This window comes from Paenibacillus gallinarum, from assembly GCF_014836635.1.
Classification (GTDB): Bacteria; Bacillota; Bacilli; order Paenibacillales; family Paenibacillaceae; genus Paenibacillus; species Paenibacillus gallinarum.
Genome location: NZ_JACSQL010000001.1, coordinates 1 through 57671 on the forward strand (window position 1 = coordinate 1; position 57671 = coordinate 57671).

General features: G+C 41.1%; 48 protein-coding genes, 2 riboswitches and 1 other annotated feature (1 of these 51 running past the window's edge). Of the genes, 33 read left to right on the forward strand and 15 right to left on the reverse strand.

What is annotated here, in order from left to right; all coding sequences use genetic code 11:
- Positions 1 to 699: 699 nt before the first annotated feature.
- Positions 700 to 1701 carry a tryptophan--tRNA ligase gene (locus H9647_RS00005; RefSeq protein WP_191797016.1) on the reverse strand — a complete coding sequence of 334 codons (1002 nt, stop codon included), beginning with the start codon at positions 1699 to 1701 and terminating at the stop codon, positions 700 to 702.
- 44 nt (positions 1702 to 1745) lie between these two features.
- Positions 1746 to 2001 (reverse strand) — a binding site (T-box leader).
- Between the two features lie 440 nt (positions 2002 to 2441).
- Here H9647_RS00005 and H9647_RS00010 point away from each other — a divergent pair.
- The 5 genes from H9647_RS00010 to H9647_RS00030 all read left to right on the forward strand — a co-directional run bounded on the left by H9647_RS00010 (position 2442) and on the right by H9647_RS00030 (position 6498).
- Complete coding sequence (locus tag H9647_RS00010) at positions 2442 to 2978, forward strand: sigma-70 family RNA polymerase sigma factor (protein WP_191797019.1); 537 nt, start codon at positions 2442 to 2444, stop codon at positions 2976 to 2978.
- On the forward strand, positions 2975 to 3658 hold the full coding sequence (locus tag H9647_RS00015) for a DUF4179 domain-containing protein (RefSeq protein ID WP_191797021.1): 684 nt from the start codon (positions 2975 to 2977) through the stop codon (positions 3656 to 3658). Before H9647_RS00010 ends, H9647_RS00015 begins: the two co-directional genes overlap by 4 nt.
- A gap of 351 nt (positions 3659 to 4009) precedes the next feature.
- On the forward strand, positions 4010 to 4900 hold the full coding sequence (locus H9647_RS00020) for an MORN repeat-containing protein (RefSeq protein WP_191797023.1): 891 nt from the start codon (positions 4010 to 4012) through the stop codon (positions 4898 to 4900).
- A 76-nt stretch (positions 4901 to 4976) separates the two neighbouring features.
- Entirely contained in the window at positions 4977 to 5852 is an 876-nt protein-coding gene (locus H9647_RS00025; RefSeq protein ID WP_191797025.1) for a copper amine oxidase N-terminal domain-containing protein, read from the forward strand.
- A gap of 142 nt (positions 5853 to 5994) precedes the next feature.
- On the forward strand, positions 5995 to 6498 hold the full coding sequence (locus H9647_RS00030) for a Crp/Fnr family transcriptional regulator (RefSeq protein ID WP_191797027.1): 504 nt from the start codon (positions 5995 to 5997) through the stop codon (positions 6496 to 6498).
- Positions 6499 to 6512: 14 nt separating this feature from the next.
- Here the strand turns inward: H9647_RS00030 and hmpA are convergent, their stop codons facing one another.
- A complete protein-coding gene (hmpA, locus tag H9647_RS00035) occupies positions 6513 to 7718 on the reverse strand; it encodes an NO-inducible flavohemoprotein (protein ID WP_191797029.1) in 1206 nt (401 codons plus the stop codon).
- Positions 7719 to 7890: 172 nt separating this feature from the next.
- Here hmpA and H9647_RS00040 point away from each other — a divergent pair, with 172 nt between their 5' ends.
- Together H9647_RS00040 and H9647_RS00045 are read left to right on the forward strand one after the other, a co-directional pair.
- Entirely contained in the window at positions 7891 to 8847 is a 957-nt protein-coding gene (locus tag H9647_RS00040; protein ID WP_191797031.1) for an EcsC family protein, read from the forward strand.
- A gap of 152 nt (positions 8848 to 8999) precedes the next feature.
- On the forward strand, positions 9000 to 9206 hold the full coding sequence (locus H9647_RS00045; RefSeq protein WP_191797033.1) for a hypothetical protein: 207 nt from the start codon (positions 9000 to 9002) through the stop codon (positions 9204 to 9206).
- A gap of 45 nt (positions 9207 to 9251) precedes the next feature.
- Here the strand turns inward: H9647_RS00045 and H9647_RS00050 are convergent, their stop codons facing one another.
- The 7 genes from H9647_RS00050 to H9647_RS00080 form a co-directional block, all read right to left on the reverse strand.
- Complete coding sequence (locus H9647_RS00050; RefSeq protein WP_191797035.1) at positions 9252 to 10511, reverse strand: MFS transporter; 1260 nt, start codon at positions 10509 to 10511, stop codon at positions 9252 to 9254.
- A 191-nt stretch (positions 10512 to 10702) separates the two neighbouring features.
- A complete protein-coding gene (gene queF / locus H9647_RS00055; protein WP_160032376.1) occupies positions 10703 to 11200 on the reverse strand; it encodes a preQ(1) synthase in 498 nt (165 codons plus the stop codon).
- Positions 11201 to 11236: 36 nt separating this feature from the next.
- Positions 11237 to 11974 carry a 7-carboxy-7-deazaguanine synthase QueE gene (gene queE / locus H9647_RS00060; protein WP_191797037.1) on the reverse strand — a complete coding sequence of 246 codons (738 nt, stop codon included), beginning with the start codon at positions 11972 to 11974 and terminating at the stop codon, positions 11237 to 11239.
- Positions 11967 to 12461 (reverse strand): 6-carboxytetrahydropterin synthase QueD, encoded by a 495-nt coding sequence (gene queD / locus H9647_RS00065; protein WP_191797038.1) that lies wholly within the window; start codon positions 12459 to 12461, stop codon positions 11967 to 11969. Before queD ends, queE begins: the two co-directional genes overlap by 8 nt.
- Positions 12458 to 13150, reverse strand: a complete 693-nt coding sequence (gene queC / locus H9647_RS00070; protein WP_191797040.1) for a 7-cyano-7-deazaguanine synthase QueC — start codon at positions 13148 to 13150, stop codon at positions 12458 to 12460. The genes queD and queC overlap by 4 nt, the downstream gene beginning before the upstream one ends.
- Before the next feature lie 235 nt (positions 13151 to 13385).
- A riboswitch (PreQ1 riboswitch) is annotated at positions 13386 to 13429 on the reverse strand.
- Positions 13430 to 13539: 110 nt separating this feature from the next.
- Entirely contained in the window at positions 13540 to 14247 is a 708-nt protein-coding gene (locus H9647_RS00075; protein WP_191797042.1) for an AIM24 family protein, read from the reverse strand.
- Between the two features lie 45 nt (positions 14248 to 14292).
- Positions 14293 to 14730 carry a hypothetical protein gene (locus H9647_RS00080; RefSeq protein ID WP_191797043.1) on the reverse strand — a complete coding sequence of 146 codons (438 nt, stop codon included), beginning with the start codon at positions 14728 to 14730 and terminating at the stop codon, positions 14293 to 14295.
- A 240-nt stretch (positions 14731 to 14970) separates the two neighbouring features.
- Between H9647_RS00080 and H9647_RS00085 the strand changes: the two genes are divergently transcribed.
- From H9647_RS00085 to H9647_RS00095, 3 genes are all read left to right on the forward strand, one after another.
- A complete protein-coding gene (locus tag H9647_RS00085) occupies positions 14971 to 15117 on the forward strand; it encodes a hypothetical protein (protein WP_191797045.1) in 147 nt (48 codons plus the stop codon).
- Between the two features lie 293 nt (positions 15118 to 15410).
- The gene (locus tag H9647_RS00090; protein WP_191797047.1) at positions 15411 to 16169 is read left to right on the forward strand and encodes a hypothetical protein; all 759 of its coding nucleotides are present in this window, start codon (positions 15411 to 15413) and stop codon (positions 16167 to 16169) included.
- Positions 16170 to 16346: 177 nt separating this feature from the next.
- A complete protein-coding gene (locus H9647_RS00095) occupies positions 16347 to 17348 on the forward strand; it encodes a helix-turn-helix transcriptional regulator (RefSeq protein WP_191797049.1) in 1002 nt (333 codons plus the stop codon).
- Between the two features lie 11 nt (positions 17349 to 17359).
- Here the strand turns inward: H9647_RS00095 and H9647_RS00100 are convergent, their stop codons facing one another.
- Positions 17360 to 18031 (reverse strand): 3'-5' exonuclease, encoded by a 672-nt coding sequence (locus H9647_RS00100; RefSeq protein WP_191797051.1) that lies wholly within the window; start codon positions 18029 to 18031, stop codon positions 17360 to 17362.
- Between the two features lie 545 nt (positions 18032 to 18576).
- Between H9647_RS00100 and H9647_RS00105 the strand changes: the two genes are divergently transcribed.
- The 6 genes from H9647_RS00105 to H9647_RS00130 all read left to right on the forward strand — a co-directional run bounded on the left by H9647_RS00105 (position 18577) and on the right by H9647_RS00130 (position 26752).
- Positions 18577 to 20331: a proline--tRNA ligase gene (locus H9647_RS00105; RefSeq protein ID WP_191797053.1), complete on the forward strand. Its 1755-nt coding sequence runs from the start codon at positions 18577 to 18579 to the stop codon at positions 20329 to 20331.
- 402 nt (positions 20332 to 20733) lie between these two features.
- Positions 20734 to 20880: a hypothetical protein gene (locus H9647_RS00110; RefSeq protein WP_191797055.1), complete on the forward strand. Its 147-nt coding sequence runs from the start codon at positions 20734 to 20736 to the stop codon at positions 20878 to 20880.
- The gene (locus H9647_RS00115; RefSeq protein WP_191797057.1) at positions 20847 to 21737 is read left to right on the forward strand and encodes a CPBP family intramembrane glutamic endopeptidase; all 891 of its coding nucleotides are present in this window, start codon (positions 20847 to 20849) and stop codon (positions 21735 to 21737) included. Before H9647_RS00110 ends, H9647_RS00115 begins: the two co-directional genes overlap by 34 nt.
- Before the next feature lie 11 nt (positions 21738 to 21748).
- Positions 21749 to 22177: a hypothetical protein gene (locus tag H9647_RS00120; protein WP_191797059.1), complete on the forward strand. Its 429-nt coding sequence runs from the start codon at positions 21749 to 21751 to the stop codon at positions 22175 to 22177.
- Positions 22178 to 22457: 280 nt separating this feature from the next.
- Positions 22458 to 23384, forward strand: a complete 927-nt coding sequence (locus H9647_RS00125; protein ID WP_191797061.1) for a copper amine oxidase N-terminal domain-containing protein — start codon at positions 22458 to 22460, stop codon at positions 23382 to 23384.
- A gap of 8 nt (positions 23385 to 23392) precedes the next feature.
- Positions 23393 to 26752: a DUF5704 domain-containing protein gene (locus H9647_RS00130; protein WP_225228971.1), complete on the forward strand. Its 3360-nt coding sequence runs from the start codon at positions 23393 to 23395 to the stop codon at positions 26750 to 26752.
- 329 nt (positions 26753 to 27081) lie between these two features.
- On the opposite strand, the gene H9647_RS00135 is transcribed toward H9647_RS00130, so the two are convergent.
- Complete coding sequence (locus tag H9647_RS00135; RefSeq protein ID WP_191797065.1) at positions 27082 to 28881, reverse strand: 5'-nucleotidase C-terminal domain-containing protein; 1800 nt, start codon at positions 28879 to 28881, stop codon at positions 27082 to 27084.
- Positions 28882 to 29080: 199 nt separating this feature from the next.
- Between H9647_RS00135 and H9647_RS00140 the strand changes: the two genes are divergently transcribed.
- From H9647_RS00140 to H9647_RS00160, 5 genes are all read left to right on the forward strand, one after another.
- A complete protein-coding gene (locus tag H9647_RS00140; RefSeq protein WP_191797067.1) occupies positions 29081 to 29521 on the forward strand; it encodes a VOC family protein in 441 nt (146 codons plus the stop codon).
- Between the two features lie 375 nt (positions 29522 to 29896).
- On the forward strand, positions 29897 to 31309 hold the full coding sequence (locus H9647_RS00145) for a deoxyguanosinetriphosphate triphosphohydrolase family protein (RefSeq protein ID WP_191797069.1): 1413 nt from the start codon (positions 29897 to 29899) through the stop codon (positions 31307 to 31309).
- 83 nt (positions 31310 to 31392) lie between these two features.
- Positions 31393 to 31594: riboswitch (cobalamin riboswitch) on the forward strand.
- Between the two features lie 245 nt (positions 31595 to 31839).
- Positions 31840 to 34137, forward strand: a complete 2298-nt coding sequence (gene metE / locus H9647_RS00150) for a 5-methyltetrahydropteroyltriglutamate--homocysteine S-methyltransferase (RefSeq protein WP_191797071.1) — start codon at positions 31840 to 31842, stop codon at positions 34135 to 34137.
- A 196-nt stretch (positions 34138 to 34333) separates the two neighbouring features.
- Positions 34334 to 35284, forward strand: a complete 951-nt coding sequence (locus tag H9647_RS00155) for an MsnO8 family LLM class oxidoreductase (protein WP_191797073.1) — start codon at positions 34334 to 34336, stop codon at positions 35282 to 35284.
- 125 nt (positions 35285 to 35409) lie between these two features.
- On the forward strand, positions 35410 to 35838 hold the full coding sequence (locus H9647_RS00160; RefSeq protein WP_191797075.1) for a hypothetical protein: 429 nt from the start codon (positions 35410 to 35412) through the stop codon (positions 35836 to 35838).
- Between the two features lie 26 nt (positions 35839 to 35864).
- Here the strand turns inward: H9647_RS00160 and H9647_RS00165 are convergent, their stop codons facing one another.
- Positions 35865 to 36956, reverse strand: a complete 1092-nt coding sequence (locus H9647_RS00165; protein ID WP_191797077.1) for a glycosyltransferase WbsX family protein — start codon at positions 36954 to 36956, stop codon at positions 35865 to 35867.
- 72 nt (positions 36957 to 37028) lie between these two features.
- Positions 37029 to 38171, reverse strand: a complete 1143-nt coding sequence (locus tag H9647_RS00170; RefSeq protein ID WP_191797079.1) for a glycosyltransferase family protein — start codon at positions 38169 to 38171, stop codon at positions 37029 to 37031.
- A 254-nt stretch (positions 38172 to 38425) separates the two neighbouring features.
- Between H9647_RS00170 and H9647_RS00175 the strand changes: the two genes are divergently transcribed.
- Positions 38426 to 40123: a methyl-accepting chemotaxis protein gene (locus H9647_RS00175; protein WP_225229043.1), complete on the forward strand. Its 1698-nt coding sequence runs from the start codon at positions 38426 to 38428 to the stop codon at positions 40121 to 40123.
- Between the two features lie 49 nt (positions 40124 to 40172).
- Positions 40173 to 41159, forward strand: a complete 987-nt coding sequence (locus H9647_RS00180) for a TRM11 family SAM-dependent methyltransferase (protein WP_191797083.1) — start codon at positions 40173 to 40175, stop codon at positions 41157 to 41159.
- Between the two features lie 65 nt (positions 41160 to 41224).
- Here the strand turns inward: H9647_RS00180 and H9647_RS00185 are convergent, their stop codons facing one another.
- Positions 41225 to 42181 carry a D-2-hydroxyacid dehydrogenase gene (locus H9647_RS00185; RefSeq protein ID WP_191797085.1) on the reverse strand — a complete coding sequence of 319 codons (957 nt, stop codon included), beginning with the start codon at positions 42179 to 42181 and terminating at the stop codon, positions 41225 to 41227.
- A 493-nt stretch (positions 42182 to 42674) separates the two neighbouring features.
- Between H9647_RS00185 and thpR the strand changes: the two genes are divergently transcribed.
- From thpR to H9647_RS00220, 7 genes are all read left to right on the forward strand, one after another.
- Positions 42675 to 43247 (forward strand): RNA 2',3'-cyclic phosphodiesterase, encoded by a 573-nt coding sequence (gene thpR, locus H9647_RS00190; RefSeq protein ID WP_191797087.1) that lies wholly within the window; start codon positions 42675 to 42677, stop codon positions 43245 to 43247.
- A gap of 325 nt (positions 43248 to 43572) precedes the next feature.
- Positions 43573 to 44472, forward strand: a complete 900-nt coding sequence (locus H9647_RS00195) for a cell wall hydrolase (protein WP_191797089.1) — start codon at positions 43573 to 43575, stop codon at positions 44470 to 44472.
- A gap of 77 nt (positions 44473 to 44549) precedes the next feature.
- Positions 44550 to 45233, forward strand: coding sequence for a metal-dependent hydrolase (locus tag H9647_RS00200; RefSeq protein ID WP_191797091.1), 684 nt, complete (start codon positions 44550 to 44552; stop codon positions 45231 to 45233).
- A gap of 227 nt (positions 45234 to 45460) precedes the next feature.
- Entirely contained in the window at positions 45461 to 46048 is a 588-nt protein-coding gene (locus H9647_RS00205; RefSeq protein ID WP_191797093.1) for a TetR/AcrR family transcriptional regulator, read from the forward strand.
- Between the two features lie 332 nt (positions 46049 to 46380).
- Complete coding sequence (locus tag H9647_RS00210) at positions 46381 to 48843, forward strand: YhgE/Pip domain-containing protein (protein WP_191797095.1); 2463 nt, start codon at positions 46381 to 46383, stop codon at positions 48841 to 48843.
- Between the two features lie 482 nt (positions 48844 to 49325).
- Complete coding sequence (gltB, locus tag H9647_RS00215; protein WP_191797097.1) at positions 49326 to 53924, forward strand: glutamate synthase large subunit; 4599 nt, start codon at positions 49326 to 49328, stop codon at positions 53922 to 53924.
- Positions 53925 to 54177: 253 nt separating this feature from the next.
- Positions 54178 to 54327, forward strand: a complete 150-nt coding sequence (locus H9647_RS00220) for a hypothetical protein (RefSeq protein ID WP_191797099.1) — start codon at positions 54178 to 54180, stop codon at positions 54325 to 54327.
- 95 nt (positions 54328 to 54422) lie between these two features.
- On the opposite strand, the gene H9647_RS00225 is transcribed toward H9647_RS00220, so the two are convergent.
- Positions 54423 to 54791: a helix-turn-helix domain-containing protein gene (locus H9647_RS00225; protein ID WP_191797101.1), complete on the reverse strand. Its 369-nt coding sequence runs from the start codon at positions 54789 to 54791 to the stop codon at positions 54423 to 54425.
- Between the two features lie 219 nt (positions 54792 to 55010).
- Between H9647_RS00225 and H9647_RS00230 the strand changes: the two genes are divergently transcribed.
- The 3 genes from H9647_RS00230 to H9647_RS00240 all read left to right on the forward strand — a co-directional run.
- Positions 55011 to 55433, forward strand: coding sequence for a hypothetical protein (locus H9647_RS00230; RefSeq protein ID WP_191797103.1), 423 nt, complete (start codon positions 55011 to 55013; stop codon positions 55431 to 55433).
- An 878-nt stretch (positions 55434 to 56311) separates the two neighbouring features.
- Positions 56312 to 57220, forward strand: coding sequence for a UTP--glucose-1-phosphate uridylyltransferase GalU (galU, locus tag H9647_RS00235; RefSeq protein ID WP_191797105.1), 909 nt, complete (start codon positions 56312 to 56314; stop codon positions 57218 to 57220).
- A 32-nt stretch (positions 57221 to 57252) separates the two neighbouring features.
- A protein-coding gene (locus tag H9647_RS00240; protein WP_318245256.1) for a sugar transferase crosses the window boundary here: on the forward strand, positions 57253 to 57671 show its 5' portion. The gene runs 238 nt beyond the window's last position; the window shows 419 of its 657 coding nt (coding positions 1–419); its start codon is at positions 57253 to 57255; its stop codon lies off the right edge, out of view.

Below are 57671 nucleotides of genomic sequence, written 5' to 3' on the forward strand. Positions count from 1 at the left end.
TCGCTCAGGATATTGATTACATAATTCAACTTAGATACCTAAAACCTTTTACATATCACTTCATCTATGCTGATAAAAATCAATTAACGGAACAACAGCTAATTTACCTGAAGGATATCACTGATTAGTAATGAATCATATTTAAATTTCACGTTAAACTATCGGGAAATGGAGACTTACAAAATATAACATTTTTTAAAATTATATACCTCAATATTTCGTATTTATATGTATATTATTTAGTAATGTCCATAATTTCTCCTGAAATAAGAGTTGTTTCATTTATAATTGTAGGTGCATTTTTATTTATCCTTGCAATAACATACTGTCATAGACAGACATTATTTTTACCGATAATCGGAAAAAAACATGCCGCAAAAATGCATTAATGAATTAATAAATTATGCTAAAAATTCAACTTCTAAGCCTTGCACATAAATGAAAAGAAAAGATACGCCAGCATAAGAGATGTTAATTTCAAATTAAATTAATTGTGACATCTGAGACAGTAACAACTCTTGAACTAACGGAAAAACGATAGCTCTAATAAAAGACATCTCTTAAGGAACCACTCCCATTGTGTCAGGAGTGGTTTTGTCTTTATATATTGTTCAGTTTGCTAGAGAAAATGACCAGGAAGGTTGTAGTTTTCCCGGTCATTTTTTATCAAATCCTTCATCCTATCTTTTATCTGAAGGTTTATTTATAACGCCCAATTTTATGCTTGACCTCCTCAAGTAAAGGCGCAGCCATAGCTCTTGCCTTCTTGGCTCCTTCATAAAGGATAATGTCAATTTTATCTGGTGATGATATCAAGTCATTATATTTTTTACGTGGTTCTTCCAAAAATGTATTTATGACTTGAAACAGTTCCTGCTTGGCTTCTCCCCAACTAATACCATTCAGAAATTTATTCCTTAAATCTAGTACTTGTCCGGGCGTCGCAAATTCTTTATACAATAAGAAGATATTAGATGTATCAGGGTCTTTAGGTTCATGAGGAGGAGTAGAGTCTGTTTTGATTTTGTTTATCAGCTTCTTAAGGTCATCAGCTTTTTCGAAAAGCGGTATTGTATTACTATAACTTTTGCTCATTTTTCTACCATCGAGACCAGGAATTATAGCTGTACTATCATCTACAATATAATTAGGTAGCTTGAAGGTTTCTCCGTAATTTCTGTTGAATCCTTCTGCAATATCTCTTGCAATCTCAACATGTTGAATTTGGTCCTTACCAACTGGTACTTTGTCGGATTGGAACAGCAAAATGTCTGCTGCCATTAAAATTGGGTATGTGAATAAGCCCATATTAACACCAGTATCCATATCTACGCCCAGTTGTTCATTTTTATCAAGAATTGCTTTATATGCATGGGCACGATTCATTAATCCTTTGGAAGTCAGACATGAAAGTATCCAACTTAACTCGAAAATCTCTGGTACATCCGATTGTCTATAAAAAACCACCCTATCGGGGTCCAGCCCAAGGGCTAGCCACGTTGCGGCAATACCATAAGAGAGATCGTTAAATTCATCCCTGTTCTGAATGAATGTTAATCCGTGGTAGTCAGCAATAAAGTAAAGTGCGGTACAGTCACTATCTTTTGCGATTTGAAGTGCAGGTTTTATTGCTGCGATGTAATTCCCTAAATGGACTTTACCTGTAGGCTTAATTCCAGTTAATACGATTTCATTATTCATATAATCCCTCCTAAAAATAAACAAAAAAGGGGTCTTCTCATCCTTGAAAGGACGAGAAGACCCCGTGATACCACCTTAATTAGCCCAAATATAACTTGGACTCACTTTGACGTATCGAAACATGCAGTATGTTTGAATACGCGTCTCTTGTAACGACGAGACTTTCGCCAAAGCCTACTCAACGAGTTTTCGGTCTGGATGCTCAGAAGCCCACTTCAGCATAATCCCTACACTGATTCGCACCAACTATCAGCTCTCTGGAGTATTCGTTATGCTTACTCTCTTCATCATCGCAAAATTGTATAATATTGGAATAATATATTTTTACAATACAACTGTGACGTTGTCAATACTTACTGTAAAAAATACACCAAGTAGTCTGTTAGTACATCAACAGCAGTCTTCCCTAGAGTTGAAATACTTTTCCTTGTATCAATAAGCGAGAGCTCTTTATGTAAATAGAAAAGGAAATTAACTGTATTCCTTCTCAAGGAGACGATCAATTGCATTTTGACTTACCGAATTATGAAAAAACGAGCATATAAATTAGTGAATCTACCTTTAACAACAGAACTCACTCTTATTAACTTAAAATTTCTGAAGTAAGAATCTAACTACCAAAATATTTATATTTCTAAAGCCAAAAGTTGTTACTCAAAGTCTAATAAGAGAATAAAGCAAATTATACTTAAGAAAATAAAGCAATTCTGATCTTTATAAAGAAGGGAGGAAGTTAGAACATGAATGAATACCATAAAGAAATAAAAGAAGCTCAACAAGGAGATAAAAATTCCTTTCTAGCACTATTTCAGAGATATCAAAACGATATTTACAGACTTGCTTACATTAATGTGAAAAATGAAGAAGAAGCCTTGGACATTGTACAAGAAACAGCATACCGTTCTTTTAAGTCAATAAAAACACTAAAGGAACCTAAATACTTTAAAACATGGTTGATGAAGATTGCCATATCATGTTCAATAGATTTACTTCGTAAAAAAAACAAACTAGTTCCTATGGAGCCTCAAATAATAAATGACAGTATTACTTCCGATTTAACACTAGATACCAATATCTTACTTAGTCTGACACTAGAGGATCTGATTGATGAACTAGATGTATCTGAGAAAAATGTTGTCCTACTACGCTTCTATCAAGATTATACCTTCAAAGAGATATCTAACATTTTGGAAATTCCCATAGGATCAGCAAAAACAATCCTATACAGGGCGTTAAATAAAATGAAAAAAAGTCTTACGGAGGTGCATTCGGTATGAAACATTTTAAAGATGAAATTGATAACATAAAAATACCCGATATTATAAACGACAGAGTAAGGGTTGGAGTAGAAATGGCTGAAAATGAAAGGAAGAAGAAAAAGAAATCTAGGCAGGCTATATCATTAGCAGCAGTCGCAGCTTCCATTGTCATTATCATTGGATCAGTAGGAGCGTTAAACGAAACATTTGCTTCTGCAGTAAAGGGTTACTTCTCAGACATTAAAAAATGGGATGGTACGGTTACAGGGACTGAGTTTAATCAGGCTTCTAACGATATAAAGGTAACCTCGGGGGAGATCAGTATAGAACAAGATAACGTCATTATCCCCATTGAGGTAGAAATCTTGGACAAGATGCAGGCACCCTATGCACTAATTGAAGTGCTCTCAATTAGTCAATTTGAGATTAGAGATTCAGAAGGGAAATTACTCGATCCTAAATACATTAGAATTGTTTCTAATGTAGATATCCCCGCCGATTATACGATCTCTAATGAGCAAAATCTGCTTGAAGAAGTGAAATTAGAAAATGATAAAAAACGAATTTTTAAAGCGGATTTAGTTATTCCAACTGTGGATAATATAGAAGTGTTCATATCAAGTTTTCAAGGACAAGCTAAAGCGGATGCTCCTATAACGATAAATGGAGATTGGAAAATTAACGTAACAACTAATTAGATTTAGGGGTTATATAAGTTATAAATAAATAGAAAACACTTCTAGATGGCGGCGTCTTCTATGCTTTTTCTAAGGAATGGCAAGAATGTTGAATCCCGATGTCTATCATTTTCAATCTCATGATGAATTGCATTTATTAAGGAGTGAGCAGATGAAAAGAAGTTGGACTGCAGTTGAAAAAATAGTTATTTTCGGAGGTTTACTTCTTGCCGGACTATTTATTGGATCGGGGCTATTTTTCTACTTAGGTATCAAGTTTAATTTCATACGTTTAAATTAGTTACTGAGTTTTAATGGGAGGTTAGTTGAAGAATGATGTAGAAGTTATGGTTAGAGAATTGGAGGTGGCAAATGAGTTTTGAATTATTTGAGAACGAAATGCCGGATGTCTATGCCTTAGCCTATCATGCTGAACGTGTAATCGAAACGGATCACATCATCGCTTTAAATCATCTAAAAGAAATAGGACAGTTAATTGTTACAAAGATTCTCGTAAATGAGAATGTTGAACTTGATGATTCTGAACCTTTTATTAATTTAGCTGCTTTAATGGAGATCGATATTCTGCCAATTCCGATGGTCACTACGCTGAAAAAGTTAGCGTACTTGGATACTAGAGAAAGCTCTATTTTTATTGAAACAAATAAAGTAAGAACACTGATGTTAGAAATGTATGATCTGACAGCTTGGTATTATAAAACCTTCGTAAACGACCAATTTGTATCGCCCCCATTGTTGCTTGAACCCCAGATAGGAACAGTGACTGCTCCATCTGAACGTAAGACAAAACCTAACTTGATAAGATCCGTAATTCACATCGACAACAAAAAGGTTGAAGGAGTATGGGAAAGTATACAGGAGGATTTAATATGTATCGAATATGAATCAGGTGAGACTTACCACGGGCAAACCAGGAATGGGCTTAGGTGTGGAACCGGGGTTTATCGTTGGTCAGATGGGTCTAAGTATGAAGGACAATGGTTTAATGATATGGAATATGGATTTGGCGTTAAAGAATACGCTAATGGTGATCGTTACGGTGGAGAATGGAAAGATGGGATGTACAATGGGGAAGGAACTTATAAATGGAATGATGGTACTGTTTATGAAGGTGGATGGGAAGATAACTTAGAACATGGATATGGGACCAAAACTCATCGGGATGGTTATGTACAAAAAGGATTTTGGACACGTGGTGAGTTAGTCTTTACTAAAGATCAGCTGAATCAAAGCAAGCCTTAAATAACAACCTTTTACATATTAATAGCGTCTATACTACATGCAAAGTCATCAAAATTACCTAAGGAGGTTGATTTATTTGAAATGGAAATCCTTTTTTCTCACTTGTTTTGCCATGTTTTTTATAGTGTCCACCGCACAAGCAGCTACATCAATATCGGTAGTTGTTAATGATAGACCTTTAGAAACAGACGTTGCCCCTTTTATTAAAAATGGAACTACTTTTGTTCCGTTGAGAACTATTGAACAGATGGAAGGAATCTCGATAAAAAGCTGGAACAACAAAACAAAAACACTTGTGATTGTTGATCCTACCAAGTCAATGACGTTTAGTGTAAAACAGAATCAATCGGAGTCCATGCTAATTAAAGATAATCGGGTTATGGTTCCTATTCGATTTATTGCTGAGAATTTCAACAGTGATGTAGCTTGGGACGCTAATACAAAAACGGTCCAAGTCGCAAAGTTAAATGAAGAGACGAAAGCTAATTTAAATTCAGATGATGTAACAACATCCCGTCTTGCTGCGATTACGATTCCGAGAATTACTACGTTAAAAGAACTCACTGGAGGTCAGAGCAGTGGAGGATCTTTCAAATTACTCTTTCCCGAAGGAGAGTCCAAAGCTTTTTTTAGGATTGATAATGGGATTGTCGAGTATTTTGAAGTTAAAGGAAATGCGGCTTGGCTTACATGGAGTGGAAAAATCGGAGGGAATGAAAATAAACTCTGGATAACGAACAGCGGTATATCAAGTGAAGTGGGACAACGACCTAAGGTCAAGGATCGGATGTTTTTCTATTATATTTCTACGCATGCAGGACAATCCCAGTATGGATACCTATCCAATACCGGAAAAGAGACGATACTTGGAAGTAAAGACATGAGTAAGTTAGAGGATTTGTTTCCCATCCTAGAAGAAAATGAAGCAGATCAAATGAAAAAGGCAGAATAAAAAAAAGAAGCACGGATGTGGTAAACTGTCCTTTACAAGGGGTTTATAATCCTGTGCTTCTTTTTTGTTATTATAAAAATTGTAGGTCAAAAAAATGAACTTAAGTTAAGGAAGAGAAATAAAAAATCAAAGGTGATCAAATATGATATTACATAAAGGTGAAGTGCTTTTTCGGCAGGGGGATATGACTCCTCTTTACCATCTCAAATCAGGTATGCTCAAAATCATTAGAATTCAGGAGGATGGCGGAGCATTTCTTGTTAATATTATTGCTCCTGGGGAGATGTTCCCTCATCATAGTTTAATTAGTCCCGGTCCCAGTTTTGGCTCAGCCTTAGCTTTATCTACTTGTGAAATCGAAGTGATTCCGGCAGCAGAGTGGTATCATTCACTGGCAGAACAGCCTGAGAAATACCGGGAGGTAGCTCTAAAGCTTCAAGAGAAACTTCGTATGATGCAGCAGCGAATCGATCAAGTAACCGAAACCGAACCTGCCGAGCGTCTGCGCAAACTCCGTTCATGGATGGAAACTTATATTGCACCTGAAAAAATGACCGATCTCCTAACCCAAGCAGAAATTGGTCAGTTGATCGGTCTTCGTAGAGAGACGGTGAACCGCCTCTTGCGTTCAGGTGAATTTAATTAAGCCCCAGCCGGTGGTTATAGCGTTTCTTTTGGACCGAAGAATTCATAATGCAGATCTTCTTCCCGAACACCCCAGCTGATCAAGCTGTCCCGAATACTCTTCATAAAGGAGAGTGGACCGCAGAAATAGAAATGTGCGTCCGTTGTAGGTACAATCTCTTGCAGCCAAGCCTGATCAATCCGTCCTGTTTTACTGTAACCCGTATCCTCAGGGAGCGGGTTGCTGTAACAGAAGTGAGTAGTCACTTGTTCGTTAGCTTCTTCCAGTTGTTTCACTTCGGAACCCATCGCATGTACTTTCCCATTATGTGCTGCATGAATAAAGGTGACTTGGCGGTTTGGTTGTTGCTTCACAGCAGTATTCACCATACTCATGAGCGGAGTAACTCCGATCCCTCCACCGATAAAGACGACAGGACGATCATCAGTAAGTTCCATTCGGAATTCACCAGCTGGAGCAGACAGTAGAAGTTTATCTCCTTCTTTGATGATGTTGTGAAGGTAGTTAGACACTTTACCTTCTGGTGTATTCAAAGCCCCGTCTTCACGTTTCACACTAATGCGATAGTAAGGTTCGTGTGGTGCAGCGGACAAGCTGTACTGGCGAATCTGTGTGTAGGTTTCCCCAGGGACCTGAACTTTTACACTCACATATTGGCCTGGCGTAAAGGAAGCAATTGCTCCTCCATCCGATGGAATGAGATAGAAAGAACGGATAAGTTCGTTTTCTTCCACGATTTTGCTAACGGTAAATGGACGGAATCCAGTCCAGCCTCCTTGTTGGCCTTCTGCTTCCTCATACATTTCTTTCTCGATATCGATAAATACACTTGCAATGACTCCATATGCGTTATTCCAGGCATGAATGATTTCATCTGTTGCCGCATCGCCAAGCACTTCTTTAATGGCAATGAGTAAATATTTCCCTACAATCGGGTAATGTTCAGGGAGGATGCCTAGACTGCGGTGTTTTTGAGCCACTTCTTTCACTGCAGGGAGAACAGCTTCCAGCTGATCAATGTGTTTGGCTGCTGCATAGATCATGTTAGCAAGAGCCGCTTGCTGCTTGCCTTTTTTCTGGTTCGCGTGGTTGAAAATGTTCAATAATTCAGGATGGTGCTCAAACAACATTTTATAAAAGCATGTAGTGATGTCTTTTCCGTGTACTTCAAGAACGGGTACAGTTGATTTAATAATGGAAATATCGTGTTGACTTAGCATATGTAAACCCTCTTTCTTCCTGCTTTATTATTAATATCTTCAGTATAAAAGAGGAAATAAGTTTTAATTGTGATTCAGATCACAATTTTTATGAACAGATTGCATCCTTTATTCATTGACATTCGTATATAGGTAAATATCAAGTGCTATGTGAAGAGGAGAAGGGTTGACAATGGGTATTGAATCGAAGGAACTGTTGCAAGCAGAACTTGTTCTGATCGAGAAGTGGGAGAAGGAACAGAAGGATATTTTTTTCTGGGAAAAGCTAGGGCGGTTGCCCTTCGCCATGTTGGATAAGCTTACGCCAAAGATTATTAGAGATAAACTCGGAATGCTTTTAAATGAACTCGGTGCCTTTTTGCAAAATGGCGGTCGATTCCTTGTGAATAAAAGGGCTGTCTTGAAGCACATCCATAAGTTTCTAAGTGGGGAAGAGCCATCGGACCAAATAGGAATAAAGAAAAAAGGGTTGCAAGTTAAAAAAATGTTTACTCAAGTTTCGTCTGCTGCTTTGGCAGCTGCAGGAAAGTTTCGCGCAGAGGAAGAAAAGGATGCTGCGACTTCTCCTGAGGATGCGCCTGAACTTGCGATAGCAGATATTGCGAAATTGCCCATTGCAGTCATGGATCAAGCCGCAGATGACATTATCCAGGGACGGATCAAGTTTGCGGCGGCAAGCGGAGCAGCTACGGGAGTAGGTGGGATTGTAACCATGGCGGCTGACCTCCCACTCATGTTAGGAACTTCCTTAAAAACATTACAGGAGATTGCCATCTGCTATGGATATGACCCAGAGGAGACAATGGAGCGAGTATTTATCGTAAAATGTCTTCAATTTTCTTCAGCCGACATTGTAGGTAAAAAAGCCATTATTGAAGAACTGAGTCATTTTGATGAAGAACATACCAATGCAGAAGTCATTTCACAGCTGCAAGGATGGCGGGAAGTTGTAACTGCCTATCGTGAAAATTATGGATGGAAACAGCTGTTTCAGATGATCCCGATTGCTGGCATTGTTTTTGGATCCATTAGTAATAAAGGTGCGCTTACCGACGTTTCTGAAGCAGGAAAGATGCTCTACAAAAAACGCCGATTATTAAAAAAATTAGATGAGGTGCAGGATATTTAGGAGCTGGATCAACTGCCTCAATGGTAAGGAAGATCGGACAGGATATACACCTGGGCAATATCGGGTAAAGAGAGAGAGAATATAACTTTTGAGGGTAACTATTCGTTAGTATGTATTAGAAGAGAATTATTCAGATGGGAGGGTAGCTACATATGAAGAACAATGGTGGAAAAGATGTTTTATATCTTCTGATCTTCGTCGTGATTAGTTTCTTTGCCGTAATTATCATGTTTCCTTACGGACTTGCTTTGATCGTAGGTATCGTTCTATTTTTCCTATATAAAATCGTGTCGCTCTTAATAGAGATTAGAAATAGATTAGAACCAAAAGTGAAGCAAGCTGAGGAAACGCTGGAGTAGAAAATAAAAACGCCGAGAAGGGCAAACCTTCGCGGCGTTTTTTTATTAGGCAGTACGATCCGTCCAAGTGGCGAGTTTCTTGTCGGATGGAAGCAAAAAAGTTAAGAAGCCTAGCAGCGGCATAAAGCTGCACACCTGCATAACCGGACTAATGCCTGCGGCATCGATCCAGTTCCCCAGCACAAGCGCACCAAGCCCGCCGAGCCCAAAAGCGAGACCCGTAATCATCCCGGAGACGGTTCCTATTTTACCTGGCACCAGCATTTGTGCGTAGACCACCGTGATCGAAAAGCTGGATAACATAATAAAGCCGATGATCGACAGCAGTACACCCGTCCAGAAGAGATTGGCATATGGGAGTAGTAAGGACAGCGGTGCAGCAAAAGCCATGGAAGCAAAGATCATATTTCGTTTACCAAAACGGTCGGCAAGCGGTCCTCCAAAAAACGTCCCAAGTGCCCCTGCTCCAAGGAACAAGAAGATATAGATCTGTGCATCTTGAGTAGACAGCGAGAAGGTATCTTTTAGGAAAAAAGCGTAGTAACTTCCGATGGAAGACACATACCAAGAACGAACAAATACTAAGATAATCAGGATGAAAAAGGCATACATGATGTTCTTTTTCACCGTAGGATTCATGACTCCGTCTGCTGCTTTTTTTCTAGCATATCCACCGTTTTTCAGCGTTTGTCCGTACCATCTGGCAATAAAAATCTGTACGGCAATCCCTACTGCGGCAAGAGCCGCAAACCCGAGGGAACCCATCAGTCCAAAGGGGATAAATACCCATCTGGTGAGGAGTGGAGCAAGAGACTGCCCTGCATTACCGCCCACCTGAAAAATAGACTGTGCTAATCCCCGGCGATTTCCTGCAGCCATGTGAGAGACTTTAGAACCTTCTGGGTGAAATGCGGCTGATCCCAGACCGACAAGAATAACGGACATCATAATGGCCATGTAACTGTCTGCAAAGGCAAGAAAAATCATACCTGAGCAGGTGAAGCCCATTCCAATAGGCAGGAGAGCGGGAGTGGGTCTTTTATCGGAGAAATAACCGACCACCGGCTGCATAATGGATGCTGTTATATTTAGCGCAAAAGCAATCCAGCCCATCTGGCTGTAACTGATTCCCATAGAGTCTTGCAGTACGGGAAAAATAGCGGGAATAACTGACTGAACCGAATCATTAAGTAGATGAACAAGTCCAATTGCAATCAGAATCCGATAAATCGTCTGTGAACCGGCATCAGGACGAGGAAGCGGCCGAGAAGCAGAACCGGTCTTCGTCAGTGAATTGAGTGACATGTAAGGTCTCCTTTTCCTATGTAATTCAGTAAAAACGTAACTGTTAATAAACCGAAACAGGTAGATCTTTACATCATATGACATCATTTACTTAGTAGGCAATCCCTATATTGGAGGTAAAAAGCAAAAAGAGGCGCCTCACTACGTAGTGAAACGACCTCTTATACTGGTTTGCTTGAAATCTCAAAGGATTAGCGATTATCAATATTTTCAGGATACATATCATGTTGGAACAAACGCTGAGTAGCGAGTTCCTCATATTTTGTACCTGGACGACCATAGTTGCAGTAAGGGTCAATCGAGATTCCGCCTCTTGGCGTAAATTTGCCCCATACTTCAATGTAACGCGGGTCCATAAGTTTAATTAGATCATTCATGATGATGTTAACTACATCTTCATGGAAATCTCCGTGGTTACGGAAACTGAACAAATACAGTTTCAGCGATTTGCTTTCTACCATTTTAATATCAGGAATGTAGCTGATGTGGATGGTTGCAAAGTCAGGCTGCCCCGTAATCGGGCAAAGGCTTGTAAATTCCGGAGTGTTGAATTTAACAAAGTAATCCCGGTAAGGATGCTTGTTATCGAAAGTTTCCAAAATGCTTGGATCATATTCAAACTTATATTTTGTCCCCTGGTTACCAAGTAGTGTAATATCTTGTAGTTCATCGGATTGACGTCCAGCCATGTTCATATCTCCTTCATACATCTTATTATTGTTTATTTATACGCCGCGTTTATTTCCCCATACTAGCGTATGAAGCTGCGGCAAGACTCTTACATCATTCATATCAGAGAGATTCATTGTTTGATCAATGAGCCATTCATAACGGTGGAGAAGGGAGGAAGCGAGGTTATCTGTATCTCCCGTACCTACATCTGGATTCCCGGTCTGCAAATACATAGCAACCCCAGGATAACGACGATGAACTTCTCTCGCATAGGCGAGATCCTGCTCATCAAAGATGACAACTTTCAGACTGTAGGCTTTATCTCCAGTTCGATTAGCCAAACGGTTCACAATATCATCTAAGGTGTCCCAGTTTGTGTTCATGCCAGAACTTGGAGGTTTTGGTGAGATCGTTACTTCATTAATATCCATAAGCCAATCCTGCCAGCGAGACCCTTGAGTTTCTACTGCCGTGCGGATTCCGCGTTCTTGAAGCAGTTCTACAAGGGAACCAATCTGAGGCAAAATGGCAGGGTTTCCGCCAGAGATCGTGACATGCGAGAATCGGTCGCCCCCGATAGAAGTAAGCTCTTGCCATATCTCTTCTTTACTCAATTGACGAATTTGATCTTTTGCACTGCCATCCCACGTAAAAGCAGAATCACACCATGAACAGCGATAGTCACAGCCAGCGGTACGAACAAACATCGTTTTTTGGCCAATCACCATACCCTCTCCTTGGACGGTCGGTCCAAAGATTTCAAGGACAGGAATAGGACGAGGATTACTCATCAATCATCCACTCCCGTCTTACTTCTGCGTAGCTGGTTGGTGTCTCGTAGAGCCGCACAAATTCAGTACGTCCGCTGTTAATTTGGGAGCAGTAAGGTTCACTTTGCAGAGCCGCTTCCATCTGTTCATAGATCCACACGACCATATTCTCTGCCGTGGTATTCATCGGCGGTAAGGTTTCGTTCAAATATTGATGATCGAGATAACCTTCAATCTGAGTTTTCCAGATTTCTTTTACATCGCCAAAATCAACGGTGAGTCCTGTCTCACCGGGAATGCCGCTAATTCCAAATACGACTTTATAGGTATGACCATGCAAGTTTTTGCATTTGCCTTCATAGCAGTGCAGGTGATGCGAAGCATCAAAAGTAAATTCCTTGCTGACAAGGACCCGTTTACGGTGATAGCGTAGCTGCTCTTTTTGAATATCTTCTCCGATGCGTTGCAGCTTTTCTACGATCCGAAAAGTACCAGGCTCAGGTCTCATTGCTGTTCACCGCCTGTAACAGTAGAAGAAATGTTTTGATTGCGTTCAGTAGTATATTCGTCAAGGCCTGCTTTCCGAAGTTTACATGCAGGGCATTCGCCGCAGCCGTCGCCCATAATTCCGTTATAGCAAGTGAGCGTACGCTCACGTACAAATTCAAATGCTCCGAGTTCGTCCGCCATTGCCCAAGTTTCTGCTTTGTTCAGCCACATAAGAGGGGTATGAAGAACAAAATCATAATCCATAGCCAGGTTTAATGTGACATTCAGAGATTTTACGAATACATCACGGCAGTCTGGGTATCCACTAAAATCAGTCTCGCATACGCCTGTAATAATGTGACGAGCTCCTTTTTGTTTGGCAAGGACAGCCGCAAAGCTTAGGAACAAGTGGTTTCTTCCATCAACGAATGTGCTTGGCAGTTCGCCTTCTTCTTGTGAAATATCAATATCACTGCGAGTGAGAGCATTCGGAGCGAGTTGATTGAGCAGGCTCATATCGAGAACAGTTTGCTCCACACCTAGTTCACGCGCGATATCAGCAGCCACTTCAATCTCCTGTTTATGGCGCTGCCCATAATCAAAAGTGACAACTTCCACTTCTGCAAAGTGTTTTTTTGCCCAGAACAGGCAAGTCGTGCTATCTTGTCCGCCGCTGAATACGACGATTGCTTTTTCATTTGTGAACATAAAAAAACCTCTCTATCTTCTAGGATTAGTAAACACGAACGGATCGCGTTTCATCAGCGGAAGAAAAGAGAAGTTCCTTACTCGATCAACAAAAAACAGGCCGCTACCAAAGTTGGAGGGCACTTATATAGATTGACAAGGCTTCATTTACGAACACGAAAATGAGCAATCGGCCACTTTATGAAAATAAAGCTGCTGACTGCACAGGGGAGGTAAATAGCCTGCTTATTAGACAATCTGTATAGTTTTTTATAGAGGGAGTTCGCGAACCTCTCCCATGGAAATCGGATATCCCGCATGATGATCCATGGATTTATATTTGTAGTTGTCGTTAGTTCTTTATCGTACTCGTAGTATTATAGCAGAAAAAATGCACAATAGAAGACCTTTTACTTAATCAATACGTTTCCAAAAGGTAACACTTCACGCAAAATTCGTTTGAAAATACTCTCATCATTGTTCATATCACTCTCAAGTTTCCGATTTTCTCGGCCGGCCTGAAAAAGGACAGTACCTTGCCCGGTCATCTTCCAGTGATAGTTCATATGCTGACTCGCGAGGTGATTTCCGTACACGGTGAGTTCTAGTTTTGCATTTTCCGGATAAGCTATGACACTGCCCGCATCAACATACAGAGGGGCAGTTGGATGAAGTTCTTGTTCACAGACTTGACCTTGCGTGAGAATACCGATCACTCCATTACCCGAAAATTTCATCTTTATTGCATCTCTTGTGATCAGCATATTCTTGACCTTAAGAATTCTAGTCTGCATTTGAATGCCTTCACTATAGAAGAATAAATGCCGAAAATCATACAGCAGATCACTTTTCTCTTCGAGTTTGATTGATTTCATGCTAAAACCGGGCGGCAGGGCAGTGACAAACTGGCAAGGACCGCTAATCTCGGATTGAATGAGCTTATGTTTACGGTACATTCCGCTAATATTCATGAGACGATCATTTCTGCCCGTGCCGGACCCGCGGTAAGCAACAATCTGCTGCGGATGAAGCACATGAATCTTGTCTCCTTCCGTTAAAGAGAAAGTGACAGCTTGTCCAGTAACCGTGGAAGCTTCGTGTCCTTGAGAAATTTGCATCTTTTGTTTTGTTCCTTTCTATGAATAGAGAAACCTATTTTTAAGTTACATTCTCGAATGTCTTTGCATACGATAACGAATGATACGGACAAGCACGAAGTAGAATACGATAAGACAAATGCCTGTAATCACCATTGTCGTTATTCTTTTTTGTGTCTTCGTTCGTTGTTCCTCTGCTTTTTGCAGCTGACTAACCATAGAAGTAAGGCTTTCATTTTGCTCCATAAGATATTGATTTTGTGCGATCAATTTTTCATTATGAGCCTGGAATGATTCTATATTTTCTTTGGCATTGTTTAGCTCCGTTATCGTCTGTTCATAGCTTTGTTGTAATTTATTTACTTCCTCCGGTAGATTCGTAAACTGTTCATATCCGTTATATACATTTTCCCAAAACCCGGCCTGAGCCCGTTGATCTGAAATCATGAGAAGTAGACTGTACATGGCTAGTGTCATCAGTACAAGTTGCCACTTTTTTTTCATAGATCCACCACCTTATATATCCTATTAACCCGAAATAAAGAAAGAATAATAGGGAATACTGTTATTCTATACGATCATTTGTTTTTTATTGTTTCATATATTCTGAAATTGATTTAAAGAATGTATCAGAAATAAAAAAATATGTTTAGACGTACTTCGGATAGGTTAATTAGAAGGAAAAGGTCTTATTCGGGAAATAATGAACTGTGGTTGTCATATTTATAAGGAGGAAATACAGAAATGGAAAGCAGAGTAGATAAAAAAGTGTATAAAACAATTCGGGTTACGGTTAATGAAAAACCGGTTGGAAAAGCATTAGTTATGGACGGGGTCACTTATGCTCCGATTAATAAAAATAAAAGAACCGTAGAAATGAAACGTCGTTAATATTACTCATTCATAGTGAGCAACACGGTATAGGAATGAACGATCAGATCGGAAACGGGTATATGATTTAAAATCCCTCGTGTTCGGTTTTTTATTATGAGAAAAGATACAGTAAGGAACACAGATCTGTGAGATTTGTGTTTTTTTGTCATAAAAAGTCGGAAAATACCGAATGAATGGTGTAAAGACACAAAAATTTGCAACTATTTGTATAAGAACATATGTTCCCTGACAATCAGTTGTCTTTTTAACCTGTTAGTATTTAAGTAAAGCAACTGAGGGGAGAGATTTTAGTGAGTTCATCTTTGGATGTATTTTATACTTGGAACCGCGAAGCTATTCCCGTTTCTGGCGAAAATTCACTGTTTTTGCTGATTGAATGGCGCAGTGGACCACCGGCCAAGAGACAACTGAAGACACAGCCTAAACTGTTATTCCGTGAAATGGAATTGTTAATTAAACCTGAGAAGGACATGCATATTAAAGCGGTTCATGGTGTGAGAGCAAAAGAATCCGACGCCGGATGGGTAATTGGTCTTGGTAACGCGTATAAAGGGAAAACAAAATCTTTCTTACTAGAATTTGATGTAGGTTCTCAATCCCCAGGGAAGAAACCGGCATGTTCCGCCTATTGGAGTGCACTGAAGACAAAGCAGGAACAACGTGTTTTACTGCGCAGAGAACAAATTAATTTGCTTGTTTCCACACATTTTGGGGTAATTGGAAGAGAACCAGATCCACGGGTGCAGAAATATGCAATACTAAGTCAATCGACTGTAATTATGAAGCAGAGCCTCAGGGCATTTGAAAGAGGCAGAAGCGAAGAAGGAAAAGAAATTATAAAAAGACATACGGATGGATTGCTGATTTTGGCTACGAGAACGGGTGATTTAGAGTATTATCGGGAAGCTCAAATTCTGAGTCGTTTATGTCTTTATTATGAGCAGACTCATGAGAAATCCTGTTTTGATACGGTTGATGTGGAAGAAGATCAGAGTCTCGCTTTTCAAGTGTCTTATGGCAAGGATTACTATGATAAAGAAGCAAAATAAGCAGCAAGATTGCTGTTTAAAAATGGAGTATTCAGCACTTATCAGATAGCATCTAGGTTTATAACAGAATATACATAATGAAAATAAGTAAAATAACCGATATAAGTCTAAAGGACTATAAAACCATGAAGCCATCTTAGTTCTTTTTAACTACAGTGTTGTTATAGGGGGCATAGCATGACAGAGCGACTTATACGATTAATGCGTATTATTACCTTGGTACAAGCAAAACCTGGAATTTTAGCAAGAGAATTAGCAGAACGTTGCGAGACATCAGAGCGTACAATTTACCGAGATATGGATGCACTTAGTGCGATGCATATCCCGGTTGTAAATATGGGACACGGACGTGGATATCAGTTTATCAGCAGGTTTGCACTTTATCCCCTGAATTGGTCAGAAGAAGAAACGGAAGCTTTTGCAAAACTGGCAGATATCATGGGTGAAGTAAAGCCTTTATTGCCTTGCGCTTTTGAAAGTGCCTATGAGAAGGTTATGGCTGTAAGTCTAAAGAAAAAAACAGAACGAGTCGAATGGGCTGAACAATTTGCCGAAGTGATTCGGCTTGGAAAAGCAGAAAACCACTGGCAGGATGAAAGGGACAACAAAATCATTGTCAGTATTATACAAGCTTCATTGTCACAGAATACAATACAGGCTGTCTATGATTCGCCGATCGTGGGCGTTGAAGGGTTTGTTAATATAGAGCAATCGGATCTAAAACTAATGATCGATCCGTATCATTTAGTACCAAAAGGACATCATTTTTATGTAATCGGATATTGTCACAATACAGAGAGAGTTGAGTCTTTTCGAATGAGCTGTTTTCTAGAAGCAGAGATCATGCCTCAGACCTTTCGCAGAGAACTATATGCACAAAACATCTCTATGAAAGATACATTCTCTGTTAATCCAGGGGTGGAACGAACCTTATTTAAAGTGAGATTTTATAAGGAAGCTGTGGAGAAGATGAAACGAAGTGAATTTCTGGTAAAGCCTAAGTATATACATGAACCAGATGGGAATATGATACTTGAAGTCATGGTAAATAACAGTGAGGAATTTATGGATTGGCTTTTGCCTTATGGACCTGCTGCCGAAATTCTCGAGCCCCCGTATTACCGAAATCAATTACGAGAGAGGCTCAAGACTTGGCTTTGTTCCTATCAAGATGAGTAACTAATGCAGTACTAGGAGTTAGATGGCCCAAGCAATTTGGCAAGATCTCCAAAGGGGTTATGTTTATCATCATCTCCGCTCGAATATACAAGTTTGGATTTCGTTCCTTCTTCGTCAGCGGCACTGTTCTCCGCCAGTTTTAGATGTTCAAAATGATGAATAAATATTCTTGCTGTATTGATGGCGTCATCAAGAGCACGATGCTGAGTGCCGTCAAATGGAATACCACACATCGTAAGGGCCTGACTTAGTCCAAGCTGGCGGGAACCGCCTTCTTTACGAAGCGCCCTTGAGATTTGTTTTTGGATGTCATTATGGTTCCTGATCCAGTCCACTTTCACCTGGTGCGTACGGCAATGGGATAAAAATTTACTCTTGTCGTCTGGTCCCCAGGAACAGAGATAATAGGTATCAGGCAACCATTCGATAAATTGCTGAACAGCTTCGGGGAATAGAGGAGCTGCATCAATATCTTTCTGCGTAATACCGGTGAATTGGATCGTATCTGTGGATAAAACGGATTTATTGGAAGGTCGTACATAGGTATGAAATGAATCAACAACCCCTAGATTTCCTTTATCATCAATCGGGGAAACTTTCACCGCTCCGATGTCAATAATCTCGGAAGAATACCGAGTGCTTCGGCTTACCGTAAATTCAAGATCGTAGATAATGTAATTCATCAGAATTAACTCCTTTCTCTATTTATTTCGAATTCATCGACAGGCTAATTTTAAATGGTCTCAGATCTATTGTACTATATTCCCTGTTAGATGTTAGACTGTCAGCGTATTTTCTATCAGTTTCTTGGCAAGTATACTAGATATCTAGTTTTATCAGGCTTGTGTAAACGAAGTGATTGACTTTTATGCCATATTCCATTAGTCTTTTGGAAAATGTGAACAGCGATGATCAAGGACATAGTATAGGATGACAACAAATTTCATTAGAGAATGAGATCCGGCAGGCTGAAAGGTCTCTGAAATTTGAACTTATACTCCTACCTTGGAGCTGCAAGTAAATCTTTGAGAAGATTTGACTTGCCGGGTTAGGCACGTTATGCCGTAGAGAAGATCATTCTTTTGTATCGTGCCACGTTAGACTGGGTAACAGTTTGCGTATTACATTGCAGAGGAATGAACTTAAATTAGGGTGGTACCACGACATTTTCGTCCCTTGACGAAAGTGTCTTTTTTTATTTTATATTCTATAGTGGGAGGGGACAATCATGCGTCAGAGTCAGTTGTTTATTCCAACACTGAGAGAAGCGCCTGCGGAGGCAGAAGCGCGAAGTCATCAAATTTTGCTGAGGTCAGGTATGATTCGGCAAACGGCATCCGGTATCTACAGTCTTTTACCGTTAGGCAGAAGGGTCCTTCATAAAATAGAACAAATTGTTCGAGAAGAAATGGATGCCATTATGGCTCAAGAAACGCTGCTTCCTTCGCTGCAACCAATAGAGCTATGGGAAGAATCAGGTCGAAATCGTGATTATGGGCCAGAGCTTATGAGATTATCTGATCGCCATGACAGGTCCTTTGCTCTTGGACCTACTCACGAAGAAGTGATCACCGCACTAATCCGCGATGAAGTTCATAGTTACCGTCAGCTCCCACTTACGCTATATCAGATCAGTACGAAGTATCGGGATGAACGAAGACCTCGTTTTGGTCTACTGCGCGGCCGCGAGTTTCTTATGAAAGATGCGTATTCTTTTTCCGCTAATTGGGAGGAGCTTGACCGAGTATATGAAGATATGGTCCAGGCGTATACACGAATCTTTACTCGGGTAGGACTTCACTTCACGAAAGTGGAAGCAGATGCAGGGACGATTGGAGGAAGCGGCGAAACGCACGAATTTATGGCGCTAGCAGACATTGGTGAAGATACAATTGTGACTTGTACCGCTTGTGATTATGCAGCTAATCTGGAGAAGGCGATTTATAAAACAGGTACAGATGCCGAAGTGACTAAACCGTTTACGCAAGGGACAGAATCTCAGAAGGTAAAGGTTCATACCCCAGACACGAAGACCATTCAGCAAGTTGCTTCATACCTGAATCTAGAACCGCAGAATGTAATCAAGACCCTGTTGTATGAGGCAGATGGGGTTCCTATTGCTGTACTGATTCGTGGAGATCATGAGGTGAATGAGATTAAACTGCAGCATGCACTCAAAGTGGAGCAACTGGAGATGTTAGATCAAGAAAAATACAAGGATGATTTACAGCTTCCTGTAGGATATCTCGGACCTTATGATCTTTCCATGAAAATCATTGCCGACTATGCTGTTATTTCTATGGATCGTGCGGTGACTGGGGCGAATGAAGTGGACCATCACTATATTCAAGTGCAGCCTGGGCAAGATTTCACATGGGATGCAGCAGCTGATATTCGGAATGCCGTAGAGGGAGATTTATGTTCTTCGTGTGGTTCTGCGCTTACGTTCGATCGCGGAATCGAAGTGGGGCATGTATTTAAACTGGGTACAAAATATAGTGATGCGATGGGCGCTACCTTCCTTAATCAGACAGGGACTCCTCAAAAACCGATTATGGGCTGCTATGGTATTGGGATATCTCGGCTACTTGGAACAATTGCGGAGCAATACGCAGCAGATCTTAAGATGAGCTGGCCGGTTGCTGTTGCTCCCTATCACGTGCATCTCATTCCGATTTCTGTGAAAGATGAGGTACAGATGGAACTCGTTCACGAACTTGAGAGTTCACTGACTGCCCTTGGCGTGGAGGTACTTGTAGATGATCGAAATGAGCGTCCGGGCGTGAAGTTCAAGGATGCTGATCTAATTGGGTTGCCGATGCGAGTTATTGTAGGAAAAAATGCAGCAGACCGACAAGTCGAGTGCAGTTGGCCGGCGAATTCTCAAGATACAGAGAATACAGAACCGTCTAGTTCTGAGCGTATGTCTGTGGAAGAAGTGCTTGAGATAGCGAAAATGCATATTTTCCCAAAAGTAGACTAGTCAAAATGATTAATATATTATATTCTATTAAAAAAGAGTTTGACCTCAGCATATAACGATTTGTCCTAAAGCATAGGGCCTTGATTTCAATCAAGGCCCTTTTTTGTGTCTTTTTAGGGTTGTTGTGTTTCATGTGGATTAATTACGAATAAAATATTACGTGCATTGTTTATATATTTTGGCATGCGAATCAGTGTATTCCGACTGAAGCATATTTTATTATTCCATATATGATAAAACTATTACTTTACACTTTGGTATTACATACAGTGACATTGATTACCTATATTTACTTATATATGGAATATAATCACGTATGACAAACTACTCATTCAAACTAATGGTAACGCCTACCTTTGTGAGATTTGATTCCGTAAGAAAATCAAAGTAGGAGGTGATATTGTGAGTTCAGTTTTAGATGATCGGTACCAATTACACAAAGACATTAGACAGTTTGAGATTGATGGAATACGGATGATTGAGAATCACCACGATTTATTTGTGATCAGGGTATCATGCCAAAGATTATTAGCGATGTGGCTTATTTAAGACAAAATGCTCCCGTAACTTTGATTGCAAACAATCATGCTCAAAACATACATCATATTAATGAGTATTTAAACTTTGCTAAACAATTTGATCTCAATCTATTCTTTAGTGTTCTTACTATGAATCCAGAAGACGAGTTGTTTTTAGCAAATGCAGCATTAGTCGCAGTGTACGGTACTATCTTCAAAGTAATAGGAATAAGGAAGTTTGAAAGAAGGGATCTCGAATGGAGAGTTTTTAGTGTCAAAAGACAGAAAGAGAACATTATAGAAGTTATTGGACACTTTGTCATCCTATTGATTTTGCCTACACTTATGGTCTCTATATGTGGAATTGTTATGAGTTTTTTAATATCAGGAAACAGTGAGTGGGTTTCATTACTTCTGATCATTGGAGTTAGTATGACTGTAGGGTTTATTTTATTTCCTTATGCGTATCTGAAGAAGTTATATCAGGTGAAACGAGAAGAATTGGGAGTTCGATCAGTCCAATACCTTGAAATCATTATCGGATGCATAACCTTAATTGCTCTCTATTCTTATTTGCTTAGTAAAGGGATTGATTCTCAGGTTCTGATTTTAAGCACAGTTCAAATGTGCATTGTTGCTGTCACAGAAGAATTCTGGGCACGTGGGGCAATGTGCTATATCATCAGAAAGCTCTATAACAGGGCATGGTTCGTTGTTTTGTTAAGCAGTATATGTTTTGCGTTTGTTACACATATGAATGAGCCCTTTATGGATAATGTACTGTATCGTTTACCTGGTTCGGTCGTGATGGGTGTAATCTATGTAAAGACCAAGAACTTGCGCTACACGGTACTCTTTCATTTCACATATAATCTCATGAATATTTAGGGAGGGTGCATATGAAAACAAAACTACTATTTATCTTGTCGTGTGTTATTCATATCCTTTTGTTATATGTTCTGGTGAAGTTTCAGCGTCAAGTCGATATAATTCAAATCTTTACTTTGGTCTTTCTTCCCATTGTCGCGAGCGTAGGTATCGGGCTGATTGCACAGATGTTTTGGATTAAAGAAAAGCAGGGGTATGCCAGGAATGTAGGAATCGTGTTTAGTATTCCGAGCTTGATATATACTTCTGTTGCTTCATATATTATCAGCAGGAATATTGAAAGTGTTTTTAATGCTAGCCAGAAGTATCAATCGGACTACGTAAACATCTCGACAAGCAGTTCACCATGGTTTGCATATATCATTATTATGGTGATCACACTGACACTGCATTACATAATCGCAGGCGCGGGGCTTAAACGTAAAATGAAACTCAATTAGCTGAATGTTCTGTGCTGTTCTGGAAGAAACCGAAGGGCAAATCATGAAATGTTTCAGAAGGATTTAAAGTTTATCATGTTAATTAGCACCAATTTTTCACCCCCGATCCTGCTTCCAGGCTTCGTAACCAAGCACTGGGGACTGGGGCAGGACGCTACCGGGGTAACCCTGAGTAGAGAATTCTAGAAAAAAATGTATTTAAATACGTTAAAAGGTAAGTTTTATAGACCGATATAAAATACATAGTATAAAAATTTAATGATGGGAGATTAAAAAAAGCATGAAAAAGGTAATCTTGTCGATTATGTTAGGATCATTGGTATTTGCTTCGTTACCTGTTGATCGTGTAGAAGCTGCGGGTGCTACTTCCGTAGAAGTACTATTAAATACAAAGAAAATGAGTTTTCCTGATGCGAAACCTTTTCAGGACTCGCAGGGAAGTGTAATGGTTCCGATTCGGTTTGTATCTGAAGCCTTAGGTGCTAAGGTGAGTTATAGTAAAAGCGGAAAGACGACTGTGGTTGGTGTTACGAATAAAGATCATACGGTGAAAATGACGGTGGGACAAACAACGGCTTTGATTGATGGAAAAAAGAAAAGTTATGGTACCAAAATTATATTGAAGCAAAATCGGACCTTTGTTCCTTTACGATTGGTGAGTGAAGGGTTAGGGCAGAAAGTGGAATGGGATAAGATAGGGCGCTGGGTTTGGATTGGAGAAAAGAATTTTAGGAGTACGGATGATAAGGAATTTAAACTGAGTCCACTTAGTGACTTTAAAAGTTATTTCGAAAAGACTCCAAATCGACTTAGTGAAAAAACACAAGGTGTAAAAGTTATAAAAATGAGTGATTTTCCAATCCGTCTAGGAAGTGGACAAGTCATTTATAGCATAGAAATGGTAAAGCGTAATGGAGAAAATTTTATTGCTATTAGAAGTAGTGAGAGAGGTAATCCTATAGACTTCTTAATTAAAAATGACTATATAAAAGGAAGAAATCACGTAGATAATGCATTTCAAAATAATAGTGATAAGACAGGAACAAACTTCTATCCTATTATCAGTTCTTCAGATCATTTTCAAAATGGGAAGTTTGTAGAAAATTATGATTACACAAAATTTAAACTTAGTAGTGTAGATTATATTTCTTTCAGAACAGATGACCCAGATAACTATATTGTAATGGTTTCTAACCCTTTTAAATGAAAGGACTTATGAGAAAAAAATTAACTATCATTCTAATAAGCGTTATTTCTATATTGTCATCTGTGTTTATTCTTCCTCCAGGACAGGCAAAAGCAATTGGGGTGGAAAGATTATTTCAAAGTCCTGATAATCCTAATATATATTATTTTGTGGGTATGGTTTATTTTGAAGTATGGCGAAATTCTGCGGGAGATTGGACTGATGGTAAAAAGCCAGGAGGATCTTACAATGTTGATGGTTTTGATTATACATTTTCCTTTAATTCTTCTCGAAAAGTTAAAACGGTGAAGGTGAGCAATTTTAATTTTAATTGGAAATATGCTGAAGAAACTTTTGATGCTTCCCGCAAAGGAGAGTTAGCTACAAATAATAGAAAATACTATGAAGATGCAACCTCAACCAGATATAACTTTACTAATCCAGTAGTATGGACAGGTAAGGGTACTAATACGGCTTATGTTCCCATTTACGTTAACAATGGATTGCTTGAAGCAAATATCCAACCTATCGATCGTAAAAAGGAAGAGGAAGACGACGGAAAACATTTTGATTCTACTGTGTTAGGGTATCGATATTTTTTTCCTACTCTTTTTGAGATCGAACTAGAACCTGAAGAAGGTAAAGCAATCATAAAACATTACACTACCACAGGTAAGTCTCTTGATGGAGTGTCTGGCTTCAAGAATCGTGAAGAGAAGATAGATAAAGATAAAGCTTATAACTTTCCTCATACGACAGGGACAGCAGATTATCCATACATAGGTTATAAGAAAAGTACCGTTGCTTCACCAAGTGGAGGTGACATTCTACCAGGGGATCCTCCTAAATTCACTTATGATGCAAGTTTCCCAATCTACTATGTGAATTTCTATTACGAACCAAAAATAGATCCACCACCGTCTCAGCCCTCTGATCCAAGTGGAGGTGGAGCCTGCACATACAATATAAATCCACCATCTCAAGTGGCTTCACCTGTATCGTCATTCATGGAACCGGGTGCACAAGGACATATCCTTGCGGATAACAACTCGAATGGAAGACAGTTTGATGCAACTCTCGGTATTCCGACTTCAGAGAACCTTTACGCAAATACGTGGGCTATGAACTATTTGTATCAACATACTTTTGGTCAGCAGAAAGGTAAAGTTACGTATACCTGTAATGTAGAAGCTACTTACGTTTTAAAGTGGAAGGAAAAACAGCCGGATAAAGTAGATGATAAAGGTAATAAGACACCGCAACCTGATATTGATAAGACAGATACGGAAGTGAAGAGCTATCCTTTTTCTTTTACTCGAGATTACTCCTACTGGAAGGTCAATAATCTTGAAGTCTATCAGATCAATGAAGCAACGATGAGTAACTATGCTTTGCCTAGCGGAAACATAACCTTACGCCCCAAAGGGTATAGTCCTCCTTCTCTAAATATGGAGCATGCTGAAGATGTAGAGGTACATGTTATACCAAAAGAAACAGGTGATATTCGTTTTACACCGGAAGTCGTCGATAAAGGTGGATATTCTAAGCCTTCTCCTCCTGATGATACATCGAAGATAAAGGCATTAGCTGAAGGACAAACCAAACCTCCTGATGTGAAAAATGATACCCTACAGTTTTCTTATGGCGGCAGTACTACCACAGTAATGGATGGAAGCACGGTCTCACAGAATGGGCCCACTCCCTCGAAAATACCGAATCCATCTAAGATTGGATCGTATAAGGAAACGGGAGAACAGGTGCTTTTCCAAGACCGGTTGCTGATCAGCCGTTCTTTAATGAACCAAGCTCATACCACCTCTTCTGGAAGCATTAAGTATGGTTTGTTGCCTACGAACATAGGCGGCAGTGGAGATAAAACCTATCCGGTATCTCCAATCAACACCGTTACGGTCCATACCCCGGTGGTTAATTACTCTTCTGTAACGGATGATCAGGAGCATAACCAAAAGACAAAACCGAACGCGTCTCGAGCCGCTTTTATCTTAGATCGACCTTTCAAAGTACGAATCCCAACAAGTGGACAGCATGTCAGTTACCCTGGATATGGTGATCGTGATTATGCGAAGTATGTGAGGAGTAAGGAAGTTTATTTTCCCTTTGACGTGTACAGCGGGGATCAGCGTACTTTCTATCCAAAAAATACTTGGATTTCTGTCCCTGTAACTCAGCTCGAAATGGAATTCTTCCTGCCGGTATGGGTAGATGAAGAGGATTATACGGTATTGTTCCGTACGATCGCCGAGAACGCACCAGCCGATCTCAGCCATCAGCGGGATGCCAATACCAATCTTGCACATCATGTTGCCACAGATTCGGCAGAAGTTGAAGTCATTGGACGATTATATGATTTTCACATTACAGATATTGCAGATTATGAGTGGGAGAATGTATTCCGTAGTAGTCCAGGAAGTTATGTACCCTCCGGTTTTAGCTACTGGACAGGACTCAAAGGAATTGACGGTGCCGCCAGAGGTAATAAACTGCCTTATAACCTGCCTGTGAGACCAGGAAGTCATCCGGTTCAGAGTTACGCTAATGTAGCTGTGAACACAGGTTATCATTTCAAGTTTGATGTAAAGACAAAAGGGAATATGTTTTCATCCACCGATGGAATACGGATTACACCTGCCTTTTATTATGTAGCCGAGGATGGCACAGAGAGACAAGAAGTGGATCTATACTACAGTAAAGGTAACAAACATTTTATACGGATCGGTTCGGAGCAAGACGAAGAGAAAAGATTCGTTGTGCTAAATACACGTTTGCGTAACGTACCTCTTACGGAAATGGCGGATACGGCAGCTTATCGTTATGCAAAAGAATTATCTGATGACGATCGGCACCAGACTTCAAAAGGCGTCTACACAGCGCAGTATGTAACAGGAGCTGCGAAAACTCCTGCTTGGGCAGGACGCTATTCCTGGATGTTATTATCCCGAGATTTGCGTACGTTCATGGGTCCAAAAGATAAATTGCCTGAAGGCGTCGATACGTACCGGGCTAGTGCCTCGATCCAGCATTGGTATGGCGAATATAGCTTGCCAGCAGATGTAGTAGCAGTGAAGAAAGGAACTTCATTAGAGAAGTATGCAAGAGCTGAAATGTTGGATGACCAATCAGATGTACTGCTGAAAAATGGGTATATCATTGTTAACTTCAATATGGAAAGTATTCAGAATGGAGATACCGTGAATCCTCACTTGCAATACATTCACTCCCCGCTGATGAATCAGTGGAGGTTAGAAGGATATGAGCGTGGGTTCGTTACGCCTAAAGGGTATTCATTTTCATCATTGGATGGAGATGTTCTGTATTACAACAGTGACCTATCAAGCCGAGATGATTTCTCTTCGGAGGTTCCTCATTAGGTGAAGGAGAGAAAGTCGCTTTTTACTCTTAAAATCAAACACCAAAAAGGCCCTGCATATGCAGGGCCTTTTTGAGCATGCTGTTCAAACTTCTAACGCTCTTATGATATTTTTCGTCTTACTTATGTGTTCCATTCATCATCTTGCTTACAAACTATTACTAATTGACTACTTTTTTGTTTAAAACTTACATATGGGTTTGCCTACGAGCTACATAATCACGACTTCTTAACTATATTATCGGTTATACAGCGAGAATATTAATAGAATAGAGAAATATTTTTAGAAAAAATATGATACAAGCATGACTTTTGATCTATATTTTGACATTAAGACGCAACTGGGAGCTTTAAAGTCTGACCTGGATAGATCCAATGTGCATTTTTAAGCTTATTGAGTTGTTGAAGGGTCTGCCAAGTCGTGTTGTATTTAATGGAAATCGAATACAAAGTGTCTCCTGATTTTACAACATACACAGAAGGTTTTTCCGTAACCGGTTTAGAAGGTTTACTAGGTTTTTCGGGTTTTACAGGAACCTCAGGGGTTGGTTTTTCTTCTGCTGGCGGAGCAATAACCGGTGCTGTTCCTTCTGAAATCCGGCCATCTGTAGTAACCGTTCCTTTACCTAACTTTTGCAAATGAGTAATCAACGCTTCATCCAGAGAGCCGTACAATCCTGCTTGGCTATATTTCTTGAACATATCGTACTCATCGCCGCCGATGGACGTGAAATCATTGGTAGCAAGGGAATAGGTTGCTTCTGGATCAATTGCTTTTCCGCCAACCATCACGGAATGAACGCGATTTCCAGCTTCTTTTGAAGGATCAATTTTAAAAGTAAAACCCGAGATTTGCGGGAATCCGCCGCTTGCTTCTGGATAGCTTTTTACCCCGTTTTCGAGTGCTGCGATGAGGTCTTCGCCTTTGACATTCAGTGTGACAATCTGGTTACCAAAAGGAAGAACCGTAATGACTTCGCCTTTAGTTACGTCACCTTTATCAATCGAAGCACGAATACCGCCGCCGTTCGTTAAGGCTACATCCGCTCCGGACACATCACGAAGGGCATCTGCAATGAGGTCTCCTAGATTGGTTTCGCCCGTACGTACTTTCTCACGAGCACCTTCCAGATCTGTTGCGATATTTGCTACCACTTCGTCAAGGATCGGTGCTTGTTCTTTGGTGATGGAACCAACTAGAGCTGCTACTTTTTCATTAGGAGCAATTCCTGCCGCTTCTTTTTCGTCAATAAGGGAGGCTTTTTTCTTAACCACGTCGCCGCCGTCAACCCATAGATCCACGACCCCAACATATTTAGTGTATTCACCGGCACTGGCAATTAATGTCCCATTATCCGCCAATATGCCATCTTCGAGTGTTGTATGGCTATGACCATCAATATAAACATCAATGCCATCCACTTCCTCTACCACATCAAATGTATTATCAGTATCCGAATCGTCCTGCCCAATATGAGCGAGTGCAACGATAACATCTACTTTGTTACGAAGTTCATCTACGTATTTTTGCATTTCATCTGATGGATCCGTGAACTCAATGCCTTCTACGTTTTTCGGATTTGTCTTATATGCAGTTTCCGGCGTAGTAAGGGCGATAATTCCGAGTTTTACTCCATCCACTTCTTTAATAATATATGGATCAAAAAGGCCTGTGCTGTTCTTTTTCTTCACATTGGCACTAATCATAGGGAAATTTAAATCTTTACTGAGCTTCACTAGATGCTCCCAGCCGTAATTAAATTCATGGTTACCGGGAACGATGGCATCATATCCCATTTCATTCATGACTTTCACGATGCTTTCCCCGTTAACGAGCGTAGCGAAGGTTGTTCCGTGAATCGCGTCACCGCCATCAAGAAGAAGAGTGTTTGGGTTATCCTTACGATACTTGTCTGCAATGCCTGCTACTTTGGCGTATCCCATGTTTGGAGACTCTTCTACGGCTCTTGCATGTGTATCATTTGTATGTAGGATGGTGATGTGAGTTCCTTTTTGCTCCGGTGCTGTAACCGAGCCTGGTGTTACTACCGCTGCATTAGCGAAACCCACTGAACTGAAAAATAATGCGGAAACTGCAAGTGTTGAAAACGTCTTTTTCCATTTATACATATAAGTTTTAACCCTCCCAATTTTTATCTCAAGCACATTTTACCAAATAAAGATCGAAAATAGTTTATTTTTTTTACTCATTTTTTGAATGGATGGAAGGTTACGCCAAAAAAAATATGAAGTAGAATATATATAGTATGGTCTGTTTTGAATATGAATTAACGTAAAGCTCTTATTTTCATGGGAGGAGGAATTACAAATGATTAGAGGATTGTTTGAAACACATCTACATGTACTGGATCTGACACGTTCTGCTGTATTTTACGAAGATCAGCTTGGACTGGAACTCGCCCATACCGATAGCCGTGGGGCCCGGTTTTACTGGATTGGTGGAAAAGGAAATGCCATGCTTGGTTTATGGAAGAAGGAGCCGCATGAAATGGTTAAGCAGCATTTTGCTTTTGAGGTACCGCTGTCTGAATTTACAGAGACATTAGACAATCTCACTCAAAAAGGAGTGCTCCTCGATAATTTTGTAGGCGACAAGACCGGCAGACCTTATGTTTTTGGCTGGATGCCTGCTGTCTCTATGTATGCAGAAGATCCAGATGGTCATTTAATCGAGTGGCTGTCCATGCTTCCAGGAGAAGCGAAGCCAGAACTTGGGGTGATTCCATGGGAAGACTGGGATAAATTATAATCGTATAACGTGTATGAAAACTCTCATAAACACACAGGGGATGAGATAAAATAAATAAGAGCACGCGTCCATTTTTTTGAGACGGGTGCTTTTTTAATATAGAAGTTAACCCTGTAGTAATTCTGCCATAGGACCGTATTTCTTCAAGCTACGAGCCACGAAGAAAAACCACTTATAAGTTTAACTTATATAATAGAAGAAACATGATTTTTTTCGAGAAATAAAATGTGGTTTTTAGTGATAAAGTTGAAAAATTAAAAATATCTATGAAAATCTTCCGTAAGGGATAGACGAGTGCAAATGATTTCAGTAGAGTGGGTAAAAAGAAAAGATAAACCAGTGGATTGGATGCCCTGAAATAACGGAGGAAATCATATGGACAAATTACGTGAACACAGACAATATGCAGAAATAGATAAACTTGAAGGTTCGCGGGCTACTTACGAAAGAGATTATTCCCGCTTAATTCATTCACCGACCTTTCGCCGGTTGCAGGGAAAATCCCAGGTGTTCGGTGCAGGCACAGGTGACTATTATCGCACAAGGCTTACTCACTCGCTTGAGGTCGCGCAGATTGCAAGGGAAGCAGCTCGAAGTCTGCTACGGAAATATCCTGATGCGGAACTTGGCAGAGCAGATAACCCGGGGCTCGTCATTGACCCAGAAGTTGTAGAATGTGCTTCCATTGCTCATGATTTCGGGCACCCTCCCTTTGGACATAAAGGAGAAGAAGTTCTCGATAGCATTTTAACAAACCTAGTTCAGGAGAAAACACAGTCCATTGTGGATGGAAATGGAACAGGTAAGGCATCACCAAACCAAGTGCATAAAGTAACCGAAGCCATGCGCAGGAAATATGAACATTTTGAAGGGAACGCACATAATTTTAGACTCATAATGTTTCTTGAAAAGCGAGAAAACATAGACGGATTAAATCTGTCGGATGCGGTGCTACTCGGAGTTAATAAATACCCTTATCCTGGTATAGAGAACAAAAAAGGGATGTACCAACATGAGTGGCAATACATCAGCGATATTCGCAGCGAGTGGAAAATTCCGAAAGGGCAAAAGACACTAGAAGCCCAGCTTATGGACCTCTGTGATGATATTGCTTACTCTGCACATGATTTGGAAGATGGAATTAAGGCAGGGAAAATTGAAGTTCATGAACACTTTTTGCATGACCCGCACATTAAACGGCTTATTGTTGATAAAATCATGACGCTCGATGATGCATTCTGGTTGGGGTGGACGAAAGAAGCCATTGAGCCGAAGGTAGAAGAGGTACTGAGTAGTTTCCTCCGAATTTGGGAAGAGAAGATCCCCGGCTGTGACCATGATTTTTCTCGTACCCGCCGGGAAGTAAAAGCGTATTGGGTGAGTTTGTTTGTCAGTTCCTTGGGGATTATTGATACCGGAGACTGGAAAAAAGTTACCTTCGTTAAGGAAGGGAAAGAGGATCTTGATATGCTCCGTACGGTGAGTGTGCTGAAAAGTTTTGCTTGGGTAACGATGATCAAAGATCTTAGAGTTCAGCGTCTGCAAAAAAGAAGTGAATGGATTCTTCGGCGCTTATGGTATGCATTTAACGATCCCGCTACTTCAAAATCAATCATTCCATCGGATTGGCTGCAAAGGTATGAGAAAGACCAGGCTCGCCCCAATCCAATATGGACATGGGAACACATGATTATAGACTATATCGCAGGGATGACCGATGCCTTCGCTGAAAAAATATACAATGAATTATATGGTCTAAAAGTTGGCTCAATCTATGACCTAGATTAAATAATATTAAAAAACACTATTCATAGAGATATACTTGGTGTATATTGGATACAACCTCCATTTATGAAAAATAGAGGGATGAACTAAATATCATGGAAACAGGTGTACGGTGCTATATGCAGCCGTACTTAATAGGGAAGACCGGTGAGATACCGGCGCGGTCCCGCCACTGTAACAGAGATGTAGCTTGCACTATGCCACTGGTTCATGAGATGAACTGGGAAGGCGCATAGCTTACGTATCTTCCTCTGGAGCCAGGAGACCTGCCTGTTTTGACAACACTGCTGTACCTACGGGAGATAGGAAGGTGTTAAGATGGCTACCTGTCTGATCAAGAACAAGGGGCGTCTTTACCCTAGGTAAGTAAGGAAACAGCAACGTTTTTACGTTACAAATGTAGACATCCGAGTTCTGCATTTCGTAAATAAAGACGGAAGAGTTCTCTAGGTGAAGACGTCCCTTTTTGCCATTCGTAACCCAACCGAAGATGAAACAAGTTATTCATATTATACCTATACGGAGGTAAGGAAATGAGTCAATGGATCAGTAGTAATCTAGGGTATCCGAGAATTGGTGCCAATCGCGAATGGAAGAAAGCACTAGAATCTTTTTGGGCAGGGAAAGTAAGTGAATCTGATTTTCTTGCAGAATTAAAAGGAATTCGCCTTGGACATTTGCGACTGCAACAAGAGAAAGGAATCGATCTTATTCCAGTAGGCGATTTCTCACTTTATGATCATGTCCTTGATACAAGTACAATGTTTGGCATTGTTCCGAAGCGTTATGGGTACGAAGGTGGAGAGGTATCTTTGGATACTTATTACGCAATGGCTCGCGGTAACGATCAGGCAGCCGCATCCGAAATGACAAAATGGTTTAATACCAATTATCACTACATCGTTCCTGAACTCGCTGATGCGAATCCGTCACTAACGGTGAATCGTCCACTTGCCGCTTATTTGGAAGCAAAACAGGAACTTGGCATTGAAGGAAAACCAGTTCTTCTAGGACTTTATACTTTTCTTAAATTATCAAAAGGGTATGCAAACGCTGAACTTCCTTCCCTTGTAGAACGTTTCCTTCCACTGTATTGTGAAGTGCTTTCCGAACTACAGCAGGCGGGAGTAGAATGGGTACAAATCGATGAGCCTAGCCTTGTTACCGATATTCCAGCAGAAGATTGGAAACAGATTGATCGTATTTATGAAGAACTGAATAAGGTAGCACCTCAGCTTAAGATCATTTTGCAGACGTATTTCGAAGCAGTTGGAGATTATGAGAAAGTTGTGAGTCTGCCTGTTCAAGGTATTGGTCTAGATCTTGTTCACGGTGGCGAAGCGAATCTTGTACATATTCGTGAGCTTGGATTCCCGGAGAGCAAAGTTCTCGCTGCAGGTCTGATCGATGGTCGGAATATATGGAGAAGTGATCTGACGGAGCGCATTCAGGTGATAAAAGAGCTCGGTAAGATCGTATCCCCAGATCGATTGATCATTCAACCATCCAGCAGTTTGCTTCATACACCGGTATCTCTTGCAAAAGAGGATGCACTGCTACCTGTTCTGCGTAATTCGTTAGCTTTTGCAGAAGAGAAATTGGATGAAATTCAGTTGCTGGTGAAATGGGCGGCAGAAGATGAGAATGTCATTCAAGAAGCTTTGGCTGAGAACCGCAAGGCACTCACTGAACTGAATACATCCGTATTCCGCAGTAACGGTACGGTAAGAGAAGCTGTAAATAATCTGGTTGAGTCTTCCTTCGTGAGAAAATCTGATTTCTCAGCAAGACATGCTGCTCAGCAGAAGAGATTTAATCTTCCTATTCTTCCTACAACGACAATCGGCAGTTTCCCACAAACCGCTGAAGTTCGTAAGGCGAGAAGACAATGGAGAAATGGGCAACTGGACAATCAGCAGTATGAAGCTTTTGTAGATGAGCAAACGAAAGAATGGATCGACATTCAAGAAGAACTAGGCCTTGATGTACTGGTTCATGGTGAATTTGAGCGGACAGACATGGTTGAATTCTTCGGAGAAAAATTGGGTGGATTTGCCTTTACAGCAGGAGGCTGGGTTCAGTCGTATGGTTCCCGCTGTGTGAAGCCGCCGATTATTTTTGGAGATGTTGTATATCAAGAGCCAATGACACTGAGAGAAACGGTATACGCTCAGTCCCTTACGAAAAAACCGGTTAAAGGGATGTTAACAGGACCAGTAACGATTCTGAATTGGTCGTTCGTTCGTACAGATATTCCGCGCAGTGAAGTTGCTTACCAGATTGGACTTGCACTTCGTGAAGAAGTTGAAGCACTAGAGTCTGCTGGCATTGAGATGATTCAAGTGGATGAGCCGGCACTTCGTGAAGGACTTCCGCTGAAAAAAGCCGATCATGAATCTTACCTGACAGATTCGGTAAAAGCATTTAAATTATCAACTTCATCCGTTAACGATACAACGCAAATCCATACGCATATGTGTTATTGCGAGTTCCATGATGTCATTGATTCAATTGAGGCGATGGACGCGGATGTTATTTCTCTGGAAACTTCCCGTAGCCACGGAGAATTAATTGAGAACTTTAAAACACAGACGTATGACAAGGGTATTGGTCTTGGCGTTTACGATATTCACAGCCCTCGTGTCCCTTCCGTAGAAGAAATGAAAGACGTTGTCGTTTCTGCACTGGATGTGCTTGATCCTGAACTGTTCTGGATTAACCCGGATTGTGGTCTTAAAACAAGAGGGAAAGAAGAAACAGTAGCAGCTCTTCGAAACATGGTGGCAGCTGCTGGAGAAGCACGGAACAAAATTCAAGTCCCTTCCTTATAAAAAATGATCTCGGCCGTTTTGTCTCACCGATAGTGGTGAGGCAGACGGCTTTTTTTATGCTTTGATGTTTCTCCTTCTTTTGGTGAAATTTGATTTTGTAGAAATGAGGTTGCTATACTGGATAAATTATAATTGTTATTTTTTAACCGGGTAGGATGCTAAGCAGAATATAGATAAACCAGGGAGTTGAGTATATATGAACCACCTCGGTTCTACATCATTGAAATTAGGAATTTTAGACCTCGTTCCCAAATTAATGGGCGTATCCGCCGAAGAGGCACTTCGACAGTCAGTTCATCTCGCGATAAAAGGAGAAGAGTGGGGATATACAAGATACTGGACCTCAGAACATCATAATCTTCCCGATACCGAATCTGCGAGTCCAGAAGTGCTGTTATCTCACATTGGTGCAAAAACCAATCGAATTAAACTCGGATCAGGAGCCGTACTGCTTCCTTATCATCATCCGATACGGGTAGCAGAGAATTATCATATGCTGGCTTCACTCTATCCCGGACGTATTGAGCTGGGTATCGGACGCGCTCCAGGAGGATCGGCACATTTATCAATGGCTCTTGCCGGAAATTATTTAGAGAAAGTAGCCAAATATCCTGAACTCATTAAACAGCTTCAAGATTTGCTTCACGGCAGATATAGCTTTGACGGGGAGCCGATTGTGGCTAAGCCAGTACCGGAGATTGCTCCTAGTCTATGGCTGCTAGGCACCAATGTGAAAAGCGCGGAATACGCGGCTCAGTTTGGAACGGGTTATGTATTCGGTCAGTTTATGAGTGAACAAGATGCTACTGAGATGCTGCAAAAGTATAGAGAGCAGTTTATCCCCTCAGAGAATCTAGCAAAACCAAAGGCGAGTATTGCAGTCAATGTGATCTGTGCTCCTTCTGCAGATGAAGCTCATTCCTGGAAAGAGGAAGCAATCATTTTGCACCGGAAAGCAACGGGCGGGATTACAGAAGAACCTTCGTATCCCGTCATTATCGGAAATCCCAAACAGGTTAAAGAGGAGCTGCATGCGCTTGCCCAAGAAACAGGGTGTGATGAGATCCTAATCTTCACCCGTGTGGCATCCTATGAACAACGTCTATTATCCTATGGTTTATTAGGGGAAGAAATGAACAAAGGGTAATAGATATTCACTCTCTTCCTATATTATTGATCTTAAATTTAAAAGATAGATAATTGTACTTTTGCTATAGAGCAAATCTCTTTTTTATTACATAGAATAGAGTAATAAGGAAGGGAGTGAAGTGTATGCCAACATTCGATAGTATTAGTGTAACGGGAGATGCAGCAATTAATGGTCATCTTCAGGTGCTTGGGGGTACAACTTTACAAGATTTGAATACCCAAAACCAAACGATTCAGCAGGGCCTTAATGTGAATGGCAGCCAAACCATTGCCGGACATCTGCAGGTAAATGGGAGTGCAACCGTTTTGCAACATTTGGGTGCAGGACAAAGCCTAAGTGCGAATGAGAATGTGGTAGCTGGTTCCAAGCTCATGTCTTTAGGGGTTCCCGCCGTCCCGCCCGTCAGTGCCGCTCCAAGTGGTGTTAATTTCTATAATGCAACGAACAGCGGTCAGCCTGGTTTGGTACTGAAAGGAACAGACGGGAATAACTATGTCCTATTTATTGACGTGTCTTCCGGTACACCAACCATCGGTATTCATCGAGTTTAAAAATTTAAGCTGAGAGATTTTGTGTTTCACCTCTTTTTTAGGTGCTTTGCGTGTGCCTCCATGTAATCTTCGTGACGTGTAACAGCTTCTTGAACGGCCTCCAAATATGAAAAATGATGCTTCTTATCTGGTTCCAGATAAGTCCCCTCCGCCCATTCATTCCAAGCATTGATAAAAAGAAACTCAGATTGATATATAGAAGCAGCCCGGTTCATCTGTTTCGTTAAATAATAGCTGAATTTCTCGGGAGTAGACCCGATACAGCTTTGTCCACGGGCTCCAATTCGTGGGGTGTTATCCCAATTAACATAGGCACCTGGGAAAATCGTTTCACCGCTTCGATGCGGAGATCGGCCTAGTATCATTTCCCATACTCCGTCATAGTCAAATACGAGATGGTCCCCATCCTTGGTTTTAATATAACTCCAAAGATTTGCACTATACCCATGAGCAAACGTGTAATGCGGTTCAAATTCAATACTTGCTTCAAAACCAGCCTGCGGGGGAATCTCAAATCCCCCTAATGTTCTTGCGAAATAAATGCCTTCGAGACCACTACGTAGGGCTAGTTGATTCCAAAACCGAAGCATTTCTTCACAGCGCGGAATCGCACCTGGACGATAGATAACAAATAAAGGTTTATTCTGAATGCGAATATATCGAGGGTCTTGAAATGCAGTCAGAAGTTCATCAAAATGTTCGGCCCAGTCCTTTTCATCTCCATAATCTTGGGGCATGAGGATTTCATTATTTCCGCCATCCCATTTGCGTGTCCAGGGTTCATTAGCCCAAGAGAGACAAAAAGGAAAATCCGGTTCCCCCGATTTCAGCACAGACTGGAACGGCTTTTCGAGCAGACGCTTTCCCTTAAACCAGTAATGATAGTAGCAAAACCCGTATATGCCGTGGGACCTAGCAGCATCTGCCTGCCATTTTCGAATCGAAGCATCCATTAAGTTATAATACAAATCTTTTAGCGGTTCTTTCGGCTGAGCATGTTTCTTATATAATGGTTTGTTTTTTCGCGTATTGGTCCATTCGGTGAATCCCTCTCCCCACCATGCATCGTTTTCATCAATCTGATGGAATTGAGGAAGAAAATAAGCGATCAGTTTCATATGGTACTCATCTCCTTTCCTCTATCTAAACGTTCATATAAAGAGGTAAAGGCCCCTTTTAAAATACATAAATCACTGGCCCTCAAGAAGGGTATTCGTAAAATCCATGATCAGATGAAAAAAGGAATAGTCATATTCGCTTCGTACTAAAGCTCTGGAGCTGATTTTTCTTTTTTCCTCCGGATGTTCCCTATAGTACGTTACATGCGAGCTAAGTTCTTCAGGACAATGAAAAGAAACAAAGTCTTCTCCTGTTTTCATATAGATATCCAGATTAAAATCATATTCTGCAAGCAAAAATCCACCGCATGCCGCTATATCCAGTCGTCTTCGGTCATTCTCACCAAAACTTATGATGATGTCTGCTCCGTTGTAGAGCTGTTTAAGATCATGACTTGTTTCCGGTATCCAAGGTTCTACACCGGGAATGTCTCCCCAGTTATTGCCTATGGCGAGTATGCGCCCATCCGGAGTGCTTCTATGAATGGCATCAAGATAGGGGGCTAAACGGGGTTCGTAATCTCCAAGAAGGAGTAGATCGGACTGTATATGTGCAGGTGCTTTTTCAGGAGCGAATAACTCAGGGTCAGAACCAAAGGGTAAGTAGATCACCTTTGAGTTCGTTGATTTTTGATACATGGGAATATGGTTCGGATTCTGTGTAATAACGTAATCCCAGACTAGAGAATCATGAGACGTATTTAGGTAGGGAATAGGATCATGCATATCATTTAACCAAAGGACTGTCTTAAGGTCTTTAAGGTAAGGAAGCTGATGGGTAAGAGGCAGGTCTGTTCGATTTCCGACGACAAGGAGTATATCGGGTTGATATAGTGCTATTGCATTGCTTAAGTTATCCTCAACCTTCAGCGGGAGTACCTCTTTAAAAAGCATACGTAAAGATTGTCTGAACCGGATCTCTGTTGAAGGTAACCCTGCATCGTTTTCCCAAAGTAACAGAAGTCGTAGTTTCTTAGCATCACGAATAGAAAGGGATGGTTTATTAGAGGGAGTAAGGGAATTAGCCGAGCTACGATTCTCAGGAAGAGGATGGTCCACCTGCACACCTAGATTAGGAATCTTCTGCGGAAAAGAGAGGACTTTAGAAGCTGTAGTTACCTTCGCTGGTTTTCGCTTTTTGGTGACAGCGCGTTTCGTTCTGGGTGCAGCTGTTTTTTTATGCAAAGAAGATACCGACTTTTCATTTTTTTTCATGACTGGTTTCGTTCCTTTGTATTTCGCATTTTAAGGTAGTTTATGATGAATGACCGCTAAGTTTCATGACACAAACCCAAAATAAGTGAAAAAGGTGATTATTTAGGCTAATTATATAGTGAGTAACTCACATTTTCACCTTCACATACCGACATATTAGAAAGAAGTTAATTAATCAAGGAGCTTTATCACAAAAAAACTCATAAAGAGAAGTGTGTTAGAGGCTTTCGGTAGGGGGAGAACCATTGTTTAAGATGAAAACAATAGGGCAGCGAATTACTTTTGTAATGGTAATGCTGTTAATCTATGTGATTGTGATTGGATTTGTTTCCATATTACAGACCAAGTCTATGGAGACCAATGCGAAGGATATTACTCAAAGAGTAATGCCTGCTATGAACCAAATCAGTAATGTCACATTCGCTGCCGAGCATATTCAGAAACTGAGTTATGATTATTACTTGGCAGAGGATGAGGCGAAGAGAAAAGCAATTGGAGAGGAACGATTACAGACGATTCGCTTTCTTAGCGACACTAGAAAAACGTATGAAGCTAATATTCCCAATGAAGAAATTCAAAAGCAATTCGATGTTTTTGTTACGGAGTGGGATGCTTACAGTAAAATCAATACGAGAGCCGTTGAAATAGTAGATGAAAATAATCCGAATTTGGCTTATGAAGTGTTGCTCAAATCAGAGAACTCCTATCGGAAGATGTTGGTTCAGTTATCGTCACTGGCTGCACTTAATCAACAAGAGGCAGATCAATCGACCGTAACCCTAGAAAAGAATTCACTTAAAGCGGTATGGGTCTTAAACTTAGGGATTTGCTTAATCATGATTGCTACACTTATTAGTAACTTTGCATTAATCCGTACACTAGTGAGACCGATTAAGAACATTGAGAAGAATGTACAATCTATCGCAGATGGAGACTTATCAGTAAAAGATATTTACCGGAAGAAAGAAGATGAACTCACATCGCTCGGTAGAGGGATTAATCAGATGAAGGCGAATCTGGTTGAAATCGTAAGTCAGATTGGGACCACATCTAAGCTTGTTGAATCGCATAGTAGAGATCTTGCAGTTACATCAGAAGAAGTGAAACTCGGAAGCCAGCAAATTGCGATCTCGATGGAGGAATCAGCAAAAGCAACCGAAAGTCAGGCAGAAACAGCCACTTCTGCTGCTAGAACGGTTGAATTACTTAATGAGCATATCCAGGATCATGCCTCTAAAGGAGAGCAACTTAAAGGCATGTCTGAACTTGTCCTTGAACAAGGAACACGCGGTAAACAAATTATGCTGAAGTCGATTGAACAGATGAACCAAATTGCGAACCGGGTATCCTCGTCGATGAACCAAGTGAACCATTTGGATAAGAGCAACGAGAGCATATACGAACTTGTTCATGTCATCCGCGAAATTGCAAGACAAACCAATCTATTATCTTTGAATGCATCCATTGAAGCAGCAAGAGCAGGGGAACATGGTCGTGGATTTGCTGTGGTCGCTGAAGAAGTAAGATCATTATCGGATGCGGTTCAGCAGACGGTGGGTCAGATTAACGAACTGACTTCTCAAATTCAGCACGACACGAGATCCGTTGTGGAGTCCCTTGAGAGTGGAGTGCAGGAAACAACGCGAGGAACACTCCAAATGGAAGAAGTGAATGATGCATTTGAACAGATCACGTCTTCGGTAGTTGAAATGGTGGCTGTCATTAACGAAGTGACAGCGGGTCTTGGAGGAATGCAGGAACTAAGCGGCGAAATGAACGATTTCAGCCAGCAGATTTCAGCCATTTCACAGGAGTCAGCAGCGGGTGTAGAAGAAGTGTCTGCATCGGCAGAGCAGCAAGTCGGATCGCTTGAAGTGGTAGCGGATCGAATTGTGAAGCTCAGAACATTGTCAGAGGAACTGCTCGCTTCCATCTCTAAGCTTCGGGTATAATAGAAGCTAGTATGTACAATGCGAGATGAGAAGGGATTTATGGTTACTCATGATCATTCACAATAAAAATAGAACGAGCGATACATTTTTATATACCTTTGCCTGTCACGAAAGTGAACAGGCTCTTTGTTTTCTAGAGTTGAAACGACTGCTTGGAATGCAGGAGGCTTCGAACAATTCATTTTATATAACGAATCACTGCATCGATCCATCGCGGAGTCCCTTTCTTAAAATGAGAGTAGATATATTATTCTCGGCTTCTGCCTTGGATGAATTGTTAGTGCTTGCCGAATCCATAGAACTAGAAGAGGGTTCAACTTTTAAAGTGTTGTATCTGAAAGAAGGCATTCCTTACACCTACGAAGAGCAAAGAAAGCTTGAACGTGCGGTAGGGAGCCGGATTCGGGGTACAGCGAGAATGAAAAAACCGGATATTACACTGGGTCTCATTCACTTGGAATCAGGCTGGATACTTGGTCTATGTCACGAAGCAGAGAGTGTATGGCTGAATCACAAAAATAAACCGCACAATTATTCCACTGGACTCAGTACCAGAGTTGCCAGAGCACTCGTTAATATAGCAGCACCTGAAGCCACAGGAGTAACGATGATTGATCCTTGCTGCGGGATGGGGAATGTCTTAATTGAAGCTTTATCCATGGGGATATCCATTCGTGGTAATGACATCAACCCGCTTGCCGTACAAGGGGCTCGTAAGAATCTTCGTCATTATGGTTATGATGATAGCCTGGTTACGCTTGGAGATATGACGAATCTCGAAGAAAAGGCCGATCGCGCAATATTAGATCTACCATATAATGTATGTTCCGTCTTACCGGTAGAAGAACAACTGCAACTGCTGAATCACCTTGGTAAGCTGGCTTCGGAAGCGGTCATTGTAAGTACACAGCCCATTGCACAGCAGCTCCAGCAGACCGGATGGAGAGTGGAAGAGCACGTGACCACATCGAAGGGTTCTTTTGTTCGAGAAATTTGGTACTGTAAGAAGCAAACCGAGAATCACCTTAGAGACTAAGGCTTGTAGCTGAAAATAAGAAAAACCCGCTTCAAGATATATGTCTTGAGCGGGTTTTTGTATTTCTAATAAGAACGACTGTAATCGACTAGATTACGTGGAAGAGTTTCGTTCTTCACATAAGCTTTCAAATTCTCTATAAATATTTCAAAAGCACGCTCCTTATAATAAGGAGTGCTTCCGGCAATATGAGGTGTAATCAGTACATTATCCATCGACCATAGGGGATGGTTACTTGGCAAGGGTTCTTCTTCAAATACATCAAGCGCAGCAGATGCAATCTTCTTGTCTTGTAAAGCTTGCAGCAGTGCAGCGGTATCTACGGTTGCGCCGCGGCCAACATTGATGAAGCATGCCTCTTTTTTCATAGCGGCAAAAGCCTGTTCATTGAATAAGTGGCGGGTATCATCGGTAAGCGGAAGAATGTTAACCACATAATCTCCTTCAGCCAATACTTCTTCAAAGCGATCCATGGAGACCATTTTACTGACATGCTCTACTTCTTTACCTGATCTGCGAACACCAATCACATTCATGCCAAAAGCTTCGGCAAGTTTAGCTGTGGCCTTCCCAATCTCACCTACGCCAACGATGACCATCGTCTTGCCATGAAGTTCACTCATGTTATCTTCACTCGCATCCCATGTACCGTTAGACTGATTAACAGCCGCCCGTTTAAGATTACGAGATAAAGACAGCATCATACCAAGGATCATTTCTGAGATCGGAATTGCATGAATTCCGCTTGTATTCGTAAGCAAAATATTTCGTTCTTCAAAAACTTCCTGAGGAAGGTAATCTACGCCGGCAGACCAAGTCTGCACCCATTTTAATTTGCTGTCTGGATGGAGTAATTCATCCGGTTTACTTTTTGGCCAACCCACCAGTATCTCTGCTTCTCGCAGGAGGGAGGGATCAAGCTCCTTTGCTTTGCCTGTAGTTATCGTATAATGAGGTGCTATATCCTGGATATGCTGCTGCTCTGTTTCTGTAAAAGAAATTAAACTAACAATTTTGCTCATTCGCGTAGATCCTCCTCGATTTATGAATAGTTACAGTGTAGCAGATGATTGGGCAGACGGGCAATTGTAGCGGGGGGACGGAGTACCAAACGTGTACCATCTATTTCCTAACATTTATAATAGAAGAAACCCATATTTATAATGCAATAGAACAGCCGTACTTGGTATAGGGAAACCTATTATATAGTAGTAAAAAAATTTTAACGTTGATTCAGTGGAAAATAGATCTGTAATTATAGGTTACTCACCCATAAACAGGGACAATAAAAATTGCTTGTGTTACCATATTTTATAGATGGAGTGACAGTTAGATTATGCTTGATATCTTATTCAATTCGTCTCGATCAATTTGGGAGTAAACTTACAATATGGGAAATTAAACCTTTTATATTACATTAGTACCTGGTACTAGTACTAGGATATTAGTATTATAATTTGGTTAATACTAGGTAAAGATAGATAGATAAAAGCGAAATTAGAAAGGGAGCTTCGAATGACTCAAACGACACAAGACAAAGTACGTATCTTCACAGCTGTTTCTCTACCAGATCATGTGAAAGAAGAAATACAGCGCTGGACAGTTGATAATAAAGACAAACTTCCCTTCCGTAATTTTACACATAAAGAAGATTATCATATTACTCTTCAGTTTTTAGGGGATACAGAAACGAGTTCCATAAACGCGCTGTGTGAAGCTCTTCGGGAAGCCGCTGTTAAGATGCAACAGTTTCCTCTAAGTGTTGGGGAGGCAGGTGTTTTTGGTTCGCCATTACGTCCTAGGGTTTTATGGAAAGGAGTCGAAGGAGAGATTGATGAGCTCGCTGGGCTTTTCCAGCATATTCTAGATGCAACTACTCCGTTAGGATATATTCCCGAGGATCGTCCTTATCGACCTCATATTACGATTGCTCGCAAATTTGATGATTCCCAGAAGCATAAGTGGAATGTAAAGGAATTGCCAGTACAGGAAAAAATAGAACCCTGGCTTGTCAAAGACTTTGTGTTATATCAGACGATACTTGGTCAAAAACCAATGTATAAAATAATTGAAAAATTTGATTTTTAACCGTCACTTTTCTCTTAATTTTGGTTACAAAATGGGTTGATTGTTTATTATCCTAAAAATATACAATCAACCCAAATATATTAAATGATTTAATAGAGTTAAAAAAATTCACAAAAATTATTCAAAATTTTTTATTTTTAAATACAGAGCAGGTGTTCGTGTGTAAAAAATCCTGATGTATCAACGGAATTCTGAGTTTAGCATTGCCTTCACTTAAGGGGCTCACAGGGATATCAGACACATAAAATAGTTTCCTCTATGTATTCAAACCTTGCATTTTTGGTTACAGTTAAGTAGAATTGTGCCGATATAACAGGAGGTTATTATGAATACAAATAGAGAGACTCGCTGGGTAGCACCGCTCATGTATGTGCTGCTTGTGTTTATATTGGGGGCAAGCCTGATTACGAAGGCTGTTGAAGTATATGGGGAAAGTACAACTCAGGGTAGTACGGAATCCGGAACTCCTATGAATCAAATAGCAGTAAATCAAAACAGCAGGATGTACTCTGATCGGGACGGAGTCGCTATGCTTACTTCCGTGACGGATTTAACAGGATTAAACACGGTAACTACAGCACAGCTGACACGTGAATCAGGACATTCGTCTTCGGAAGACCATGTCTTGATTAAAACAGCAGCTCTTTCGGCTGAAACGAATGCTCAGAATGAGAAAGAAGCGGAACGTAAGGCTCTAGAAGCCAAAAAGGAAGCACAAAGAAAACAACGTGAAGAACAAAAAGCGATTGCGCTAGCAAAAGAAAAGGAAAAACAAACTACTCCCCCAAAAACTCTATACTTTACCAAGACGGAATTACTAACCCAGGAAGAAAAAGATAAGGCAACCTGGAACTACGACGTCTCGGATAAAGAGCTGCGTATGCTACAAAAAATTGTCATGGCAGAAGCAGAAGGTGAACCGTACGAAGGCAAAGTAGCAGTAGCTAACGTTGTCTTAAACCGGCTACGGTCAGCCAATTATCCCGATACCATTAAAGGCGTTATTTATCAAAAGTATCAGTTTAGTCCCGTGGCGAACGGCCGAATGGACCGTGTGACGCCGAACGAGGACACCATTCGTGCTGTCAATGAAGCGCTCAACGGACGGAAAGAAGTGCCTGACGAAACACTCTACTTCTTATCTATTACCCTAGCTGACGACTTAACAGTACATCATTCACAAATAAAAGTTAAAAGAATCGGAAATCATACATTTTATAAATAAGCTCCAAAAGTGATATACTAGAAAGATAGTTCCTTTGAGAAATGTTCATTTCTACTGATTAGGAGGCGTATCAATCTATGAAAATCACATATTATGGTCACTCATGTATCCTCGTTGAAGAAGCAGGCAAACGCGTTATTATTGATCCTTTTTTAACAGGGAATCCTACCGCAACAATAGCTGCTGAAGACGTCAAAGTAGACGCAGTGCTACTAACACATGGTCACTCGGATCACTTCGGTGATACAATCACGATCGCAAAACAGAACGATTGTCCTGTTGTAGCGGTCTATGAATTAGCAGAGTATTGCCAGAGTCAAGGAGTACAAGTGCAACATATGAATATTGGCGGAAGCCACCAGTTTGATGGTTTCAAAGTAAAGTATACGCTCGCCTTCCATAGTTCCTCTCTTGAAGTGAACGGGACAACCGTATATATGGGACAGCCTGCGGGAATTCTGTTAACGATGGGTGACAAGACGATCTATCATGCAGGAGATACCGCCCTTTTCGGTGATATGAAAATTATCGGTGAAATGAACGATATTGATACTGCCATCCTGCCGATTGGAGATGTACTGACAATGGGTCCTGAGGATGCTGTAATCGCCGCTGAATGGCTGAGAGTGGAAAAGGTCATCCCAGTTCATTACAATACATTCCCGTTTATTGAACAGGATGCAAAATCGTTTACTGAGCTTCTAGAATCCAAAGGGATAAAAGGAGTTGCATTAGAGCCGGGTGCAAGTACAGAAATTTAATTCTTACTGAATCAAATTCATCATTTTCATGAGTTATGATATAGATTAAATATATAAGAAAGAGCTGCTTATAGTCTTGCTGGATAAGCCGGATGGGAAGCTGCTCTTTCTTTATTTATGTTATGTAATTTTTTTCTTGCTAAGAGAACAGAAAAGTGGTAAAGTGATTTTTGACCGGATGACCGAATTTGATTTTTAGTCAATCAGAGATTAGAGGAGGAGAGGCAATGGCTCCGATAGATCGTCGCAAACAAATACTCAAAGCAGCAGCGAAGTCCTTTGCTTTGTTTGGTTATAAAGCAACGACGATGGATCAGGTGGCGAAGATTGCGAATGTAGGTAAGGGAACAATCTACACCTTTTTTACCAATAAGGAAGAATTGTTCGATGAGATTTTGCATGAAGTCATTTTAGAAATGAAGAATTTGGCAGAGAGAGAATTAGATCATGAGCAGACGTTTTTTAATAACTTGTTTCGAATATTAGATTCCTTACTTGAGTTCAGAGAGCAGCATGACCTGCTCATTAAGCTTTCTCAAGAAGTGAGGGAGTTTGGAACACTGCAGGCAAAAACGGGCAATGCCAAGGTAGAAGGTGTAATCACAGGTTATCTCGAGAAAGAACTTCGCTTAGCGCAAGAAAAGGGAGAGATAAAACCTTGTGATCCAAAAGTAGCGTCTTTCATTATGTTTAAGATCTACATTGCACTTACTTCGGATTGGAGTCATGGGAATGATCCTCTCAGCAAAGAAGAAATTAAGCAGTATATTGAGTTGTTTTTGGTGCATGGACTAGTGCCAGATCTTCCAGTATAAAAATACTTACGGAAAGCCGGCTGCGATATATAGTAATTAGATAGATAGAAATAGCCGGCTTTTAAAAAAACTTCCCTGAGACAAAGTAGAAAGTATGCGATAAAACAAAAAAATGTTTCATTGCTCAGGTAGAGGATTATATAAATAATGCAGTAATTAGGTTGTATCTTTGAAAAAGCATAGGAGAAAGCTTATTTTTTTTAATCTCATATGACTATTTGGGGAAAACAGTCATGAAGTTCGCGCTTTCATTTTTCATACTGCGCTTATGAAATGAAATTACAACTAGAAAAGTTCGAAGTGAGATAGCGTAAAGGGAGAGAAAGAAGTAAATGAAGACATTATCCGTATTTTTTCAAGATGTATGGCGGGCACTGAAGAACCCCAAAGTTCTTATTCCGCTCATCGCAGTGATGCTGATTCCTATTCTGTATACGGGCGTATATCTTACCGCCTTTTGGGATCCTTACGGCAAGCTGGACACACTGCCTATAGCGGTGGTGAACCAGGATCAGGGTGCTGAATTTGAAGGTAAGCAGCTTCAGATCGGGGAAGATCTCATCGATGAACTGAAAGAAGGACAAGATTTCAATTGGCAGTTTGTTGATCTCGATGAGGCAAGACAAGGAATGGATAATAACGAGTATTATATGATGATTACCATTCCAGAAGATTTTTCGCAAAAAGCAACGACATTAATGGATGATGAACCAAATCCTTCTGAACTCGTCTATGAACCGAATGCGAGCTATAACTTTATTGGAGCTCAGATTGGTGACACAGCAATGAAGGAAATCAGCAAGAAGGTATCTGCTGCGGTAACCGAATCCTATACAGAAACGCTGCTTGATAAATTTACAGAAGTAGCAGATGGCTTCGAAGAAGCAGGAGATGGAGCAACCGAAATTAATGACGGAGCCGGCGAACTGAATGATGGAGCGCTGACACTTCAAGAAAATCTTCAGAAACTGACAGACGGAACACTGGAACTAAAAGAAGGCATTGCTCCACTTGCAGACGGGGTCAAAACCTTGGATGATGGAGCGGGTCAATTAAGCTCAGGTGCCAGCGATCTTTCTTCTGGACTATCTCAGCTCGTAGATGCGGAAGGCCAGCTAGCTGGCGGGATCGGACAGCTTCAGGATGGAGCGGGTAAGTTGAAAGACGGTATCGTAAGTTCACGTGAAGGTGCAGGAAAGCTTAGCACGGGTCTTTCTGCTGCATCGGAAGGTGCGGACTCCCTAGTATCGGGTCTTGAGGATGCATCAACAGGAAGTGAAAAGTTAGTAGCCGGACTTACTTCTACCGAAGCAGGAGCCAGCAAACTTTCAGATGGACTAAAAAGTGCAGCTGGAGGAAGTGAGCAACTTGTAGATGGTCTCACTGCATCTCAAGCAGCTAGCAAGCAAATAGCTGAAGGAGCGCAAGGCGTAGCAGAAGGGATTAAACAGCTGACTGAACAGAGTCCAGAACTCGCAGCACTTCCTGAGGTACAAAAGCTGCTTGCAGCTAGTCAGGCTGTTGCAGCAGGAAGCAGTGAGCTTAGTGAAGGACAAAGTAAACTGCTAAGTGGTGCACAGTCTCTAAATGAGGGGAATTCACAGTTATCTTCGGGTGCCGACGACCTTCTCGCTGCTCAGCAGCAATTACTTAGCGGAGCACAGTCTCTAAATGACGGACACGGACAGCTACTAAGCGGTGCACAACAGCTTGCTGATGCTCAGAAACAACTAGCCGAAGGTGCAAGTACGCTCGCAGCAGGTCAAGATCAGCTTCTCGCAGGGGCAGATCAGTTATATAGTGGTCAGGGAGAACTTGCTAGTAGTATGAACTTATTCGGAGAGAAATTAAGTGAAGCAGCAACAGGCAGTGAGACACTTAGCTCAGGTGCAGCCGAGCTTAAATCGGGAACAAGTACGCTTGCTGGTGGTGTAGGTGAACTTACCGGCGGGGTAGATACTCTTGCTGACGGTTCTGTGAAGCTAACGGATGGTGCTGGCGAACTTCATGATGGACTGACAGAGTTAAAAGATGGATCAGAAGAACTTGCCGACAAGCTTAACGATGCGGCTGACGAGACTGCAGAGATGAAAGGGAAAGACGACAGCTTTGTTGATATGTTCGCAGAGCCGGTTCAAACGGTAGAAGATGAGTCAAGAACGGTTTCGAATTACGGAACAGGATTAACACCTTACTTTATGTCGATCGGTTTATTTGTAGGTGCATTGATCTCAACAATCGTTATGAATATGCGTGAAACAAGTGTACCAGGTGCAACGCCTTGGGCACGCTTTGTGAGCCGATTCTTTGCTTTTGCAGGAATGAGTATAATTCAAGCTATTGCAATCGCTACGTTCATGATTTATGTATTACACCTTGAAGTACAGAGTGTTCCTTACTTCTATCTGTTCTCGATCATTACAGGAATTGCTTCCATGATGATTGTTCAGGCACTCGTAACTTGGCTGGATCTAGTAGGACGTTATCTTGCGATCGTTCTACTCGTACTTCAACTTGCTACAAGTGGTGGTACATTCCCGCTTGAAACGCTTCCAAGTTGGATGAGTCCAATTAGTCAATTGTTACCTATGTACCACAGTGTTGTTGGTTATCGTGCTGTAGTAATGAGCGGAAACTATGATCTAATGTGGAAACAAGCTGAAACCCTAGGTGTTTATGCTGTAGTGGGCATGTTATTAACACTTGGATACTTCTTATGGAGCGGTTCTAAAAAAAGCAATGATCAATCAGAAGATCAAAACCATACGCACAGTGGTGAAGCACTGACCGCATGATTAATCAATATCAAAAAAAATAATGAATGCACCCATAATACAGCCTATCATAGATAGACTTGTTTGAAAGTGCTTCTTGTCACACAAAAGCCTCGCCTTCCATAAGAAGGCGGGGTTTTCTATTTTCTGAAAGATTGTACAAATTTTCAGAGTAATGGTCCATTCAAATATAACACCGTTATGGCAAATAATTAAGAACAATATAAAGAGTTATCAGGGAATGAGCAGGAATAAATTATCCAAGCAAATGCCGGAAAAAACATCGGTATATAGAGGTATAAACACAAATTTTTCCTTATGACGACCATAGAAATTTTAAATTGCACCGAGTTTACACTCGATGTTAAAATTAGAGAACTATACGACTTATGATCGTCAAGTACGGACTATTTATTACTACTCCTCGTTCCCTTTGTCCCTTCGTCATTTTTCGCTTATCACGGATGTTCCTAAAATTCATGATCATAGAAAGGTTGCGTTCCATGAGACAGACTGGATTACCTCCAAAACAGGGGCTTTATGACCCGCAGTTCGAGAAAGACGCTTGTGGTATGGGGTTTGTTGCTAATATTAAAGGGGCTGCCTCTCACGATATTGTTAGTCAAGCTTTGACGATGCTGAGTAACATGGAGCATCGCGGAGGACAAGGAAGTGAGCCCAATTCAGGTGACGGAGCCGGAATTTTAATTCAGATCCCTCATCAGTTTTTTGCAGAAGAAGCACAGCGACTTGGATACCATCTTCCAGAGCCGGATCATTATGGTGTAGGAATGATTTTCGCCTCACGTAACGAAGAGGTTCGCGAGGAGCATCTGAATATCCTTCGCAAGATCATAGAAGACGAGGGACAGCAGTATCTTGGTGTTCGTGAAGTACCCACATACGATGGAATGCTAGGCAAATCAGCGCTTGCTGCGAAGCCTTATGTATGTCAGGTGTTCATTGGCACGAACGAGGAGAAGCTGAGCGGACTCGAACTAGAACGGAAGCTGTATATTATTCGCCGACGTGCAGAGCAGCAGATTCGGTACGCTGATCAGGTAAGAGGCGCGGATACATTTTATATTCCAAGTATGTCTTGCCGTAAGATTGTATATAAAGGCATGCTGACGACCGAACAGGTGGGTCAATTCTACCTTGATCTGCAAGATGAACGGGTAGAATCAGCAATGGCACTGCTGCACTCTCGCTTTAGTACCAATACATTTCCAAGCTGGGAGCGAGCACATCCGTATCGTTTCATGATCCACAACGGTGAGATCAACACGATGCGTGGTAACGTCAACTGGATGCACGCACGTCAGTCCCTGTTTGAGAGCGAACTATTCGGAGAAGACTTGTCCAAAGTAAAACCTGTCATTAATCCGGATGGATCGGATACAGCGATGTTTGATAACACGCTTGAATTTCTATACTTAAGCGGACGTTCCTTGCCGCATGTCGCCATGATGATGGTGCCTGAACCTTGGAACAACGATGCTGGTATGGATGAAGATAAGAAGGCTTTCTATGAATATCACAGTACCTTAATGGAACCATGGGATGGACCGGCTGCAATGGCATTTACAGATGGAATCCAGATCGGTGCCATACTAGACCGTAACGGGCTGCGTCCTGCCAGGTATTATGTAACCAAAGATGACCGTATTGTGTTGTCTTCGGAAGTGGGAGTCCTTGATATTGCACCAGAGAATATTCTGTACAAGGACAGATTACGCCCAGGCCGTATGCTTCTGGTGGATACGAAGGAAGGACGTATTATTTCGGACGATGAAGTAAAATCGCAGATTGCATCCGAACAACCATATAAAGAGTGGCTGGAAGAGCATCTTGTCGATCTTCATGAGTTGCCTGATGCGCCGGAACTCCCAGAACCAAAACATGAGAATATCAACCAGCTTCAGCTGGCATTCGGATATACTTTTGAAGAGCTGCGTAAAGTCCTCGAGCCGATGGCTTCTACAGGGATGGAAGCAACGGGTTCCATGGGGTACGATGCACCCCTGGCGATATTATCGGATCGCCCGCAGCGGCTTTATAACTATTTTAAACAGATGTTTGCACAGGTCACGAATCCGCCGATTGATGCTTTGCGCGAAGAGATTGTCACTTCGACACTGACTACGATTGGTCCCGAGCGTAACTTACTGTTGCCGGAACCAGAAAGTGCAAGACAGATTCGTGTATCTTCACCTATTCTCTCTAATGAGGAGTTCGCAAAACTCCGTCATATACGTAGACCCGGTTTCCGTTCAATGACGATCCCGATCTTCTTCCCTGCTAAAGAAGGTGCAGAGGGAATGAAGAAGGCGATGGATGTACTTTTTGAAGCAGCAGATCGTGTCATTGAGAAAGGGCATAATATTCTCATTCTGTCAGATCGCGGTGTAGATGCAGAGAATGCAGCTATTCCTGCGTTACTCGCTGTATCGGGACTTCACCATCATCTGATTCGTCAAAAAACCCGTACGAAAGTCAGCATTTTGCTGGAGTCCGGGGAACCTCGCGATGTACATCATTATGCGGTGTTGTTAGGGTACGGCGTGAGTGCTGTGAATCCATATTTAGCATTCGAGACCATGGATGTTATGATTCAGCAAGGTATGCTGCGCGGGATTACGCATGAGAAGGCAGTGAAGAATTACATTAAGGCTGCGACAAAAGGTGTAGTGAAAATCTTATCCAAGATGGGAATTTCCACGATTCAATCATACCGAGGCGCTCAGATTTTTGAGGCTGTAGGACTCAAGAGTGATTTTGTAGATGAATACTTCACTTGGACACCTTCCCGCATTGGCGGTATTGGCTTGGAAGAAGTGACAGCAGAGACACTAGTGCATCATGAGCGCGCATTTACAGATAAAGATGGTAACGATAAAGTGCTGGACTCAGGAGGAGAATATCAGTGGCGCAGCGATGGAGAAGACCATCTATTTACGCCGCAGACGATTCATACGCTCCAGCATGCGGTAAGAACGGGAGATTACACGCTTTATAAGAAATATGCAAAGCTTGTCCAAGGCGAGAATGAGAAGAGACTTACTATCCGATCGCTACTGAAATTAAAACCGGCGGGTCCAAAAGTTCCTCTTGAGGAAGTGGAGTCAGCTGAATCCATTATGAGACGATTTAAGACAGGAGCAATGTCTTTTGGTTCCATAAGTAAAGAAGCACATGAGGATTTAGCGATTGCAATGAACCGTGTTGGCGGTAAGAGCAATACCGGTGAGGGTGGAGAAGACCCAGCTCGTTTTGTAAAAGACAGTAATGGTGATTCACGCCGTAGTGCGATTAAGCAGGTGGCTTCTGGACGTTTTGGGGTAACATCGAATTATTTGGTAAATGCCGATGAGATTCAGATCAAAATGGCGCAAGGAGCGAAACCAGGAGAAGGCGGACAGCTTCCAGGACGTAAAGTATATCCTTGGGTAGCTGAAGTTCGCGGCTCAACACCGGGTGTAGGTCTTATTTCGCCTCCGCCGCATCACGATATTTACTCGATTGAAGATTTAGCGGAACTGATCTATGACCTTAAGAATGCGAACCCTCGTGCAGATATTAATGTAAAGCTAGTATCCGAAGCAGGAGTGGGTACCATTGCAGCGGGAGTAGCTAAAGGACGTGCTGATATTATTCTGGTCAGCGGATATGATGGGGGAACAGGAGCTTCTCCGCAAGGTTCCATTCGTCATGCCGGTATGCCTTGGGAGCTGGGACTCGCAGAGACGCATCAGACGCTGATGATTAACAATCTGCGCGACCGTGTTGTACTGGAGACTGATGGTAAGATGCTGAACGGTCGTGATTTAGCTGTGGCAGCCTTACTTGGTGCGGAAGAGTATGGATTCTCTACGGCTCCACTGGTTGCACTAGGCTGTATTATGATGCGTGTGTGCCAGATGGATACCTGTCCGGTAGGGGTAGCAACTCAGAATCCGGAACTTCGCAAGAACTATATGGGAGATCCAGCACATGTCGTTAACTTTATGCGCTTTGTTGCGGAAGACACAAGAGAGATTATGTCGGAGCTTGGTTTCCGTACCATTGAAGAGATGGTAGGCCGTACGGATTGTCTGGATGCAGAACATGCTGATGGCCATTGGAAGAAGAGAGGAATTGATCTTTCGCTGCTCCTCCATGTGCCAGAACAAGCCGAAGGAACGAACCGTGTACGTACCCAAAGACAGAATCATGGTCTAGAAGAGACTTTGGATATACAGAAACTTCTCCCGATGGCTGCTCCAGCTCTGGAGTCTGGTCAATTAGTAGAAGGCGTGCTCGGTATTACGAATGTGAACCGTGCAGTCGGAACCATCCTTGGCAGTGAAGTGACCCGTAAATATGGCGCTGCAGGTCTTCCGGAAGATACGATCAGGTTCAAGTTTATTGGATCAGCAGGTCAAAGTTTCGGTGCCTTTGTACCGAAAGGAATGACGCTTACCGTAGAAGGCGATTGTAATGACTACGTAGGTAAAGGTCTGTCTGGCGGTAAGCTGATTGTAAAGCCGTCGCCTCAGTCTACTTTCCCTGCGGAAGAGAACATCATTATCGGGAATACCGCACTCTACGGTTCGACAAGTGGAGAAGCATATATACGCGGCATTGCAGGGGAACGTTTTGCGGTTCGTAACTCAGGTGCCCGTGTAGTGGTTGAAGGAGTAGGAGATCACGGCTGTGAGTATATGACCGGGGGCCGTGTAGTTATTCTTGGAGATACAGGCCGTAACTTCGGAGCAGGGATGTCAGGCGGTATTGCTTACGTCTACGACTCAGACGGTACGTTCCTAAACCGCTGTAACCTCGAGATGGTACTTCTGGAGCGAATTGAAGATACGTCCGAAGCAGAGGATCTGCGAGGTATGATAAGCCGTCACGTAGAATATACGGGAAGTACGGTAGGACAGCACATTCTAGATTACTGGAAACAGGAGATTGGATATTTTGTTCGAGTGATTCCAAAAGATTTCAAACGTATGCTGGAACAGATTGACAAAGTGCAAGCAAGTGGACTTACAGGTGACGATGCATTACTTGCTGCTTTTGAAGCAAACATGCGTGAGTTGGCAAGAGCAGGACAGTAATTCAGCATAATTTATATTGATGTAAATTTTATCACAGACAGAATTAGCTAAAAGACCTTAAAACTAGGACCTCTTGTTAGGTTGGTTTTAAGGTCTTTTTATGTTTTCGACAAAAATAGAAGCAAAATCCCCTTAGATTCTGCCATAAGACGACAACAAATATAGGCTTTTTTACGTATAATAGGTCTAGTGTTACAGATCAATAAAAAATACATATAACTTATAAATTAAAATAAATGGAGTGGTTGTCGGCATGAACATGGAGTATCCAAGCAGGAACAATGATCAGAACTTAGAGCAGGACAACCCGCGGAAACAAGTGGATATCATGGATGTACTAAAACAATGCGGTATTGATCCAAATCATTGGGAATCCCTTGTATTTCCTGAGAAAGATTCATAAGAATCCGATACACAAAAAGAAAAGCTGCAAATTATCGCTGGGGTCAGCAGTAATTTGCAGCTTTCATCTTTATTACTCTATAAATTAGAAGAAGTTTATTTCATATCTCGTTCCATTCGTACAAACGCAATGAATCGCTTCGCTTCTTCCTCTGACAGCGGTTTACCATCAATCATGAGCTCGAACTTACCAAGTACTTCACGATCGGACAATTCTAAAGAATCGACAAAACCTCGCACCTCATCATCAAGTACCATGTCTGGATTATTCGTTCGTCCAAGTAAGTAATCTACTGACACATGAAAAGTATCAGCAAATCTTGTGAGTGTTTCAAAATCTGGTTTTCTGCGGTTTTTTTCATAATGCGACAGGGAAGCTCTAGTAATATCGAGCATATTGGATAATTCCTCTTGAGTCAGGCCTCGTTTTTCCCTGAGTTCCGCAATTCGGTGTCCGTAATCCATCTATATCTTTCCTCCTGGTTTCTAATAAATATTCCAAATTATATAAATTTTCCATTGTAAATATACTATCAGCCAATTATCGCTTGACACGATACATTATGTATCGTAAGTTTGATATAAGAGGGATACAAAATGTATCATTTTGTCATGCTTTTCTAGCTTTGACCCCAATCGTGTTATTCATACCTCGAAATATAGTTACAAAAGGGAATGAATCTAATGAACCAGATCGATGTCTATGATCCTAAAGCTGTTATGTATATTCACAAGTATCGAGAACAAGTTATTAATAGCAAATCGAGACCCATTATCGTGATGGGAATAAGTCAGGAATTCATTACCTTTGTGAGTGACCTGTATATCCCTGTTACACCACAGCTTCAAATTGGACTAAATATTCAGGATGAACACAGTAGTATTCACTCATTTTGCACTTTGAAATGGAAACAAGATTTCGGGAGTTTTACGTTATATCATGCATTATTAGATAATTTTGAGGAACATAAACTATACATAAATGGACAATTAAACTGGATGATTCAGCGAATGCCTCATCTATATGAATTGCGCCCATTAGATCGAATAGAAGAATGGTCTCTGATCCGAGACAAGATTTACAACAAGATAGACCTATTTATCTAGATACATATCGTCATTTTACTATATTTCAGTAGTTACTGCATTAGTTGTTTGACCCCAATATCTTAGTGTGCAACATAATTGGCTGGAGGGGGACATAGAATGGAAGGAATTCGTCATATGATTAGAATTTACAGTCTTAGTCTATCTGGTCTCAATGGATTACTTCTTCTTTAAAAGAATGCTCATGTTTGTCGAGTTGGCAGCTGAGAATTATATCATGATGGATACCTTGGATCAGCACTAGGAAGAGTACGATTTAACATTCGAGTATTTGCCGTCACATATACGCAAGAAGGCAATTATTTTTTTTGTTCGACATTGATCAACGAAAATCATCATTTTATCAATTGATTGCTGTATATAAACTTAAGGGTTTGTCGAGTGCACTGGAACAAGATACCCAGATGTAGAGGTGGAATGATCCGGTTATTTATCATGAGTTCTATTATCGTACCTTTCTTGCCAAACCGATCTGAAGGTCTAGGTAATGAAGATGCTCAGTTGGCTGATACATTACGACATTTCATGATTTCTTCGCAATAATCATTATTCCTTTGAGTTGATATAAGTTTTGTGCCTAGATAAGCCGCGATTTTTGTTCTATTAGGTAATGATAGTTAGTTGAAAGTAATTCCAAAAAGTAAGGTAATGCCTACTGCACCTTTATTACTGTAGGTACTCGGTCACACTGTGGGTTTATAAAACCTTAGACGTTATTGTCAAGGGTGTGATGTGAGGGGGGGTTAAATGCCCTTTTATGAAATTGAAAGCAAGAATTTCATCGCTTACATTCATAGTTTCAATTGAAAAGTACGATGCGCTCTTATGAGTGGAAATCTTGAAATACATTTTAATGGAGAAGGATAAGGTGATGATGTATGAAGAAGGTAAAAAAAGCTATCATACCTGCAGCAGGTCTTGGTACAAGATTCCTCCCTGCAACGAAAGCAATGCCAAAAGAAATGTTGCCTATTGTTGACAAGCCGACTATTCAGTACATCATCGAAGAAGCAATTGCCTCAGGAATAGAAGATATTATTATTGTTACTGGAAAAGGTAAACGAGCGATCGAAGATCATTTTGATAACTCCTTCGAATTAGAGCAGACTTTGTTAGCTAAGGGTAAACTGGAACTATTAGAGGAAGTACGTAAATCATCCAACGTAGATATTCATTACATAAGACAGAAAGAGCCAAAGGGCCTGGGTCATGCGGTATGGTGCGCAAGAAATTTCATTGGTGATGAACCATTTGCCGTACTATTAGGCGATGATATTGTCGAAGCAGAAGTACCTTGTACTAGGCAGTTGATTGAACAATACGAAATGCTAGAAAGATCTATTGTGGGTGTACAGACCGTACAGGCAGATCAGACCGATCGATATGGTATTGTAGATCCGCTTAATTCAGAAGGGCGTCTATGTGCCGTTAATCGTTTTGTGGAGAAACCAAAACTTGGCGAAGCTCCATCCAATCTAGCGATCATGGGTAGATATATATTCACCCCTCAGATCTTTGATTATCTTGAAGAACACAAGATTGGAGCGGGGGGAGAAATACAGCTTACTGATGCCATTCAGCAGTTAAATGAGGCCGAGGGAGTATACGCTTATGATTTCGAAGGTTCTCGTTATGATGTGGGAGAGAAATTAGGATTTATTCTAACTACAATTAACTTTGCTTTGAAAAATGACGAGCTCCGTTTACCGATTCTCAAGGCAATGGAGGAGATACTAAAGAAAGAAGTGACTCTACAAGGTGCTATCGGTGGGGGTGAATTCGAGTGAGCTCGAATTCACGCGGAGAAGTAGAAGTAGTTATAGAAACGAATATATACGAAAGTAATTTAGCAGACAAAAAGAACAGAGACCAAATATATCTAAGTATGAAAAGAATAACGGATTCTGCAGGTTCTTTAATCGGACTTATATTACTAATTCCCTTATTTTTGCTTATTGCCGTCATGATAAAGCTAGAGGATCCTAAAGGGCCCGTTTTTTTCAAGCAGTTGCGCGTTGGTAGAAATGAAAAAACATTTTATATGTTTAAATTCCGTTCCATGGTTTATAACGCCGAAGATATGTTAGAACAGTTACTTGCACAAAATGAAGTGAGCGGCGCTATGTTCAAGATGAAGAACGATCCTCGAGTAACCCAAATTGGACGTTTTATCCGAAAGACGAGCTTAGATGAACTCCCGCAGTTATGGAATGTATTGAAGGGTGAAATGAGTATGGT

Excerpts from the sequence above, each read along its gene's own strand:
- H9647_RS00005 (WP_191797016.1), bottom strand. The coding sequence starts at position 1,701 with ATGAATAATGAAATCGTATTAACTGGAATTAAGCCTACAGGTAAAGTC.
- H9647_RS00010 (WP_191797019.1), top strand. The coding sequence starts at position 2,442 with ATGAATGAATACCATAAAGAAATAAAAGAAGCTCAACAAGGAGATAAA.
- H9647_RS00015 (WP_191797021.1), top strand. The coding sequence starts at position 2,975 with ATGAAACATTTTAAAGATGAAATTGATAACATAAAAATACCCGATATT.
- H9647_RS00020 (WP_191797023.1), top strand. The coding sequence starts at position 4,010 with ATGAGTTTTGAATTATTTGAGAACGAAATGCCGGATGTCTATGCCTTA.
- H9647_RS00030 (WP_191797027.1), top strand. The coding sequence starts at position 5,995 with ATGATATTACATAAAGGTGAAGTGCTTTTTCGGCAGGGGGATATGACT.
- hmpA (WP_191797029.1), bottom strand. The coding sequence starts at position 7,718 with ATGCTAAGTCAACACGATATTTCCATTATTAAATCAACTGTACCCGTT.
- H9647_RS00040 (WP_191797031.1), top strand. The coding sequence starts at position 7,891 with ATGGGTATTGAATCGAAGGAACTGTTGCAAGCAGAACTTGTTCTGATC.
- H9647_RS00045 (WP_191797033.1), top strand. The coding sequence starts at position 9,000 with ATGAAGAACAATGGTGGAAAAGATGTTTTATATCTTCTGATCTTCGTC.
- H9647_RS00050 (WP_191797035.1), bottom strand. The coding sequence starts at position 10,511 with ATGTCACTCAATTCACTGACGAAGACCGGTTCTGCTTCTCGGCCGCTT.
- queF (WP_160032376.1), bottom strand. The coding sequence starts at position 11,200 with ATGGCTGGACGTCAATCCGATGAACTACAAGATATTACACTACTTGGT.
- queE (WP_191797037.1), bottom strand. The coding sequence starts at position 11,974 with ATGAGTAATCCTCGTCCTATTCCTGTCCTTGAAATCTTTGGACCGACC.
- queD (WP_191797038.1), bottom strand. The coding sequence starts at position 12,461 with ATGAGACCTGAGCCTGGTACTTTTCGGATCGTAGAAAAGCTGCAACGC.
- queC (WP_191797040.1), bottom strand. The coding sequence starts at position 13,150 with ATGTTCACAAATGAAAAAGCAATCGTCGTATTCAGCGGCGGACAAGAT.
- H9647_RS00075 (WP_191797042.1), bottom strand. The coding sequence starts at position 14,247 with ATGCAAATTTCTCAAGGACACGAAGCTTCCACGGTTACTGGACAAGCT.
- H9647_RS00080 (WP_191797043.1), bottom strand. The coding sequence starts at position 14,730 with ATGAAAAAAAAGTGGCAACTTGTACTGATGACACTAGCCATGTACAGT.
- H9647_RS00085 (WP_191797045.1), top strand. The coding sequence starts at position 14,971 with ATGGAAAGCAGAGTAGATAAAAAAGTGTATAAAACAATTCGGGTTACG.
- H9647_RS00095 (WP_191797049.1), top strand. The coding sequence starts at position 16,347 with ATGACAGAGCGACTTATACGATTAATGCGTATTATTACCTTGGTACAA.
- H9647_RS00100 (WP_191797051.1), bottom strand. The coding sequence starts at position 18,031 with ATGAATTACATTATCTACGATCTTGAATTTACGGTAAGCCGAAGCACT.
- H9647_RS00105 (WP_191797053.1), top strand. The coding sequence starts at position 18,577 with ATGCGTCAGAGTCAGTTGTTTATTCCAACACTGAGAGAAGCGCCTGCG.
- H9647_RS00115 (WP_191797057.1), top strand. The coding sequence starts at position 20,847 with ATGCCAAAGATTATTAGCGATGTGGCTTATTTAAGACAAAATGCTCCC.
- H9647_RS00120 (WP_191797059.1), top strand. The coding sequence starts at position 21,749 with ATGAAAACAAAACTACTATTTATCTTGTCGTGTGTTATTCATATCCTT.
- H9647_RS00125 (WP_191797061.1), top strand. The coding sequence starts at position 22,458 with ATGAAAAAGGTAATCTTGTCGATTATGTTAGGATCATTGGTATTTGCT.
- H9647_RS00130 (WP_225228971.1), top strand. The coding sequence starts at position 23,393 with ATGAGAAAAAAATTAACTATCATTCTAATAAGCGTTATTTCTATATTG.
- H9647_RS00135 (WP_191797065.1), bottom strand. The coding sequence starts at position 28,881 with ATGTATAAATGGAAAAAGACGTTTTCAACACTTGCAGTTTCCGCATTA.
- H9647_RS00140 (WP_191797067.1), top strand. The coding sequence starts at position 29,081 with ATGATTAGAGGATTGTTTGAAACACATCTACATGTACTGGATCTGACA.
- H9647_RS00145 (WP_191797069.1), top strand. The coding sequence starts at position 29,897 with ATGGACAAATTACGTGAACACAGACAATATGCAGAAATAGATAAACTT.
- metE (WP_191797071.1), top strand. The coding sequence starts at position 31,840 with ATGAGTCAATGGATCAGTAGTAATCTAGGGTATCCGAGAATTGGTGCC.
- H9647_RS00155 (WP_191797073.1), top strand. The coding sequence starts at position 34,334 with ATGAACCACCTCGGTTCTACATCATTGAAATTAGGAATTTTAGACCTC.
- H9647_RS00160 (WP_191797075.1), top strand. The coding sequence starts at position 35,410 with ATGCCAACATTCGATAGTATTAGTGTAACGGGAGATGCAGCAATTAAT.
- H9647_RS00165 (WP_191797077.1), bottom strand. The coding sequence starts at position 36,956 with ATGAAACTGATCGCTTATTTTCTTCCTCAATTCCATCAGATTGATGAA.
- H9647_RS00170 (WP_191797079.1), bottom strand. The coding sequence starts at position 38,171 with ATGAAAAAAAATGAAAAGTCGGTATCTTCTTTGCATAAAAAAACAGCT.
- H9647_RS00175 (WP_225229043.1), top strand. The coding sequence starts at position 38,426 with ATGAAAACAATAGGGCAGCGAATTACTTTTGTAATGGTAATGCTGTTA.
- H9647_RS00180 (WP_191797083.1), top strand. The coding sequence starts at position 40,173 with ATGATCATTCACAATAAAAATAGAACGAGCGATACATTTTTATATACC.
- H9647_RS00185 (WP_191797085.1), bottom strand. The coding sequence starts at position 42,181 with ATGAGCAAAATTGTTAGTTTAATTTCTTTTACAGAAACAGAGCAGCAG.
- thpR (WP_191797087.1), top strand. The coding sequence starts at position 42,675 with ATGACTCAAACGACACAAGACAAAGTACGTATCTTCACAGCTGTTTCT.
- H9647_RS00195 (WP_191797089.1), top strand. The coding sequence starts at position 43,573 with ATGAATACAAATAGAGAGACTCGCTGGGTAGCACCGCTCATGTATGTG.
- H9647_RS00200 (WP_191797091.1), top strand. The coding sequence starts at position 44,550 with ATGAAAATCACATATTATGGTCACTCATGTATCCTCGTTGAAGAAGCA.
- H9647_RS00205 (WP_191797093.1), top strand. The coding sequence starts at position 45,461 with ATGGCTCCGATAGATCGTCGCAAACAAATACTCAAAGCAGCAGCGAAG.
- H9647_RS00210 (WP_191797095.1), top strand. The coding sequence starts at position 46,381 with ATGAAGACATTATCCGTATTTTTTCAAGATGTATGGCGGGCACTGAAG.
- gltB (WP_191797097.1), top strand. The coding sequence starts at position 49,326 with ATGAGACAGACTGGATTACCTCCAAAACAGGGGCTTTATGACCCGCAG.
- H9647_RS00220 (WP_191797099.1), top strand. The coding sequence starts at position 54,178 with ATGAACATGGAGTATCCAAGCAGGAACAATGATCAGAACTTAGAGCAG.
- H9647_RS00225 (WP_191797101.1), bottom strand. The coding sequence starts at position 54,791 with ATGGATTACGGACACCGAATTGCGGAACTCAGGGAAAAACGAGGCCTG.
- H9647_RS00230 (WP_191797103.1), top strand. The coding sequence starts at position 55,011 with ATGAACCAGATCGATGTCTATGATCCTAAAGCTGTTATGTATATTCAC.
- galU (WP_191797105.1), top strand. The coding sequence starts at position 56,312 with ATGAAGAAGGTAAAAAAAGCTATCATACCTGCAGCAGGTCTTGGTACA.